This window comes from Sphingomonas sp. (genome assembly GCF_026460985.1).
GTDB lineage: Bacteria > Pseudomonadota > Alphaproteobacteria > Sphingomonadales > Sphingomonadaceae > Sphingomonas.
Map to the genome: position 1 here is coordinate 1 of NZ_JAPKNM010000022.1, position 44,024 is coordinate 44,024.

The 44,024-nt window shown below is 67.8% G+C and carries 37 protein-coding genes and 1 tRNA gene; 27 read left to right on the top strand and 11 right to left on the bottom strand.

The features are described 5' to 3' along the window. The 3 genes from MT490_RS04515 to MT490_RS04525 all read left to right on the top strand — a co-directional run. Positions 1-2,402, top strand: a 2,402-nt coding sequence (locus MT490_RS04515) for a beta galactosidase jelly roll domain-containing protein (RefSeq protein WP_297384648.1), incomplete at its 5' end; no start/stop codon positions are given. Next, positions 2,402-3,514 (top strand): glycoside hydrolase family 88 protein, encoded by a 1,113-nt coding sequence (locus MT490_RS04520; protein WP_297384650.1) that lies wholly within the window; start codon positions 2,402-2,404, stop codon positions 3,512-3,514. The genes MT490_RS04515 and MT490_RS04520, both read left to right, overlap by 1 nt. A 166-nt stretch (positions 3,515-3,680) precedes the next feature. Next, positions 3,681-6,080: a glycosyl hydrolase 115 family protein gene (locus MT490_RS04525; protein WP_297384652.1), complete on the top strand. Its 2,400-nt coding sequence runs from the start codon at positions 3,681-3,683 to the stop codon at positions 6,078-6,080. Positions 6,081-6,324: 244 nt separating this feature from the next. Here the strand turns inward: MT490_RS04525 and MT490_RS04530 are convergent, their stop codons facing one another. After that, positions 6,325-7,629: an oligogalacturonate lyase family protein gene (locus tag MT490_RS04530; protein ID WP_297384655.1), complete on the bottom strand. Its 1,305-nt coding sequence runs from the start codon at positions 7,627-7,629 to the stop codon at positions 6,325-6,327. Positions 7,630-7,756: 127 nt separating this feature from the next. On the opposite strand from MT490_RS04530, the gene MT490_RS04535 reads away from it, so the two are divergent. From MT490_RS04535 to hemW, 4 genes are all read left to right on the top strand, one after another. Then, positions 7,757-9,388 carry an MFS transporter gene (locus MT490_RS04535; RefSeq protein ID WP_297384657.1) on the top strand — a complete coding sequence of 544 codons (1,632 nt, stop codon included), beginning with the start codon at positions 7,757-7,759 and terminating at the stop codon, positions 9,386-9,388. Then, positions 9,388-10,383, top strand: a complete 996-nt coding sequence (locus MT490_RS04540) for a glycoside hydrolase family 43 (RefSeq protein ID WP_297384660.1) — start codon at positions 9,388-9,390, stop codon at positions 10,381-10,383. Before MT490_RS04535 ends, MT490_RS04540 begins: the two co-directional genes overlap by 1 nt. A 35-nt stretch (positions 10,384-10,418) precedes the next feature. Beyond that, positions 10,419-10,492: transfer RNA gene (locus MT490_RS04545), tRNA-Gly, on the top strand. 14 nt (positions 10,493-10,506) lie between these two features. Continuing rightward, positions 10,507-11,652 carry a radical SAM family heme chaperone HemW gene (gene hemW, locus MT490_RS04550; protein WP_297384661.1) on the top strand — a complete coding sequence of 382 codons (1,146 nt, stop codon included), beginning with the start codon at positions 10,507-10,509 and terminating at the stop codon, positions 11,650-11,652. A 97-nt stretch (positions 11,653-11,749) separates the two neighbouring features. On the opposite strand, the gene MT490_RS04555 is transcribed toward hemW, so the two are convergent. After that, a complete protein-coding gene (locus tag MT490_RS04555) occupies positions 11,750-12,961 on the bottom strand; it encodes a penicillin-binding protein activator (protein WP_297384662.1) in 1,212 nt (403 codons plus the stop codon). Between the two features lie 11 nt (positions 12,962-12,972). Here MT490_RS04555 and rsmI point away from each other — a divergent pair, with 11 nt between their 5' ends. Then, a complete protein-coding gene (gene rsmI / locus MT490_RS04560) occupies positions 12,973-13,809 on the top strand; it encodes a 16S rRNA (cytidine(1402)-2'-O)-methyltransferase (RefSeq protein ID WP_297384663.1) in 837 nt (278 codons plus the stop codon). Here rsmI and MT490_RS04565 read toward each other — a convergent pair. After that, a complete protein-coding gene (locus MT490_RS04565; RefSeq protein WP_297384664.1) occupies positions 13,806-14,003 on the bottom strand; it encodes a hypothetical protein in 198 nt (65 codons plus the stop codon). The two genes, rsmI and MT490_RS04565, sit on opposite strands and share 4 nt — an antisense overlap. A 111-nt stretch (positions 14,004-14,114) precedes the next feature. On the opposite strand from MT490_RS04565, the gene MT490_RS04570 reads away from it, so the two are divergent. The 3 genes from MT490_RS04570 to MT490_RS04580 are packed head-to-tail and all read left to right on the top strand — an operon-like array spanning position 14,115 to position 16,088. Further along, complete coding sequence (locus MT490_RS04570) at positions 14,115-14,489, top strand: YraN family protein (RefSeq protein ID WP_297384665.1); 375 nt, start codon at positions 14,115-14,117, stop codon at positions 14,487-14,489. Positions 14,490-14,532: 43 nt separating this feature from the next. Beyond that, positions 14,533-15,501, top strand: coding sequence for a glutathione synthase (gene gshB, locus MT490_RS04575; protein WP_297384667.1), 969 nt, complete (start codon positions 14,533-14,535; stop codon positions 15,499-15,501). Continuing rightward, positions 15,498-16,088, top strand: a complete 591-nt coding sequence (locus tag MT490_RS04580) for a DedA family protein (protein ID WP_297384669.1) — start codon at positions 15,498-15,500, stop codon at positions 16,086-16,088. The genes gshB and MT490_RS04580 overlap by 4 nt, the downstream gene beginning before the upstream one ends. A 182-nt stretch (positions 16,089-16,270) precedes the next feature. Here MT490_RS04580 and MT490_RS04585 read toward each other — a convergent pair whose 3' ends face one another. The 3 genes from MT490_RS04585 to MT490_RS04595 all read right to left on the bottom strand — a co-directional run bounded on the left by MT490_RS04585 (position 16,271) and on the right by MT490_RS04595 (position 18,397). Next, positions 16,271-17,164 (bottom strand): tyrosine recombinase XerC, encoded by an 894-nt coding sequence (locus MT490_RS04585; RefSeq protein WP_297384671.1) that lies wholly within the window; start codon positions 17,162-17,164, stop codon positions 16,271-16,273. A 163-nt stretch (positions 17,165-17,327) separates the two neighbouring features. Further along, the gene (fsa, locus tag MT490_RS04590; RefSeq protein WP_297384673.1) at positions 17,328-17,984 is read right to left on the bottom strand and encodes a fructose-6-phosphate aldolase; all 657 of its coding nucleotides are present in this window, start codon (positions 17,982-17,984) and stop codon (positions 17,328-17,330) included. Positions 17,985-18,001: 17 nt separating this feature from the next. Further along, positions 18,002-18,397, bottom strand: a complete 396-nt coding sequence (locus tag MT490_RS04595; protein ID WP_297384675.1) for a hypothetical protein — start codon at positions 18,395-18,397, stop codon at positions 18,002-18,004. 160 nt (positions 18,398-18,557) lie between these two features. Here MT490_RS04595 and MT490_RS04600 point away from each other — a divergent pair, with 160 nt between their 5' ends. The 5 genes from MT490_RS04600 (at position 18,558) to MT490_RS04620 (ending at position 26,533) form a co-directional block, all read left to right on the top strand. Continuing rightward, entirely contained in the window at positions 18,558-19,244 is a 687-nt protein-coding gene (locus tag MT490_RS04600) for a DUF2490 domain-containing protein (protein ID WP_297384676.1), read from the top strand. Positions 19,245-19,495: 251 nt separating this feature from the next. After that, entirely contained in the window at positions 19,496-21,658 is a 2,163-nt protein-coding gene (locus MT490_RS04605) for a primosomal protein N' (RefSeq protein WP_297384677.1), read from the top strand. 71 nt (positions 21,659-21,729) lie between these two features. Further along, positions 21,730-23,268, top strand: a complete 1,539-nt coding sequence (locus MT490_RS04610) for a hypothetical protein (protein ID WP_297384678.1) — start codon at positions 21,730-21,732, stop codon at positions 23,266-23,268. An 82-nt stretch (positions 23,269-23,350) separates the two neighbouring features. Beyond that, entirely contained in the window at positions 23,351-24,886 is a 1,536-nt protein-coding gene (locus MT490_RS04615) for a hypothetical protein (RefSeq protein WP_297384679.1), read from the top strand. Positions 24,887-24,985: 99 nt separating this feature from the next. Next, complete coding sequence (locus MT490_RS04620; RefSeq protein WP_297384706.1) at positions 24,986-26,533, top strand: serine protease; 1,548 nt, start codon at positions 24,986-24,988, stop codon at positions 26,531-26,533. Between the two features lie 174 nt (positions 26,534-26,707). Here the strand turns inward: MT490_RS04620 and MT490_RS04625 are convergent, their stop codons facing one another. Beyond that, positions 26,708-27,175 (bottom strand): DUF1203 domain-containing protein, encoded by a 468-nt coding sequence (locus MT490_RS04625; protein ID WP_297384680.1) that lies wholly within the window; start codon positions 27,173-27,175, stop codon positions 26,708-26,710. After that, positions 27,172-28,212 (bottom strand): bifunctional DNA-binding transcriptional regulator/O6-methylguanine-DNA methyltransferase Ada, encoded by a 1,041-nt coding sequence (ada, locus tag MT490_RS04630; protein WP_297384682.1) that lies wholly within the window; start codon positions 28,210-28,212, stop codon positions 27,172-27,174. Before ada ends, MT490_RS04625 begins: the two co-directional genes overlap by 4 nt. A 158-nt stretch (positions 28,213-28,370) precedes the next feature. Here ada and MT490_RS04635 point away from each other — a divergent pair, with 158 nt between their 5' ends. After that, complete coding sequence (locus tag MT490_RS04635) at positions 28,371-29,861, top strand: MFS transporter (RefSeq protein ID WP_297384684.1); 1,491 nt, start codon at positions 28,371-28,373, stop codon at positions 29,859-29,861. Then, positions 29,858-31,489, top strand: coding sequence for a glycoside hydrolase family 43 protein (locus MT490_RS04640; protein ID WP_297384685.1), 1,632 nt, complete (start codon positions 29,858-29,860; stop codon positions 31,487-31,489). Before MT490_RS04635 ends, MT490_RS04640 begins: the two co-directional genes overlap by 4 nt. On the opposite strand, the gene MT490_RS04645 is transcribed toward MT490_RS04640, so the two are convergent. Beyond that, the gene (locus MT490_RS04645) at positions 31,486-31,965 is read right to left on the bottom strand and encodes a PilZ domain-containing protein (protein WP_297384687.1); all 480 of its coding nucleotides are present in this window, start codon (positions 31,963-31,965) and stop codon (positions 31,486-31,488) included. The genes MT490_RS04640 and MT490_RS04645 overlap by 4 nt on opposite strands. Positions 31,966-32,276: 311 nt before the next feature. Between MT490_RS04645 and MT490_RS04650 the strand changes: the two genes are divergently transcribed. After that, positions 32,277-33,758: a DEAD/DEAH box helicase gene (locus MT490_RS04650; RefSeq protein ID WP_297384689.1), complete on the top strand. Its 1,482-nt coding sequence runs from the start codon at positions 32,277-32,279 to the stop codon at positions 33,756-33,758. A 160-nt stretch (positions 33,759-33,918) separates the two neighbouring features. On the opposite strand, the gene MT490_RS04655 is transcribed toward MT490_RS04650, so the two are convergent. Further along, positions 33,919-34,827, bottom strand: a complete 909-nt coding sequence (locus MT490_RS04655; protein ID WP_297384690.1) for a hypothetical protein — start codon at positions 34,825-34,827, stop codon at positions 33,919-33,921. A gap of 185 nt (positions 34,828-35,012) precedes the next feature. On the opposite strand from MT490_RS04655, the gene MT490_RS04660 reads away from it, so the two are divergent. The 6 genes from MT490_RS04660 (at position 35,013) to MT490_RS04685 (ending at position 40,565) form a co-directional block, all read left to right on the top strand. Then, complete coding sequence (locus MT490_RS04660; RefSeq protein WP_297384691.1) at positions 35,013-35,567, top strand: F0F1 ATP synthase subunit delta; 555 nt, start codon at positions 35,013-35,015, stop codon at positions 35,565-35,567. Positions 35,568-35,578: 11 nt separating this feature from the next. Beyond that, positions 35,579-37,108 carry a F0F1 ATP synthase subunit alpha gene (gene atpA / locus MT490_RS04665; protein ID WP_297384693.1) on the top strand — a complete coding sequence of 510 codons (1,530 nt, stop codon included), beginning with the start codon at positions 35,579-35,581 and terminating at the stop codon, positions 37,106-37,108. A 10-nt stretch (positions 37,109-37,118) separates the two neighbouring features. Beyond that, positions 37,119-37,736 (top strand): LysE family translocator, encoded by a 618-nt coding sequence (locus MT490_RS04670; RefSeq protein WP_297384694.1) that lies wholly within the window; start codon positions 37,119-37,121, stop codon positions 37,734-37,736. After that, entirely contained in the window at positions 37,737-38,627 is an 891-nt protein-coding gene (locus tag MT490_RS04675) for a F0F1 ATP synthase subunit gamma (RefSeq protein WP_297384696.1), read from the top strand. Positions 38,628-38,654: 27 nt separating this feature from the next. Continuing rightward, on the top strand, positions 38,655-40,127 hold the full coding sequence (atpD, locus tag MT490_RS04680) for a F0F1 ATP synthase subunit beta (protein WP_297384698.1): 1,473 nt from the start codon (positions 38,655-38,657) through the stop codon (positions 40,125-40,127). Positions 40,128-40,313: 186 nt separating this feature from the next. Further along, positions 40,314-40,565 carry an ATP synthase F1 subunit epsilon gene (locus MT490_RS04685; protein ID WP_297384700.1) on the top strand — a complete coding sequence of 84 codons (252 nt, stop codon included), beginning with the start codon at positions 40,314-40,316 and terminating at the stop codon, positions 40,563-40,565. Here the strand turns inward: MT490_RS04685 and MT490_RS04690 are convergent. Continuing rightward, positions 40,463-41,026, bottom strand: coding sequence for a DUF6265 family protein (locus MT490_RS04690; RefSeq protein ID WP_297384702.1), 564 nt, complete (start codon positions 41,024-41,026; stop codon positions 40,463-40,465). The genes MT490_RS04685 and MT490_RS04690 overlap by 103 nt on opposite strands. Positions 41,027-41,179: 153 nt before the next feature. Between MT490_RS04690 and MT490_RS04695 the strand changes: the two genes are divergently transcribed. Both MT490_RS04695 and MT490_RS04700 read left to right on the top strand, forming a co-directional pair. After that, positions 41,180-42,715: an ATPase, T2SS/T4P/T4SS family gene (locus MT490_RS04695; RefSeq protein ID WP_297384704.1), complete on the top strand. Its 1,536-nt coding sequence runs from the start codon at positions 41,180-41,182 to the stop codon at positions 42,713-42,715. A 55-nt stretch (positions 42,716-42,770) separates the two neighbouring features. Next, a complete protein-coding gene (locus MT490_RS04700) occupies positions 42,771-43,913 on the top strand; it encodes an aspartyl protease family protein (RefSeq protein ID WP_297384705.1) in 1,143 nt (380 codons plus the stop codon). Positions 43,914-44,024: the final 111 nt, after the last annotated feature.

Sequence of the window (44,024 nt, forward strand, 5' to 3'; positions counted from 1 at the left end):
TGACCACGCCGGCGCAACGCCGCTACATGGACCATCTCTACGCCAAGGCGCGGGCTGACGGCATCAACGTGCCGATCTTCCACAACGATCAGGGCCGCAACGGCTATTGGGTGCCCGAGGATTCGAAGGTCGAGAAGACCGTCGCCGGCCCCAACGACATGTACGCGTTCGACGGCTATCCCGGCGGCACCTGCACGGTGAACGGCAAGCCGACCCGCGGCTCCGCCGCGCCCGACTGGGGCTATTACGGCCCCGGCGGCGCCAAGGGCGGTGCCTCCGCCTCGCCCAACACGCCGGGCTTCCTGGCGGAATTCGGCGGCGGCTGGTTCGATTATTGGGGCTCGAACGGCGGATACGAGTGCAACGCGATCCAGCGCGGCAAGCGCTTCCAGCGCGTCTTCTACGGCACCAACCTCGCCAACGGCATCCATATCCAGAGCTTCTACATGGGCTTCGGCGGGACGAGCTGGGGCTGGCTCCCCGCCCCGGTGGTGTTCACCAGCTACGACTACGGCTCGGCGCTCTCGGAGACCCGCGAAGTGCGCCCCAAGGCCGAGGAACTCAAGCAGCTCGGCGGACTGATCGCCGCGGTCCCCGATCTCGCGGGCATGATCCCCGCCGGCAAGCCCGACATCTCGTCGGACCGCATCCAGGTCTATCACAACAAGAACCCCGAGACCGACGCGCGCTTCCTGCTCGTCACCCACAAGCCCTCGAACGGCCAGACCAGCGACCGCTTCACCGTCACTGCCGACCTGCCCGACGGCCGCTACACGCTGCCGCTCCAGCTCGACGGGTTCGACGCGAAGTGGCTCGTCGCGGGCGTGAATCTAGGCGGCCAGCGCCTCGTTTATTCGACTTCCGAGCTGCAGACCCTGGTCAAGCAGGATGGCCGCGATGTCGCATTGCTCTACGGCCGCGCGGGCGAAGCCGGCGAGACCGTGCTGCGCTATGCCAGCGCGCCCAAGGTCACCGTGATCGAGGGCGGCGCGACCTCGGCGTTCGATGCGGCGAAAGGCGACCTCAAGCTAAGCTACGCGCATCGCGGCCTCACCCGCGTCCGCATCAGCGGGGGCGGCCGGCCCGATCTGCTGCTGCTGATCGGCGACGAGGCCGACGGCGCGAAGTTCTGGCACACCGACGACGTGCTGGTTCGCGGCCCGGCGCTGGTTCGCAACGCCAAATCCGCCAAGGGCAGCCTCGCCCTCACCGGCGACACGCGCGAGGCCACCCCGCTCGAAATCTGGGCGCCCGCCAATATCCGCGGCGTCACGTGGAACGGCGCCAAGGTCACGACCACGCGTACCCAATCGGGTAGCCTCGCCGCCAATGCGCCGCTCGCCGCACCCACCGACTTCGCGCTGCCCGAACTCACCGACTGGCACATCGCCCCCGGCTCGCCCGAGGCCGATCCCGGCTTCGACGATCGCGACTGGGCGAAGATCGACAACCGCGCCTATGCCAGCATCACCGCGCGCGCCGACGGCCAGCCCAACATGCTGATGGACGCCTATGGCTTCCACGAAGGCGATGTCTGGTATCGCGGCCGCTTCGCCGGCTCGCCGGATGCCCAGCGGCTCAAGCTCCACTACGGCGCCGGCGGTTCGGGGCTGGTGCAAGTGTTCCTCGACGGCAAGCTGATCGGCCAGGACGAGATCCCCGCCGGCCTGCCCCGCCCCATCACCACCGGCGCGCCGGGCTTCACGCTGCCGGACGCCGCGCGCGCGCCCGGCGAGCACGTCCTGTCGGTGATGGTGCGCAACAACGGCCATAACTGGGATCTCGACGCCGACGATTTCCACAAGGAAGCGCGCGGCCTCGTCTCGGCCTCGATCGAACCGGTCGCCGGCCCGAGCTTCGCGGTGCCGATCGCGTGGAAGATCAACGGCCGCGGCGAGGATCTTGCCGATCCGGTGCGCGGCGTCGCCAACAATGGCGGCCTCGATGGCGAGCGCCGCGGCTGGTACCTTCCCGGCTTCGACGATCGCGGCTGGAAGACTGCCTCCGTCCCTGCTGCCGAGAGCGCGGCAGGCACCAGCTGGTACCGCACCAGTTTCGATCTCGCCGTGCCGAAAGGCCAGGACGCGACGATCGGCCTCGCCTTCGGTGACACGAGCAAGCCGCGCTCGCCGGTCGCCTATCGCGTCCTCATCTTCGTCAATGGCTGGAACATGGGCCAGTTCATCGCGCATGTCGGCCCGCAGCGCGTCTTCCCGATCCCCGAGGGCGTGCTCAACCATCGCGGCCGCAACCACATCGCGCTCGCCGTGACATCCGACGGCGCCCCCGGTAACGCGCTCGAGCAAGTGAAGCTCGTGACGCTCCGCAACGTCCGCGGCGGCATCCCCGTCCGCACGGTCGCTGCGCCCACCACTCCTTCCGAACTCAAGCAGGTAGACTGATGGCCGCCCTCACCCACGACATTCCGCGCAGCGAGATCACTTCGAAGATCGACCTGCTGATGGACAACCTCGTCAATATCAAGGACGAGACCGGCGAATTCCTCCTCCATCTCGAGGATGGCCGGATCATCGACACCAAGGGCTGGGCCGGCTGGGAATGGACGCACGGCGTCGGCCTTTTCGGCATGTGGCGCTATTACGAGCAGACCGGCGACGACAAGGCGCTGCACATCATCAAGCAGTGGTTCGAGGACCGCTTCGCCGAGGGCACGCCGACCAAGAACATCAACACCGTCGCGCCGTTCATCACGCTGGCATACCTGTACGAGCAGGAGCCCGACCCGCGCTACATCCCCTATCTCGACACCTGGTGCGAATGGCTGATGGCGAAGGACGGCCTGCCCAAGACCGAGGAAGGCGGCTTCCAGCACATCGTCTATAACGACGAGAATCCCGGCGAGATGTGGGACGACACGCTGATGATGTCGGTGCTGCCGCTCGCCAAGATCGGGCTGCTGCTGAACCGGCCGCACTATGTCGAGGAGGCCAAGCGCCAGTTCCTCGTCCACATCAAATATCTGTTCGACAAGAAGACCGGCCTCTGGTTCCACGGCTGGGATTTCAACGGCCGGCACAATTTCGCCGAGGCGCTCTGGGCGCGCGGCAATTGCTGGGTGACGATCGCGATCCCCGAGATCGTCGAGATCCTCGATCTGCCCGAAGGCGACGCCTTCCGCACCTTCCTGATCGACACGCTCGCCGCGCAGGTGAAGACCCTTGCCGAGACGCAGGACGCGAGCGGGTTGTGGCACACGCTGGTGATGGACCCGAGCTCGTACCTCGAGGCCTCGGCCACCGCGGGCTTCGCCTATGGCATCCTGAAGGCGGTCCGGAAGGGCTACCTCCCCCGCCAATACGAGGCGGTCGGCATCAAGGCGGTGCGCGGCGTGCTGGCGAACATCGACGAAACCGGCGAGCTCCAGCAAGTGAGCTTCGGCACCGCGATGGGCGACACGCTGCAATTCTACAAGGACATCCGCCTCACCTCGATGCCATACGGACAGAGCCTCGCGATCTGCGCGCTGGGCGAGTTCCTGCGGACCTATATCTGATGCTGCGGGCGGCACGATCTATCCTCCCCCGCCAGGGGGAGGTGGCATGCGCAGCATGACGGAGGGGGAGGAAGCAAGCCGGGAGGTTTGGGCTTCCTCCCCCTCCGTCGCCTTCGGCGACACCTCCCCCTGGCGGGGGAGGATTTGGGTCCGCGCGTTGCACGCATTGGCGCTGAGCCTCTTCCTGCTCGCCCTCCCCGCCCGCGCCCAGCTCGCCGACTGGATCGATACGCGCCCCGACGCCCCCGGCCTGTCGCTCGCCGGCGCAACCGTGGTCACAGCCCCCGGCGACACCGATGTCGTCGCCCTCGCCGCCGAGGACCTCCGCCGCGACCTTACGGCCGTCACCGGCAAGACCGGCGGAGGCGACCAGATCTGGGCCGGCACGATCGGCAAGAACCCCACGATCGACCGCCTGATCGCCACCGGCAAACTCGACGCGAAGCGCCTCACCGGCGCCTGGGAAAGCTTCGTCATCGCCACGGTCGAGCGCCCGGCCCCCGGCGTGCCCCGCGCGCTGGTCATCGCCGGCAGCGACCGCCGCGGCACGGCGTACGGCATATACGAGCTCAGTCGCGCGATCGGCGTCTCGCCCTGGCATTGGTGGGCCGACGTTACGCCACTCCAGCAGCCCGCCCTCCACGTCCGCCCCGGCACGCGGCGCTTCGGGCCGCCCTCGGTCAAATATCGCGGCATCTTCATCAACGACGAGGATTGGGGGATCACCCCCTGGTCGGCGACCGTCTTCGAGCCCGGCACACGCGGCATGGGTCCCAAGACCTATGCCAAGGTCTTCGAGCTGCTGCTGCGGCTGAAGGCCAACACGCTCTGGCCGGCGATGCACAAGATCAGCCCCGCCTTCAACGCCGACCCCGAGAATGCGAAGCTCGCCGACCGCTACGCCATCGTGATGGGTTCGTCCCACGCCGAGCCGATGCTGCGCAACAACGTCGGCGAATGGACCGCCGACCCGCACGATTACGACTATGGCAAGCATCCCGATCAGGTGCGCGCCTATTGGGAGGAGCGCGCCCGCACCAACGGCGGATATGAGAGCATCTGGACGCTCGGCATGCGCGGCATCCACGACAGCGGGATGCAGGGCGCGGACGACATGCCGACGCGCCGGAAATTCCTAGAGAGCATCTTTGCTGACCAGCGCGCGATGCTCGCCCGGCACGTCTCTCCGCAGGTCGAGCGCGTGCCCCAGGTGTTCACGCCGTACAAGGAAGTGCTCGACATCTACCGCGCCGGGCTCGCCGTTCCCGACGACGTCACCTTGATGTGGCCCGACGACAATTTCGGCTATATCCGCCGCTTCCCCACTCCTGCCGAGCGCAAGCGCAGCGGCGGCGCGGGCATCTATTACCACCTCTCCTATCTGGGCGCGCCGCTCTCCTATCTCTGGCTGTCGACCACCCCGCCGGCGCTGATCGCCGAGGAGATGGGCCGCGCGTTCGACCTGGGCGCCGACCGCATGTGGATCGCCAATGTCGGCGACATCAAGCCGGCCGAGCTCGCGACCGACTATTTCCTGTCGCTCGCCTGGGACGTGCCGGGCACGCGCGCGCTGGGCGTCGAGGCGTGGACGCGGCGCTGGGCCGCGGAGAATATCGATGCGGGCCAGGCGGGCGCCATCACCGACATCCTCGCCGAGCATCACCGGCTCAATTTCGAGCGACGCCCCGAGCATCTCCAATGGTATCTGCCCGGGCAGAAGGCGCGCCAGAGCCCCTGGTCGATCGCCGAGGCCGATGCGCGCCTCGGCGCATTCAGCCGTAACCTCTTCCGCCTCCACGCAATCACCGAGCGGATCCCCCAGGCGCGCCGCGAGGCCTTTTTCGAACTGCTCGGCTATCCCGTCGAGGCCGCCGCCGCGGCCAATCGCCGCTTCTTCGCCGCCGAGGCGCATGACCGGCTGCGCGACGCCGACCTGCCGCAGGCCCTGCGCCGCGGCGCCGAGGCGCGCAAGACCGATGCGCGGATCGCCGAGATGACCGAGCTGTATGGCGAACTGGCAGGCGGCAAGTGGCGCGGATTCATCGCAGTCGAACCCGCCGACGGCCAATGGAAGAGCTACCGGCTGACGCCACCGGTGCTGCCCGCCCCCGCCGCAGCCCCTGTGGTCGATCCGGTGCTGGTCGAGCCGGTCACGCCGCGCGTCGTGCAGTTCGACCTGCGCGCGGCGGCGGGAAGCTGGCGCCTGGTTCCCGGGCTCGGCCGCGGTGGGCTGGCGCTGGGATCGCGAATCGATCGCGCCGTCGCGGGCGCGGCCGCGCTCAGCCTTCCCGCCGGCAGCTGGCGCGCGATCGTCGACCTGATCCCGACCTATGCCGATGGCGACGGCGAACCGCTACGCCTGACGCTCCGCATCGACGGCAAGGCGTACCCGCTCTCGATCGCGCGCGATACCGGCAATGCCGCCTGGGCGCAGGCGGTGCTCGACAACCGGGTCTCGGTGGAGGTGCCGGGGGTGCTCGCGGGCGGCGCCCGCCGTGTCGAGCTGCTGGCGGAGAGCGGTGGGGTGCTGATCGAAGCGGTGCGCTTCGTGCCTGCCGAGCGCTAGGTAAACCAACCCGTCATCCCCGCGAAGGCTGGGATCCAGAGCCAAGCAGTACCGTTCGGGCAGAGAAACCCTGGATCCCCGCCTTCGCAGGGATGACGAAATAATATGAGTCCCCAAACCGATCCCTCTTCGTCACCCCGGCCTTGGGCCGGGGTCCACCGGGAGGCAGATCATGGACAAGATGCTCCAGCTTCTCCGGTGCGGCTTGGTGGACCCCGGAACAAGTCCGGGGTGACGAAGGAGGCTATTTCCCCTTCGCGACCTCCACCGCATAGACATGGTTCGCGCCCTCGAAGTTCGCGCGGAAGACGATCCATTTGCCGTCGGGGGTGAAGGTCATGTTGGGTTCGAGCCGGTAGTCCTGCTTGCGCATGTCCACCAGTTTCTCGGCGCCGAAGGTGCCGGGCGAGATCAGAGTCTCGGCGCCGGGCGCATGGATGCCCGCGACGTCCGGAATGTCCTTCGGGGCGAACAGGTACAGATACTTCCCGTCGGACGCGTGCGCGACCATCTCGCTGTCGCCGCCGTCGCCCGAGAAGAGCTTGCGGTCGGGCGACTGGTTGTAGTGCACCGACCATTGGTTGCGCTCGACATTGTACCAGCGCCTCTTGGCCGTAGCCAGGTCGTAGCCGGCGAGCCAGAACACTTCGCCGCGCGGGGTCTGGAGATCGTACCAGATCGTCTTGCCATCGGGCGAGAAGAACTCGTGCCCAGCGATCTCCATGTTCATCGTGCGGCTGTGGACGAGACGCTTGCCCGTGCCGTCGGCGCGGATCGTCCAGATCCGGTCGACCTTGTGCCACGGGCCCTCGTGGCAATACATGATCTGTAGCGGGTCGGCGGGCGAGAACTGGATATGGTTGAGCCAGTCGGTCGAGGCGGTGACGACTTTCCGGACGCCGGTCTTCACGTCGATCGTGAAGATCTCCATCGGGACCTTCGCCTCGAGCCGCTCGTTCAGGCGCACTTCCTTGGCCTCGGCATAGGTCATCGGCCGGCCGTCGGGCCAGTTGGCGGCATATTGCGCCTGGCCGAAGCGGCTGTTGTCGCCGGCCTTCGCGCCCGGCTGGAGCGGACGGTCGGTCGCTGCCCATTGGCCGAGCAGCAGCGTCTCGTCCGCGTTGATCGAGCCGATGAACCCTTCCTTGATCTCGGCGATCCTGCGCGTCTTGCCCGAGTCGATGTCGGCGGCGAAGATCGTCCACGGCGCGCCCTCGCGCTCGCGGGTCTGGTAATAAGCGGTGCGCGTCCTGCGGCCGGTGAAGAGCAGGATCAGCCCCTTGCCCTTGACCAAGGGCGTCACTTCCCAGCTCCTGAGGTCGACCACCGAGATCCCGCCGGGGACCGAGATCACCATCTTGTCGCCCTCGGGCGTATAGCTGTTCTGGTGGAAATAGAGGCTCGCCGAGCCGGCCTCGCGGCTGATCCGGATCACCTTGTGGCCGGTGAGCGGGTCCACCCACTGCGCCGCGGGGTCGGCCGACGCGGCTCCCGCCAGCATCAGCGCGCCCAGCGCCAGCCCCTGGCCAATCCGCCGTCCGCGCCGCATTACCTCTCTCCTGCTGACTTGATGTCGTTCCACATATCATGATAGCTGTTCAGAATATGGAGTAAAGAACGGGTGTCGGCGTAGTGCCGTACTCCCGCCAGCCGAGCCCCGGAGAGGAAACCCCCGCATGGTCAGCAGCGCCTCGGCGCCAGTCGTATCTGCGCACCGTGAGCCGCGCTGGTACAATTATTGGGGCTGGGGCTCCGGCGACATGCTGGGAGCGGGTGCGCAGGCGGTCGTCACCGGCTGGCTGTTATATTTCTTCACCACTTTCTGTAATCTGTCGGCAGCGGAAGCCGGGCTCATTCTCGGCCTGCCGCGGTTGCTCGAGGCGATCACTTGCCCGCTGATCGGCTACGTGTCCGACAATCTGCGCTACACCTGGATCGGCCGGCGCATCGGGCGGCGCAAGGTCTTCCTCATCGCCACCATTCCGCTGTTGCCCAGCTTCGCGCTGATCTTCGTCGCCGGGCACAGCTTCACTTATTATCTGCTGACATTCATCTTCTTCGAGTTCGTCTACACGATGTTCCTAATCCCGTGGGAGACGCTCGCCGCGGAGATGACCAACGATTATCGGAAAAAGGCGAAGTTCGCCGGCGCGCGGATGATCGTCGCGCAAAGCTCCGCCATCCTCGCATCCTATTTGCCGACGCTGATCATCAGCAGCCTCGGGGGCAAGGATTCGCCCAGCACCTTCCTGATCATGGGCGCCATATTCGGCGCGATCTTCAGCCTGGTCGTGCTGCTGGTGGTGATCTTCACCTGGGAACGCCCCTATACCGAAGCCGAAATGGAGGTGCGGTCAGCTCCGCTCGACCTGAAGACCGCGCTGCTGATTCCCGTCGTGATGTTCCGCGATCTGTTCTCGACGCTTCGCATCCGCGCCTTCCGTCAGCATTTGTCGATCTATCTCGGCGGCTACATCTCGCAGGATATCTTCAACACGGCCTTCCCGATTTTCGTCGTCACGGTGATGATGGGTGCGACGCTGATCATCTCGCAGCTGCTGACGATCATGTATGTGGCGCAGCTCCTCTCGGTGATGATCGCCATCAATATCGTCATACGCACCGGGCCCGTGGTCGCCTACCGCATCGCCATCAGCTTCTTCGGCGCCGGGCTGTTGCTGTTCCTCACCTTCTACTATCTCCGGCCGGTGGCCTTTGCCGCGGACCTGGGGGCGCTCGACGGCAACATGCTTTCGGCGCTGAATCCGGCGTCCGCGACGTTCAGCCCGGCGCTGATCTTCTGGCTGTTCGTGCCGATCCTGCTCGCCGGGCTCGGCCGCGGCACGCTGAATTTCGTGCCTTGGTCGGTCTATAATTACCTGCCCGACGTGGACGAGGCGGTCACGGCCCAACGACGTGAGGGCATCTTCGCCGGAGTGATGACGTTGGTGCGCAAGCTCGCGCAGTCGGCGGCGATCATCTGCACCGGTTGGATCATCGACCTTGGTGGCTATGTCTCGCCCAAGGGAGGGCCTGCCGAAGCAGTGCAACAGACTCCGCAGGCGATCGCCACCATCACCTGGCTGCTGATCCTTGGGCCGATCCTGGTCATGCTCGCCGGCCTGATCGCCTCGTGGCGCTTCCGTCTCAATGCGCAGACGCACAACGTGCTGATGGCCGAGATCGACCATTTGAGGGCCGGGGGCACAGACCCTACCTCGCCCGAGGCGCGCGCGGTCGTCGAGGATTTGTCGGGCTGGAAGTACGAGCAGCTCTGGGGCCAGAACCCCGTCACCGGGGGCCGCTGATGCTGCTCGCTGCACTGGCATTGCTCGCACAATCGACCGATCCGGTCGCGCCCGTCCCGCTGTTCCGCGATCCGGTGCACGACGGCGCGGCCGACCCGTCGATCGTCTACGATCCCGAACGCCGCGAATGGGTGATGTTCTACACCAATCGCCGTGCCGATCTGAAACTGGTCGATCCCAAGGACGTCAGCTGGGTGCACGGCACTGCAATCGGAATCGCGCGATCGCGGCGCGGCGCGCAGTGGCACTATGCGGGAACCGCGGCGATCCCCGAAAGCTGCACTGGGCCCACGCTCTGGGCGCCCGAAGTCCAGCGCTTCGGCGACACCTGGCATATGTGGATCACGGTGGTGCCGGGCGTGTTCAAGGACTGGAACGCCCAGCGCTTCCTCGTCCACCTCACCAGCCCCGATCTCCAGCATTGGGACTGCGGCGAGCGCGTCTCGCTCGATTCGGACCGGATCATCGACGCGAGCGTGCTGGCGCTGCCCCAGGGCGGCTATCGCCTATGGTTCAACGACGAGCGGATGGGCAAGGCGATCCGCTGGGCCGACAGCCCGGATCTCAAGACCTGGACCGTGCGCGGCACCGCGGTGACGACGCCGGGCGAAGGGCCCAAGGCGTTCCGCTGGCGCGGGCGCTGGTGGCTGATCAGCGACGCGTGGAAGGGCCTGCTGGTCCAGCATTCGTCGGACGGCGAGCACTGGAGTGCCCAGCCCGGCCATCTCGCCGGCAGGTCCGGCACCCGCCCGACCGATCGCGCCAAGGCACAGCATCCCGACGTGATCGTCGCAGGCGACCGCGCATATCTCGTCTATTTCGTCCATCAGTCGGGCGAGCCCGAGGCGAAGGTCGCCCGGGACTGGGGCCGGCACAGCGTGCTGCAGGTCGCGGAGCTCGTGGAAAAGGATGGCGTCCTCACCGTCGACCGCACCGCCCCGGTGTACATGCGGCTCCAACCGCCGCACCCGGCGCGCGAGAAGGTTGACCGATAGCCGCGGGTTGTGGCACCTGCCCCGCCGCTGGGCATGCGGGTATAGCACAATGGTAGTGCAGCAGCCTTCCAAGCTGAATACACGGGTTCGATTCCCGTTACCCGCTCCAGCCCTCTCAAGCGCATGACCAACGACACCTCCCCGCTCGCACTCTATGTGCATTGGCCGTTCTGCGTGTCGAAATGCCCCTATTGCGACTTCAACAGCCATGTCCGCGAGCGCGTCGACCAGGAAGCGTGGCGCGGCGCGATGCTCGCCGATCTCGCTTATGAGGCGGAGCAACTGCCCGGACGCAGGCTCGGTTCGATCTTCTTCGGGGGCGGCACACCGTCGCTGATGCCGCCCGAGACCGTCGCGGCGGTAATCAGCGCAGCCGAGCGGCATTGGGGATTCGAACCCGGCATCGAGATCACGCTCGAGGCCAACCCCTCTTCGGTCGAGGCGGCCCGCTTCGCCGATCTGGCGTCGGCCGGCGTCAATCGCGTTTCGCTGGGACTACAGGCGCTCGACGACGATGCGCTCCGCTTCCTCGGCCGCGCGCACGGCGTGGCGGAGGGGCTGGCGGCGCTGGAGACCGCGCAATCGGTGTTCGGCCGGGTCAGCTTCGACCTGATCTACGCGCGGCCCGATCAGGATCTCGCCGCCTGGGAAACCGAGCTCGCCTGGGCGATCGGCTTCGGTACCGAGCATCTGTCGCTCTACCAGCTCACCATCGAGCCCGGCACGCGCTTCGCCACACTGTTCGAGAAGGGCGAGCTCGCCGCCTATGATCCCGACGCCGCCGCAGACCTGTTCGAAGCGACCCGAGCGATCACTGCCGCGGCAGGCCTGCCCGCCTACGAGATCTCCAACCATGCCCGCCCCGGCGCCGAGAGTCGGCACAACCTGACCTATTGGCGCTACGGCGACTATGCCGGGGTCGGCCCAGGCGCGCATGGCCGGCGCGGCGGCTTCGCGACGCAGCGGCACAAAAAGCCCGAGAACTGGCTCGGCGCGGTGGCGCGCAACGGCCATGGTACACAGATCGAAGACCCGTTGACCGGGCACGAGCGCGCCGTCGAGGCGCTCGTAATGGGGTTGCGGCTGCCCGAGGGTGTCGACCTGTCGCGCATCGACAGGCTCGCGGACGGCGTCGCGCCGATCGATCGGCGGACGCTCGACCGAATGCGCGATCAGGGGCTTGTGGTAACCGAAGACGAGCGCTTGCGCGTCACCGACGCTGGGATGCCGGTGCTCGAGGCGATCCTGCGCGAGCTGGTGATCGCCTGACGCGCATCCGTCATCCCGGCGAAAGCCGGGACCTCAGGCCACGAGCGTGGCGCCAGCGGCATGCGATCCCGGCTTTCGCCGGGATGACGAGAGTTCCTCAGTTCCCGTTGAAGTTCGGCGGCGCCGGCGAGACCGTCGCCGTCGTGCCGCCGCGAATCTCCTGCACTTCGAGCGCGCGCTCGGCCACGCCGTCGCGACCGAAGCGGAACGCGCCGTCTAGGCCGGCAAAGCCCTCGCGCTCGGTGAGCCGCGCCGCGGGGAATTCCTGCCCCGGCCGCCATTCGCGCGCGATCCGCACCGTCAGCAGCACCGCGTCATAGCCCAGGGTCGAGAGCCGGTACGGCGCCGCCCCGAAGCGCGCACGATATTTGGTGGCATATTGCCGGTAGTAATTGTCCGGCACGCTGGCGAACCACGCGCCGCTCAAAGCCGCCCGGCCGCCGATCGACGAATCGGTGTTCCACAATTCGGTGCCGAGCAGCCGCGCGCCCTTGCCGGTCGCGGACCGGCGGATCAGCGGGGCCGCGGTCACCGCACCATCGGCGCTGCCGGCGAGCAGGATCGCCTGGAACGGCGAACGCCCGATCTTCGCTACCGCGCTGGCCATCGAACCCGGCCGCGCGTCATAGGTCTCCATCGCGAGCACCCGGCCGCCGGCACCCTCCACCGAGCGCAGCAGCGCAGTCGACGCGCGTTCGCCATAGAGCCCGCTCGGGATCAGCCCGGCAAAGTCCTTGATTCCCGACTTCGCGGCGAAATTGACGACGCGCTCGATCGACTGCCCCGGCACATAGCCGAGGATGAAGGTCCCGCTGCCCGCCACGCTGGCATCGTTCGAGAAGCTCAGCACCGGCACGCGCGCGCGCCGTGCGATCGGCGCGACCTCGCGCGCCTCCTCGGCGAGCAAGGGTCCGAGGATCAGCTTGTTGCCGTCGGCGATCGCCGCCGTCGCCGCCGCCGCGGCGCCGCCGGGCGCGCCGGTGTCGTAGGTGGTGATGCGCAGCACGTCGCTCTTGGTGTCGAGCACCGCGAGCTGGGTCGCGTTCTGGAGCGAGCGCCCGACCCCGGTATTGGCGCCGCTGAGCGGCACCAGCAATGCGATGCGATGGCGCTCGACATCCTGCGGCAGGCCGGGTGCGATCGGCCGCGGCGCCGTCGACGCGGGCCGGTCGGCCGGCGCCGGCCGGTCGGCCTCGGGAACCACGCGGGGTCCGCTGGCGCAGGCCGCGAGGAACAGGGTCGCGCCGATCGCCGCGGCACGCAGCATATTCCACAGGCCCGGTTGCGCTATTGCTCTCGCGTCTGCCATGATTCTCCCCGATGGATGATCTCGTTCTCGCGCCCGGCCTGTACATCGTCGCGACGCCGATCGGCAATCTCGGCGATCTCAGTCCGCGCGCTGCTCAAATACTGACGAAGGCCGATCTGGTTGCGGTTGAGGACTCGCGTGTGACAGCCGGGCTGTTCCGCCACCTCGGCGTGAAGGGGAAGATGGCGCCCTATCACGACCATAATGCCGACGCGGTTCGCCCCGGCCTGATCGCGCGCATGGCGAGCGAGGCGGTGGCCCTGGTCTCGGACGCGGGCACGCCGCTGATCTCCGATCCCGGGTTCAAGCTGGTGCGCGATGCCCGTGCCGCCGGCCATGCCGTGACGACGATCCCGGGCCCCTGCGCCGCGATCGCCGCGCTCACCCTGGCGGGCCTTCCGACCGATCGCTTCCTGTTCCTCGGCTTCCTGCCCGCCAAGCAGCAGGCGCGTGCCGAGGCGATCGCCGAGATCGCCACGGTGCGCGCGACCCTGGTGCTGTACGAATCGGGGCCGCGCCTCTCCGCTTGTCTCTCCGCGCTGGCCGAGGGCCTGGGCGACCGCGAGGCCGCGGTCGCGCGAGAGATCACCAAGCGGTTCGAGGAATGCGTCACCGATACGCTGACCGGCCTCGCGGCACGCTATGCCGATGCGCCGCCCAAGGGGGAGATGGTGGTGGTGGTCGCGCCGCCGGGCGAAGCGCCGCCGGCGAGCGAAGAGGATGCCGATGCCGCGCTTGCCGAAGCGCTGACCCGGCTGCCGCCCGCAAAGGCCGCGGGCGAAGTCGCCAAGAAGCTCGGGCTGGACCGCAAGGCCCTGTATGCCCGCGCCATGGCGCTCAAGGCTTAGGCGAACTCTTGCAAGCGCGCCGGATTCGAATCGAGCAGGAAGCTCTCGTCCGATCCGGTGAGTTCGGAAAGGCGCCGGACATAGGACTCGGCAAGCATCCGTCTGCGCTCCCTGGCATTCGCCGTGATCGCGTGACGTGCTGCAACGATTTCCTGGATAGCGCGACGCCGGTAATAGCTTTCGTTGGATTCCATAACCTTCGGCACCCCCCGGTGACGATGTGCGACCCGCCTCTCATGAGTCGGAATGATGGAGGATAACCAAAGTTATCCACAGGCGCCAAGCCCTTATGCAGGCTCTTGCAGATGAAGCGGCCTCGACGCGCGACGAGCGCCCGGAAAGCCGCGGAAAACCGGGGGCGCGAGGGCGAAAGGCGCGCCGCCTGGTGGCTCTGGCTGCGCGGCTGGCGCATCCTCGATCGCCGCGTGCGCACGCCCGCCGGCGAAGTGGATCTCGTCGTGCGCAAGGGCAACCTCGTCGCCTTCGTCGAAGTGAAGACGCGGGCGACGAGCGCCGAGCTCGACTTCGCGATCGACGAGCGGCGGCTCGCGCGGGTGGCGGCCGCGGCCGAATATCTGATGCCGCGGTTCGCCGGCCCCGGCGACGACATCCGCGTCGACGTGATCCTCATTGCTCCCCGAACGCTGCCTCGCCATATCGAGAACGCCTGGATGGGGTGACTTAGTCAAATAAGTCACCTAAGGATGCTCTCAAGGAGGCCGAATGTCGCTCACCGTTGCCGTGCAGATGGACCCGCTCGATGCGATCAACATCGCCGGCGATTCGACCTTTGCGCTGATGCTCTCCGCCCAGGCGCGCGGGCACCGGCTGTTCCATTACGCACCCGAAGACCTGAACTATGCGGACGGGCGCGTCTGGACCAAGGCGCATCCGGTCAGCGTCCAGCGCGTCGAGGGGAATCACTTCCGCTTCGACGACCCGGTGAAGCTCGATCTGGGCGAGGAGGCCGACGTGGTGCTGATGCGCCAGGACCCCCCGTTCGATCTGGGCTATATCACCGCCACCCATCTGCTCGAGCGCATCGCCGATCGCACCTTGGTGGTCAACGACCCGGCAAACGTCCGCAACGCGCCCGAGAAGATCTTCGTGCTCGATTATGCCGAGTTCATGCCGCCCACCCTGGTGACGCGCAGCCTCGACGAGGCGCGCGCCTTCCTGGCGAAGCATGGAGAGATCGTCGTCAAGCCGCTCCACGGCAATGGCGGCAAGGCGATCTTCAAGGTCGGCCGCGACGGCGCCAACCTCGCCTCGCTGATCGAAGTGTTCAACACCGCCTATCGCGAGCCGCACATGGTGCAGGCGTTCCTCCCTTCGGTCGCGGAAGGCGACAAGCGCATCGTCCTGGTCGACGGCGAAGTCGCCGGCGCGATCAACCGCATCCCGGGCGAAGGCGAGATCCGCTCCAATCTCGCGGTCGGCGGCTCGGCAGCGAAGACCGAGCTCACCGCGCGGGAGCAGGAGATCTGCGACCTTCTCGGCCCCGAGCTCAGGCGGCGCGGCCTGCTGTTCGTCGGGATCGACGTGATCGGCGGCGAATGGCTGACCGAGATCAACGTCACCTCCCCCACCGGGATCGTCGCGATCGACCGCTTCAACGGCACCGATACCGCCGCCTTGATCTGGCAGGCGATCGAGCGCCGCGTCGCCGAACGCACGGCTGATCGCGGATGACCAACTGGCTCGACTGGGGATATCTCGGCATCTTCCTGCTGATGGTGCTGGAGAATGTGATCCCGCCCGTCCCCTCCGAAGTGATCATGAGCGTGGGTGGGATCGCCGCCGGCCAGGGCAAGATGAGCTTCCTGCTGCTCGTGCTGGTCGGCACGCTCGGCTGCGCGATCGGCAATCTCTTCTGGTGGGAAGTCGGGCGGCGCTACGGCTACAAGCGGCTCAAGCCGATGGTCGACCGCTGGGGCCGCTGGCTCACCATGGACTGGGAGGATGTCGAGACGCTGCGGCGCTTCTTCGATCGCTGGGGCGGCATCACCGTCTTCGTGTTCCGCTTCATGCCGATCGGACGCACCATCATCTCGATCCCGGCCGGGCTGCTGCACATGCCCTTCTGGCGTTTCCTGCTCTACACGACCGCGGGCAGCCTGGTGTGGAACACGATCCTTGTCGGCATCGGCTTCTGGCTCGGCACCAATTTCGAGACGATCGACCATTGGATCGCGCCGATCGTGACCGGGATCGTCGCCTTCGCCTTCGCGCTCTATCTGTGGCGCGTCGTCACCTGGAAGCCCCGGGCCAAGCGCTAGTGCGGATCGACATTCAAATCCTCCCCCGCCAGGGGGAGGTGGCGCCGAAGGCGTCGGAGGGGAGGTAAGCGGCGCACTCTGCGACTGAGCGCAGTGCTTCCGCCCCCTCCGTCACGCTGCGCGTGCCACCTCCCTGGCGGGGGAGGATTGAAAATCCTCGCCCGTCTGAATGTCGATTCGCGCTAGGCCCTTGGATGGGCGTTGCGATAGACGTCGAGCAGGTGTGCGGCGTCGACCGCGGTATAGACCTGGGTCGAGCTGAGGCTGGCATGGCCGAGCAGCTCCTGCAGCGCGCGCAGATCGGCGCCGCGGCCGAGCAGGTGCGTGGCGAAGCTGTGGCGCAGCGCATGCGGCGTGGTGCGCTCGGACAACCCCAGCGCGGTCCGCGCGGAGCGTACCGCCTTGCGGATCATCCCCGGCGGCAGCGGCCCGCCCTTGGCTCCGCGGAACAGCGGCGCGTCGCGCGACACGCCATAGGGGCAGAGCCGGGCATAGTCCTCGATCGCCTCGCGTACCTGCGGGAGCAAGGGGACGGTGCGCGTCTTGGCGCGCTTGCCGGTGACGCGCATCGTGGCGCCGAGCGGCAGCACCGCGCCGGTCAGGCCCACGGCCTCGCCGATACGTAGCCCCGCGCCGTAGAGAAGGAGCAGCACCGCCCAGTCGCGGGCGCCGATCCAGGGCTCGCGCGCTTCCTCGGACACCGTCTCCGCGAGCGCGACTGCCTCGTGCGGTGCGACCGGGCGTGGGATCCCCTTCTTCACGCGCGGGCCGCGCAACCGGGGCAGCTCGGCGGTCTCGCCCACCGCGAACTTCAGGAATCCGCGCACCGCGGAGAGCTCACGCGCGGCCGAGGCGTTGGACAGCCCGTCGTTGCGGCGGTGCGCCAGGAAGGCGCGCAGGTCCGCATTGCCGATCCGCGCCAGCGTCTCGCGCGTCACCGCCTCGCCCCAATGCGACTGGAGGAAGGCGATCAGCCGGACCGCGGTCGCCTCGTACGCGCGCACCGTATGCGCCGAGCGCCGCCGGTCGCGGGCGAGATGCTGGCCGTAGAGCAGAGGCAGCGCGGGTTCGGTCACGGGAGCAGCATAGCGCTCCTTCTCCCCTCGTGGGAGAAGGAAGGGGCCCGCTGCGAAGCAGTGGGAAGGATGAGGGGGACGTCTATCAAGACACACTCCCCCTCACCCTTCCGCCGATTTCATCGGCTCCTTCCCTCTCCCACAAGGGGAGAGGGAGAAAAAGTCAGCCGATCTTCTGCCCGGTCTTCGCCCAGTCGGCCAGGAAGCCCTCGATCCCCTTGTCGGTCAGCGGATGCTTGACCAGCTGGCGGATCACCGCGGGCGGCGCGGTCATCACGTCGGCGCCGATGCGCGCGGCCTCGAGCACGTGGATCGGATGGCGGACGCTGGCGACGAGGATCTCGGTGGAGAAATCGTAATTGTCGTAGATCAGCCGGATGTCGCTGATCAGCTGCATGCCGTCGAAGCCATTGTCGTCGTGCCGGCCGACGAAGGGCGAGACGAAGGTCGCGCCGGCCTTGGCGGCGAGCAGCGCCTGGTTCGCCGAGAAGCACAGGGTCACGTTGACCATCGTGCCGTCGTCGGTGAGTGCCTTGCAGGTCTTGAGGCCGTCGATCGTCAGCGGCACCTTGACCGCGATGTTGTCGGCGATCTTCCGGACCACCTCGGCCTCGCGCATCATGCCTTCATAGTCGAGCGCGACGACTTCGGCCGACACCGGCTTGCCCGGCACGATCCGGCAGATCTCCGCGACCACTTCGAGGAAGTCGCGCCCCGCCTTGTGGATCAGCGAGGGATTGGTGGTGACGCCGTCGAGCAGCCCCGCATCGGCGAGGTCGCGGATGTCGGCGGTGTCGGCGGTATCGGCGAAGAATTTCATGGCGGTCCTCAGGCGAATCAGTAGCGCACGAGCATCAGCCGTGCGCGGGTCGCCTTAAGCTTGTTCACCGTCACGCGATAGGTGCCCGGTTGCAGCTTGTACCGCACGATCTTGCGGATCGTCGAGCATTGCGGGCCGTGGCCGTGCGCCACCGAGGCGAGCGGCTTGCCGCGCATCGGCTGCACGTCGATCCAGCCCGGCTCGCTGAGCGCGACGCCGAAGGTCCCGGCCTTGCGGATCCGCACCGTGGTCGCAAGCGTCCCGTCGCGGCCGGCGTTGAGGGTGACGGCATGTCGCGTATCGAAATCGCGCCCGTTGCGAGTCCATCCCGCCAGCTGCGCCGGCAGCCGGGCGTCGAAGCTGCGGCATTGTTGTGGAATGGCGATCGTGAGCGCGAGCGCAGTGAGCAACATGGCCCTTCCCCCCTTTTGACGCCGGCTCCTGCCGGCGTGGAACATAATAGGCACATCCGCGCCTCGTCGCAACTGCGGGGCAATGCGACGAATTGGTGACATTGTTGCCATATCATTGCTAAGGCCGCGCCCAATCGGCCTGTTTCCAAGGATATCGATCTTGCCGCGCCTTCCCCTATTCTCGGCAGTCCTGCTGCTCGCGCCCGCCGCCGCCCATGCGCAGCAGGTCGACGAGCAATTGTGGCTGCAGACCAACGCCACGGTCACGATCGGCGCGCGCGAGAAGGTCACGCTGGAAGGCATCGGCCGTTTCAGCGATCGCGCCGAGGGCTTCTCGCATGCCGAGCTCGGCGCGCTGTTCACCCACACGACCGCGGGCGGCATCGAGCTGTCGATCGGCTATCGGCATGTCGAGGATTGGAACCGCGGCGTGGCGCTGCCGAACGAGGAACGCTTGCGGCAGATGGTGCTGGTGCCGTTCGGCGGCGGCTTTTCGGGCAGGCTGCGGCTCGAAGAGCGCTTCAACAGCAGCGGCGGCGGAATCGGCGTGCGGGTGCGCCCGCGGCTCGGCTTCGATACCCCGCTGAACGACAAGGGCCTCAAGCTCTTCGCCACGCAGGAGCATTTCCTCAACCTCAACACCACCAGCTGGGGCCAGCAGGGCGGTTACGAACGCATGCGCAACGCAGCCGGTCTCTCATTCGGGCTCGGCGGCAAGCTGCGCGGCGAGGTCGGCTATCTCAACCAGTACCGCTTTGGCCGCGGCGGCCGCCGCGGCCAGATGGATCACGCCGCCACCTTCACACTGTCGTTCAACGTCGCCAGCATCGGTGACAGCGGCGACTAGGGCGTATCGACATTCAAAATCCTCCCCCGCCAGGGGGAGGTGGCGCCGAAGGCGTCGGAGGGGGAGGTAGGCAGTGCACTCTCCAAGTGAGCGTAGTGGTTCCGCCCCCTCCGTCACGCTGCGCGTGCCACCTCCCCCTGGCGGGGGAGGATTGAAAGTCCTCGCTCGCCTGAATGTCGATACGACCCAGGCACGACGCCGCGCGGAATAGGGGATTCCGTTTCGCTCGCAAAACCCCATATGAGGGCGGCATGCGCGCCCGCGTCCTCGTCCTCCATCCCGCGCTCGGCCCCCTCGACTATCGCGTGCCGCAAGGCATGGCGGTCGAGCCCGGGTCGATCGTCGTCGTGCCGATCGGGCCGCGCCAATATGCCGGCGTGGTCTGGGAGCCCGAGCGGCTGCCCACCGAGGAGATCGGCGACAATCGCCTGCGCAACCTGATCGCCGTCGCCGACACGCCGCCGATCCCCGAGCCGGTGCGCCGCCTCGTCGAATGGACCGCGGATTATTATCTGAGCCCGCCCTCGGCGGTGCTCGCGATGGCGGTACGCACCTCGGCCGCGTTCGAGAGCGCCCCGACGATCACCGAATATCGCGCGACCGGCATGGTGCCCGACCGCCTCACCCCGCAGCGCGCCCAGGCGCTCGAGCGGATCGGCGAGCGTCAGGGGCTGGTGCGCGAGCTCGCGACCATCGCCGACGTGTCCGAAGGTGTGATCCGCGGGCTGTGCAAGGTCGGCGCGATCGAGGCGGTGACGGTCGACACCGACAGCCCCTATCCGCTTCCCGATCCCAATTTCGCGCCGCCGGATCTCAGCACCGAACAGGCCGATGCGGCGAGCATCCTGCGCCAGTCGGTGGGGGCCGCGAGCTTCCAGCCCTTCCTGCTCGACGGCGTCACCGGATCGGGCAAGACCGAAGTCTATTTCGAGGCCGTCGCCGCCGCGATCGCCGCGGGCCGGCAGACCCTGGTGCTGCTCCCCGAGATCGCGCTCACCGAGCCCTTCCTCACCCGCTTCGCCCAGCGCTTCGGCTGCGAGCCGGTCGCCTGGCATTCGGGGCTGCGCACCTCGCAGCGCCGCCGCGCTTGGCGGGCAATCGCGCGCGGCGAGGCGATGGTCGTCGTCGGTGCGCGCTCGGCATTGTTCCTGCCTTATCCGAAGCTCGGGCTGATCGTCGTCGACGAGGCGCACGAGACCAGCTTCAAGCAGGAGGAAGGCGTCCATTACCACGCCCGCGACGTGGCGGTGATGCGCGGGCGCTTCGAGGGCTGCCCGGTGATCCTCGCCTCGGCCACCCCGGCGATCGAGACGCGCCACCAGGTCGAGCTCGGCCGGTACGAGGAGCTCAAGCTGCCGGGCCGCTACGGCCTCGCCGAGCTTCCCGACATCGAGGCGATCGACCTGATCAAGGAGCCGCCCGATCGCGGCCGCTGGTTAAGCCCGCGGCTGATCCTGGCGATCGACGCCGCGCTCGAGCGCGGCGAGCAGTCGCTGCTGTTCCTCAACCGCCGCGGCTATGCCCCGCTGACGCTCTGCCGGCATTGCGGGCACCGCTTCCAATGCCCCAATTGCACGGCGTGGATGGTCGAGCACCGGCTGATCCGCCGGCTCGCCTGCCATCATTGCGGCCACATGATCCCGACGCCCGACATCTGCCCCGAATGCGAGGAGGCCGACAGCCTCGTCGCCTGCGGCCCCGGGGTCGAGCGGATCGCCGACGAAGTCGCATTGCTGTGGCCCGATGCGCGCACCGCGATCGTAACCTCGGACACGCTCTGGTCCCCCGCCAAGGCCGCCGAGTTCGTCCAGCGGATGGAGCATGGCGATATCGACATCGTCGTCGGCACCCAATTGGTCACCAAGGGCTATCATTTCCCCAACCTCACCGTGGTCGGCGTGGTCGATGCCGACCTGGGGCTCGACGGCGGCGACCTGCGCGCGGCCGAGCGGACCTTCCAGCAGATCATGCAGGTGTCGGGCCGCGCCGGCCGCGGCGAGAAGCCGGGCCAGGTCTATATCCAGACCCACGCTCCCGACGCGCAGGTGATGCAGGCGCTCGTCTCGGGCGACGGCGCCGCCTTCTACGCGGCGGAAACCGAGATGCGGCGCGACGCCGGTGCCCCGCCTTACGGCCGCTATGCCGCGATCATCGTGTCGAGCGAGGACAAGGCCGCGGCGGAGGAGACCGCGCGGATGATCGGCCGCACCGCGCCCAGGCGGGACGAGATGACCGTCTACGGCCCCGCCCCCGCCCCGCTCGCGATGCTGCGCGGCCGCCACCGCTTCCGCCTGCTCGTCCATGCCCGCCGCGCCTTCGACGTGCAGGACATGATCCGCGACTGGCTGGGCGCGCTCGAATGGAGCGCCAAGGTGCGCGTTGCGGTGGACGTCGACCCCTACAGCTTCCTCTGACGCGTCGATTCTTTCCTATCCGCCGTCGCGAAGCCGCTTTAGACATCGCGACGGAATCGGGGGGATTCACGATGTTTCGCAAGCTGTTGCCGCTGCTGTTTATGTTGTTGCCCGGCGTGGCGCGCGCGGATTGGTACGGGGCCAGCACGCAGCACTTCACGGTCTATGCCGACCAGCGGCCGGAGAGGCTCCGCGAATATGCCGCGAATCTCGAGCGTTTCGACAAGGCGGTCCGCACGCTCGGCGGATGGCGCGACGAGCCGGTCGCGGCGCCGAATCGCGTGACTGTCTACGTCGTGGCGAGCCAGGAAGCGGTATCGAAGCTGGCCGGCGATCGCTATGTCGCCGGCTTCTACGTGTCGCGCGCCGGCGGGGCGCTCGCGGTCGTGCCGCGCCGCTCGGGTTCGGGCAGCGAAACCGATCTCGGTGCGCAGGCGATCCTGCTGCACGAATATGCGCATCACCTGATGTGGAGCATCTCGCCCCACGCGATATATCCCGCATGGTTCGTCGAAGGCTTTGCCGAGCTCTACGCCACCGCCGAATTCAAGGAAGGGGGCGCGGTTGCGATCGGAATGCCGCCGCAATATCGCGCGGGCATCCTGATGAGCGGCAACAACCTGCCGATCGACAAGATGCTGCGCGCGGACACGCTCAAGCTGACGCCCGAGCAACGCCACGCGCTATACGGTCGCGGCTGGCTCCTCACGCATTATTTCATGATCGCCAGGCAGCGTGCGGGGCAGCTCGCCGCCTATCTCGACGCGCTGAACGCCGGCAAGCCGTCGCTCGAGGCCGCGCAGGCCTTCGGCGACCTGCGCAAGCTCGATGGCGAGCTCGAGCGCTACAAGCGGGGCAAGATTGCGGCCTATCTCGTCTCGCCGGTGGAGGCCGGCGAAGTCGAGGTGGCGCTGCGCAAGCTGACCGACGGGGAAGCGGCGACGATGAACGTGCGCATCCGTTCGAAGAAGGGCGTCAACGCCAAGACCGCACCCGATGTCTATGCCGACGCGCGCAGGGCGGCAGCGGCGTTCCCGAACGACGCCGGCGCCCAGATCGTCCTCGCCGAAGCCGCCTATGACGTCCGCGACTTCGCCGCCGCCGAAGCCGCGGCCGATCGCGCCATCGCCGCGAACCCGAAGGCGGTCGACGCCTGGCTCTACAAGGCGATGGCGCGCATGGCCATCGCCCACAAGGCGAAGGACGGGAGCAAGGAGACGCTGGTGGGGATCCGCAAGATCATCGCGGCGGGCAACAAGCTCGAGCCCGACGACCCCAAATTGCTGATCCTCTATTATCGCAGCTTCGTCGATTTCGGCATGCCGCCGAGCGAGAATGCCAAGCAGGGGCTCGCGCGCGCCTTCGATCTCGCCCCGCAGGACGATCGCCTGCGCTTCAACGCCGCGCGGATGTTCCTGAAGGAAGGGAACAAGACCGAGGCGCGGGCGATGCTCGCGCCGCTGGCCTACAGCCCGCACGGCAAGGGCCTCGCCAAGCGCGCGGCCGATCTGCTCGCGATCCTCGACAAGGGCGATGTCGAGAGCGCGATCAAGAACTTCGATACGCAGGCCGAGGCAGATGACGAAGAAGGAGGCGGGAGCGGGAGTTGAATCCTGCGCGGCGAACCTTCGATCACTGTGCTTGCCGCACCCAAGCGACCTTTATAGGATGCGGCGATTCGGGGGAAAATCAATGCTTCGCAGACTGTTGCTTGCCGCTGCTCTCTTAGTGGCGCCTTCGCTCGCGCATGCCGACTGGTACGAGGCCGGCTCCGAGCATTTCGTCGTCTATTCGAACGATGCGCCCGAGCGCGTGAAGGAGTTCACCGAGCGGCTCGAGCGGTTCGACCGCGCACTGCGCAAGATCACCGGGACGCCCGATCGACCGGTCAGCAAGATGATGCGCGTGACCGTGTTCATGGTCGACGATGTCGGCGACATCCAGAAGCTGGCGGGCGATTCCTCGGTCGCGGGCTTCTTCCAGTCGCGCTCGTCTGGCCCGGTGGCGTTCGTGCCGCGCAAGTCGAACAGTGCGCTCGATGCGCAGACGATCCTGATGCATGAATATGGCCACAGCTTCATGTTCTCGAGCTGGCCCGACGTGGTGTTCCCGCCTTGGTTCGTCGAAGGCTTCGCCGAGTTCGTCGGCACCGCCTCGTTCCGCAACGACGGGTCGTTGGTGCTCGGCAAGAATCCCGAGCACCGTCGCTGGTGCGTCGGCCTCAACAATTATCTGCCCGCCGACGAGCTCGTCCGGCTGAAGCACGACAAGCTCGACGACCGTCAGACCTGCGTCCTCTACGCCCGCGGTTGGCTCCTCACCCACTATCTGCTGTTGGGCGGTCACGCGAAGGAACTCGGCGCCTATCTGGCGGCGATCAACTCGGGCAAGTCGATCGAGGAGGCGACCAAGGTCTTCGGCGATCTCGGTTCGCTCGACGGCAAGCTCACCGGCTATGGCAAGCGCGCCTCGCTGCCGTCGATCATGCTCACCGCTGCGCAGGTTCCAGCGAGCGAAGTGACGCTGCGCAAGGTATCGGCCGGCGAGGCCGCGATCATGCCGGCGCGGATCCTGTCGAGCCGCGGCGTCGACCAGAAGAGCGCGCCGCGCGTCGCCGAGACCGCGCGCCGTCTCGCCGCGCCTTTTCCGAACGACGCCGCCGCCCAGAACGAGCTCGCCGAGGCGGAATTCGACGCCAAGAACTACATCGCGGCCGAAGCCGCCGCCGATCGCGCGATCGCGGCCGATCCGAAGTCGATCCATGCCATGCTCTACAAGGGCATGGCGCAGATCGAGCTGGCGAAGAAGAAGGAAGGCGCCACCGCCGCCGACTGGAAGCAGGCGCGCGGCTGGTTCCTCACCGCCAACAAGCTCGACACCGAGTATCCGGAACCGCTGATCCAGTTCTACGAGAGCTTCAAGGCCGCAAAGCAGAAGCCGAGCGAAAGCGCGGAGAAGGGGCTGCTCTATGCCTATGCCCTCGCGCCGTTCGACAACGGACTGCGCCTGCAGGCTGGAAGGCTGCTGCTCGAGCAGGGCAAGCTCAAGGCGGCGCGCGTCGCCTATGAGCCCGTCGCTTACGGCCCGCATAGCGGCGGTGCCGGCGACACCGCCAAGAAGGTGCTCGACGCGCTCGACAGCTCGGGCACGGAAGCCGCGATCAAGGTGCTTGGCGACGCCGAGGCGAAGCAGAAAGAGGAAGCGGAGAAGAAGAAAAAGGACGTCTGAGACGTCTTTCGAAGCGCGGCGGCGCGAAGCGGGTCGTTCCGCTTGAACCGCCGCGGCTTTTGCCCGAAAGCTCGGCCCGAACGAAGGGGTCGCGTGGTGATGGTTCGGCGCTTGCTGTTGATGGTCGTGCTGGCACTGGCGTGCATCGGCCCGGCGCGCGCCGACGACATCTCGGCCTCGGCGCGCGGCGTGGTCCGCATCGTCACCATCGCGGTGGTCGACGACGAGGTCGTCGGCTTCGGCCATGGCAGCGGCTTCGCGGTGGCGCCCAACCGCATCGTCACCAACGCGCACGTCGTCGAGCTCGCGGACCGCTATCCCGACAATGTCGTGATCGGGATCGTCCCCTCGGAAGGCGACAAGTCCTTCCAGGGCCGCCTCATCGCGATCGACCAGCAGCGCGACCTGGCGCTGATCGAGTTCAGCGGCGTCCGCCTCCCGCCGCTCACGCTCTTCACCGGCTCGCCCGGGGATGGCGAGAGCCTGATCGCGCTCGGCTATCCGGGCAATGTCGATCTCGCCACGGCGCGGTCGGCGGCCGACTTCATCAACCCGCAATCGCCCGTCCGGTCGCAGGGCGGCTTCGCGGGGAACCGCACCCTGCAGGGAACCAGCGTGCTGCTCCACACCGCCGGCATCGCGCGCGGCAATTCGGGCGGTCCGCTGCTCGATCGCTGCGGGCGCGTGCTCGGCGTCAACTCGGCGATCACCCGCGCCGACGACGGCGATTCGACGTTCGCTTTTGCAATAGCGGGAAGCGAGCTCGCCGCCTTCCTGCGCGGCGCGAAGCAGCCTTTCGCCTCGGTCGGCGTGCCGTGCACCAGCGTCGAGGAGCAGATGGCGCGGGAGCGGGGCGCCGAGGAGAAGACCCGGCTCGAGGCCGAGGCGCGGGCGCGGGCGGACGCCTCGAAGAGCGCGAGCGAACGCGAGGACGCGATCGCCCAGGCGCGCTCGCGCAATGTCGTGACGCGCGAAAACTATATGGCGGGCGCCGCGGTGCTGCTCGTCCTCGGCGCGCTGGCGCTGGGCGGCGCCGGGCTGCTGCTGTCGCGCGACCGGCGGCGCGAGGCGATCTGGCTGGCGGCGGGCGGCGGCGTGCTGGTGCTCGGCGCGGTCATATTGTTCCTGACGCGCCCGGACTTCGACGAATCGCGCATCCTGCCGGTGCCCAAGGCCGGCGCCGCGGCCGCCGTGCCCAATCAGGCCGCGCTCGGCCGAATGACCTGCACGATCGTCCCCGAGCGCAGCCGCATCACCGTCACCGAGACCGACCGGATCGATCTCGACATCGGCGCCGACGGCTGCATCAACGGCCGCACCCAATATGCCGAGTCGGGCACCTTGTGGCAGCGGATCCTCGTCCCCGAGGAGGACCAGTCCGTCTCGGTGCTCGTCTGGGATCCGGCGACCCGCACCTATACCAACACACGCTATCTGCTCTCGTCCGAACAGATGGCCAAGGCGCGCCAGCTGCGGGCGAGCGTGCCGATCAAGACCTGCTCGGCCGACCAGGCCGCGCGCGCCAGCCTCGCCACCCAGCAGCAGGCGCTGCGCGCGGCGCTGCCGCCAGTGTATAACGAGAAGCTGGTCTACAGCTGCAGCCCCGCGGCCTCGGGGCCGCCGGTGGCCACGGCGACGACTCCTTAACGTCGATATTCCCCTCCCTGACAGGGAGGGGTTAGGGGTGGGTAGCGACGGGCGAGGCTCGATGCCTCGTCCGTCGCTTTCGGCTCGGGGATGAGTTTTTGGGCGCGCAGACGCGCGCACCCACCCCCAACCCCTCCCTGCAAGCAGGGAGGGGCTTTTATGCCCCAACGCCGATCACTCCCGATCCACGCGCGCCGCGAAGCAGCCGCGCTTGGCGTTGTGGACGTGGAGGAAGGCCACCGCCGGATCGGCGAACATCGTCTCGATCAGCGGCTCGAGCGCGGTTCCCTCGACCACCTCGGCATCGGTCATCATCGCATCGGCGTCGAACGCCCGGACCGACAGCAGGCGGCACGCGAGCTGCTCGGGTATCGCATCCTCGAAGCGCGCGGGCGCCTCGGCCCCTTCTTGCACGAAGATCGCATGGCGCGAGCGATAGGGCGTGGCGTCGGGCAGATGCTCGTAGTTGAGCAGCAGCAGCGCCTCGCCCGGCTCGGCATCCTCCAGCGTCACGCGGCAGGGAAAGCCGGGCTTGCTGTCCGCGGTCATGCGCACGACCTGCTCCGTGGCGAGCGCTTCGTCCGACATGCCGTAGAGCCGCCGGAACGGCGCGGGATCGAGCCCGGCGATGACGTAGCTCATTCCTCCACTCCTTCGCGCTTGAGCAGCGTGCGCTTGCGATCCACGCCATAGGCATAGCCACCCATGCTGCCATCGGCCCGCTGCGCGCGATGGCAGGGGATCAGCACCGCGACATGATTGGCGCCGCACGCGGTCCCCGCGGCACGCACCGCCCGCGGATTGCCGGCCTCGGCGGCGAGCTGGGCGTAGCTGCGAGTCTCCCCGGCCGGGATCGCGCGCAGCGCCTGCCACACCGCTTCCTGGAAGGCGGTCCCCTGCACGTCGAGCGGCAGATCCATGTCGCGCCCCGGCGTCTCGACCTCGCGGACCACCCGCGCCGCGAGAGTGGCGAGCGCCGCCCCGCCCGGCGCGATCTCCGCCGCCGGGAAGCGCCGCGCGAGCGCGAACTGGTCCTCGTCGAAAGCGACGCGGCACAGCCCCTTGTCGGTCGCCGCGATCAGCAGCGGCCCCAGGCTGGTCTCGGCGATCGTCCAGCGGATCGTCACGCCGGCGCCGCCGCGCTTCCACGCGCTCGGCGTCATGCCGAGCCGGGCATTGGCGGTCTCGTAGAAGCGGCTGGGCGCGGCATAGCCCGCCTCGTAGATGGCGTCGGTCACACGCTCCTCCTCGGTCAGCGCGGCGGCGGCGCGGCGCGCGCGCAGCCCCCGAGCATAAGCGGCCGGAGTCACGCCGGTCCCGCGCTTGAACAGCCGCTGGAAATGGTGCGGCGCATAGCCAACGCGGCTGGCGAGTTCCTCGAGGCCCAGCGGCTCTTCCGCCGCCTCGATCAGCGCCACTGCCTCGGCAACCGCGATCCGATCGCGGCTCACTTCGTCGGGCTTGCAGCGAAGGCAGGCGCGGAAGCCCGCTTCCCGCGCGGCGTCCGCATCGGGGTAAAAGAGCACGTTCTCGCGCTTCGGCCGCCGCGCGGGGCAGGTCGGCTTGCAATAGATGCCCGTGGTGGTCACCGCCACGATGAAGCGCCCCTCATAAGCGCGGTCGCGCGCGTCGAAGGCCGCCCAGGCGGTGTCGTCGCTGATGGCCTGCTGGTTGCTCATGCAGCCGATATAGGCCTGCCCGCCCGGCGCTACATCCCGCGGCTTGCGGTCAAAGCGGAAGCATAAACTCGGACAAGACCCTTGCCCTTCGCGCCGCCACGCGCCACCGTTAGCGCTAACAGCCCTCCGCACGCAGGGAAGGCGCAAGGGAGAGGCGCATGAGCTTCTGGCAACGGACCCGCGCACTGCGCTGGTGGATCATCGCGATCGTGATGCTCGGCACGATCATCAACTATCTCGTGCGCCAGACGCTCGGGGTGGTCGTCGCGACCGATGCCTTCCAGGCCGACGTGCCGATGACCAAGGAGCAGTATAGCTGGGTCACTGGCGTCTTCCAGGCCTTCATCATGCTCCAGCCGGTGGTCGGCTATATCCTCGATCGCAGCGGGCTGCGCAGCGGCATGGCGATCTTCGCCACCGCCTGGGGCCTGCTCACCTTCGCGCATGGCTGGGTGACGAGTTGGCAGGGGCTGGCGGTGCTGCGCGCCGGGCTGGGCTTTGCCGAGGGTACCTCGCACACCGCGGGGCTCAAGGTCGTCTCCGAATGGTTCCCGGCGCGCGAGCGCGGACTGGCCGGCGGCATCTACAATCTCGGCGCCTCGGCAGGCATCGCACTGGCCGGCCCGATCGTCGCGGTCGCGATCGTCTGGTGGAACTGGCGCGCGGCCTTCTACGTCGCGGGCGGCCTCGCTCTGCTCTGGGTAGTGCTCTGGCTGCTCTATTATCGGTCGCCCGAAGAGCATCGCACCGTCTCCACCGAGGAGCTGGCGCTGATCCGTTCCGGGCAGGAGGCGCATGTCCAGGCGAGCGCCGATGCGAAGCCGCCGGTGCTGTCGCTACTCGGGCGCCGGAACTTCTGGGGCATCGCCCTTCCCCGCTTCCTCGCGGACCCGACCTGGGCGACGCTCACCTTCTGGCTGCCGCTCTATCTGAGCGAGGTGCGCGGCTTCGATCTGGGCGAGTTGGCGATCGCGGTGGTCCTCCCCTTCGTCGCCGCCGATATCGGCTGTCTGTTCGGCCCGGCTCTGGTGCTCTGGCTCGAGCGCCGCGGCATCGCACTGATCGACGCGCGGCGCTGGACCTTCACCCTGGGCGCGCTGCTGATGACGAGCATGATCTTCGTCGGCGGCGTCACCAGCCCCTATATGGCGGTGGCGCTGCTCAGCATCGGCGCCTTCGCGCACCAGACCCTGTCGGTCACCTGCATCACCATGGCGAGCGACCTGTTCCGCCGCAACGAAGTCGGGACGGTCGCCGGGATGGCGGGAACCATGGCCAATCTGGGCGTGCTGATCTTCACTTTGCTGATCGGCGCGCTCGTCGTCCGCATCGGCTATGATCCGTTCTTCATCGCGCTCGGCGTGCTCGATCTGATCGCGGCGGCCTTGCTCTGGACCCTGGTGCGCAAGCCCGGCGAGGACCAGGGCCGCGAGAGCGGCTGGATCCCGATCCTGCTCGGCGCGATCCTGTCGGGCGGGCTCACGCTCTTCTATTCGAGCGGGATCGCACCGGCGCAGTGCGGCTTCTTCACCAGCTTCAGCGCGTGCGAGGTGCCGATCGCGATGCGCGGCATCTGGGGCTTCGGTCTCGCGCTCGCTCTGCTCGGGATCGTCATCGAAATCCGCGCCCGGAGGAACCGGCCCCTATGATCCGCAACCCGATCCTGCCGGGGTTCAACCCCGATCCCTCGATCTGCCGCGTCGGCGACGATTATTACATCGCCACCTCGACCTTCGAATGGTTCCCCGGCGTCCAGATCCATCATTCGCGCGATCTCGCCAACTGGCGGCTGATCGGCCGCCCGCTCAATCGCGCGAGCCAGCTCGACATGCGCGGCGATCCCGACAGCTGCGGCGTCTGGGCGCCCGACATCAGCCACGACGGGGAGCGCTTCTGGCTGATCTACACCGATGTGAAGCGCTATGGCCGCACCACCGTCGGCGGCGCATCGGGCGCGAGCCTGCGCGATTTCCACAATTACCTGGTCAGCTGCGAGCGCGTGGATGGCGACTGGTCCGATCCCGTCCATATCAATTCCAGCGGCTTCGATCCCTCGCTGTTCCACGACGAGGACGGCCGCAAATATGTGCTCAACCAGCTCTGGGACCACCGCCCCGGCCGCAGTCGCTTCGCCGGCATCGTCCTGCAGGAATATTCGCCCGAGCAAGGCCGGCTGGTCGGCGCGCGGACCAACATCTTCCCCGGCACGTCGCTCGGCCTCACCGAGGCGCCGCATCTCTACAAGAGGAACGGCTGGTACTATCTGCTCGTCGCGGAGGGCGGGACCGGCTGGAACCACGCGGTGACGATGGCCCGATCGCGCAACCTGCGCGGCCCCTACGGGCTCCATCCCGACGGCCAGATCCTCACCAGCCGCACTCGCCCCGACGCGCCGCTCCAGCGCGCGGGCCATGCCGATCTGGTCGAGACGCCGACCGGCGAGACCTGGATGGTCTATCTCTGCGGCCGCCCGCTCCCCAATCGCGGCCGGTGCGTGCTCGGTCGCGAGACCGCGATCCAGCCCATGCGCTGGGGCGACGATGGCTGGCTCTACACCGAAGATCGCAGCGGCATGCCGGTGCTCGAGGCGCCCGCGCTCGGCGTCCCGCCGTCGCCTGCGCGCGAGACCGAGGTTCGCTACGATTTCGACAGCACCGAACTCCCGCTCGACCTGCAATGGCTCCGCACCCCCGAGCCCGACCGCATCTTCAGCCTGACAGCGCGTCCAGGCCACCTCCGCCTCCACGGCCGCGAGACGATCGGCAGCCTGTTCACCCAGGCGCTGGTCGCGCGGCGCCAGCAGGATTTCTGCTACTCGGCCTCCTGCGCGATGGAATTCGCACCCGAGCATTTCCAACAGGCCGCGGGGCTCGTCGCTTATTACAACGGCAGCAAGTTCCATTACGTCCATGTCAGCCACGACGAGGCGATCGGCCGCCATATCCGCGTGATGTCCGCGCTCCCCGATTCACCCCAGGCCGATGCCTTCACCGCGCCGATCGCTATCCCCGAGGGCCGGATCGAGCTGCGCGTCGAAGTGGATTACGAGCGCCTTCGCTTCGCCTTCCGTATCGAGGGCGCCGACTGGACCTGGCTTCCCGAACAGTTCGACTCGAGCATCCTCTCGGACGAAGCGACGCAGCCGGGCCTGCCCAACTTCACCGGCGCGTTCGTGGGAATGGCCTGCCAGGACATGGCGGGGACAGGCCGTACCGCCGACTTCGACTGGTTCGAATATCGCGAGCGGGCCTATCGGGAGGACCCGACGCGGGGTTAATTGTCGAGGAACTGCCGGATCGCGTCGACAAGCTTCTGCTTGCGGGCGTTGCGCGCCGGGACGGCCGGCTGCGGACGCGGTGCTTCGGGCGCCCTCGCAGCCGCGGGCTGGGCGGGCGCAAGCCGCCTGCGCAGCTCCGCCTCGAGATTGGCGAGCACGTCGGCCTGCCCCTGGAAGGCACGCGCCATCTTGGATTGCGGCAGCGGCACGAGGAACTCGCAGCCATGGCGGCGGCCCTCGCGCCACACCACCTGCGCCTCGCGCGAACCCGCGCCGGACAGGCCGATCGCGACCAGGGTGCCCGAGGGGAATTCCTCGTCCGAGACGAACAGGAAGCCGGTGCGCGAGAAATTGTCGACCAGCACTTCGAACGGCCGGCCGTCGGCGCCGCGCAAGGTGCTCTCGCTCGCGACATGGAAGCGGATCGCGCCGCGCGGATCGACTTCGCCAAGGACTTCCAGACGCGCGACCAGCACAGCGCTTTCCTCAAAAATACCGGAGTGCCCGGGCTACAGCTCGATTGGTTAAGCAATCCTTTCGACCTTGGGTGAGGACCGCGATAACCGGAGCATAAATCGCGCCACATTGACTTATGGCAGCTTTGCTACCATATGGCCGCCCAGCGAGGCATCATGCAGCGTGATCGGACGACAGCCCCAGGGCCACCGTCCCGGCTCTGCCTCGGTTGTTCCACGGCTTCCCTAGTCACGCGGGTCGTCAATTTTTTGACCCCGCCTTCGTGCGCCCTTTTGTCGTGCGCGCGCCGGCCGTATTCGTAAGGTCCATAATGCAATTCAACCAACTCGGTCTCTCGGAGACCGTTCTCGCCGCGCTTGCCGCCAAGGGTTACAGCGAGGCGACGCCGATCCAGGCGCAGTCGATCCCGTCGCTGCTCGAAGGGCGCGACCTGCTCGGCATCGCCCAGACCGGCACCGGCAAGACCGCCGCGTTCATGCTCCCGTCGATCGACCGGCTGGTCGCGTCGAACAAGCGTGCCCAGCCGCGCGGCTGCCGCATGCTCGTGCTCGCGCCGACGCGCGAGCTCGCCAGCCAGATCGCCGACCAGGCCCGGCACTATGCCAAGGGCACCCGGCTTTCGGTCGCCACCATCTTCGGCGGCACGTCGATCCACAAGAACAAGACCGATCTCGCCCGCGGCGTCGACATCGTCGTCGCCACCCCGGGCCGCCTCGTCGACCTGATGGATCAGCATTATGCGATCCTGCTCGGCATCGAGATCCTCGTGCTCGACGAAGCCGACCAGATGATGGATCTCGGCTTCATCCACGCGCTCAAGCGGATCGTCCGCGACCTGCCGTCGAAGCGACAGACCCTGTTCTTCTCGGCGACGATGCCCAAGTCGATCCGCGAGCTCGCCGGCCAGTTCATCAAGAACCCGGTCGAAGTGAAGGTCACGCCCGAGGCGACCACCGCCGAGCGCGTCGAGCAGCACGTCACCTTCGTGGCGCAGGCCGAGAAGCAGGCGCTGCTGACGATCGCGCTGCGCGACGAGAGCATCGATCGCGCATTGGTCTTCACCCGCACCAAGCACGGCGCCGACCGCGTCGTGCGGCTGCTCGCCGGCAACGGCATCGCGGCGAACGCGATCCACGGCAACAAGAGCCAGCCGCAGCGCGAGCGCGCGCTGGGCGAGTTCCGCTCGGGCAAGGTCAAGATCCTCGTCGCGACCGACATCGCCGCGCGCGGCATCGACGTGTCGGGCGTGAGCCATGTGTTCAACTTCGAGCTGCCCAACGTGCCCGACCAGTATGTCCATCGCATCGGCCGCACCGCGCGTGCCGGCGCGACCGGCCTCGCCATCAGCTATTGCGCCGATGACGAGCGTCCGTACCTGAAGGACATCGAGAAGCTCACCCGCCAGAAGCTGGTCGTCCAGCCGCTGCCCGAGGGCTTCGTCAACGAAGCGGCCAAGATCAAGTCGACGAGGGCGCCGACTCCGATGAGCCGCGACGAGCAGAACGGCCGCAACGGCCGCGCGATGCAGCATGGCCGTCCCGGCGGCGGCCAGCGCCACGGCCAGGGCCAGCGTCAGGGCGAACGCCGCGACGATCGCCCGCGCGGCGACCAGCAGCAGCGCCGCCATGATGCGCCGCGTCCCGAAGCGAATGGCGAAGCGCGTCCGCGCCGCTTCGACGCGCCGCAGGGCGAGCAGCAGCGCGGCGAGAAGCCCCGCAACTATGCCCGCCCCAAGGGCAAGTTCCACGCCCGCCCGGCACGCCCGGCGGGTGCCGGCGGCCGCGGGCGCTGATCAATCAAATCCTCCCCCGCCAGGGGGAGGTGGCATGCGCAGCATGACGGAGGGGGAGGAAGCACGCCGGCTAGCGATGTGCTTCCTCCCCCTCCGTCGCTTTCAGCGACACCTCCCCCTGGCGGGGGAGGATTGAAGCGGCCCACAGTGGTACGGCGCTCTACCCCCGCCGCCGCTTCGCCCGTTCCCGCGCATCCTCCCGGCCCGCGATCAGCCGGCTCGCGCGCTCGGCGCCCTCGCGGCCCTCGTTGGCGCCGGCGCGGATCGCGTCCTGATAGAGCGCCACTGCCTTCTCATATTCGCCGCGCTGCTCGGCGCAGAGGCCCAGGTTGAACACTACCGATGGGTACCCGGCGGCTTCCACCTGCATCGCCTCCCAACCCCGGCATGCACCCTGCGGATCGCGCTTGGTCAGCTTGACCAGTTCCTTGAAGCGCCCCGCCGCTTCCTTCGACAGTCCCTTGGTGTTCTCGCGCACGCGGATCTTGTAGGTGTCGACATGCGGCACGATGTCGCCGCGCAGCGATCCCGCGATGTCGTGGATCGCGCCCTCGATCACATCCTCCGTGGTGCGCGCCGGGCTATCGCCGCGGCACCATTCGACTTCGTCGCGGAAGGGCTTGGGCTGCGAATAGAGGATGCGACCGTCGGTGTTGCGGACGATGCGGATGTCGGCCTTGACGTCGATGATCCGGCGCTTGCACCGAACCTCGACCTGCTCCTCCTTGAGGCATTTGCCCTTGTCGTCCTTGGAGACGCACTGCTTCTCCTTCCTGGTGAAGCTGCTCTCGTCGACACCCGAGTTGACGCTTCCCGAGATCGCGCCCTCGGCGGTGTCGCGACCGGTGCGGCCGCCGAGCAGCTCGAACTGGCTGCCGCCGAGCGCGCGCTCGATCGCGATCTGCAGCGCCGTGCCGTCGCTCCCGCCGAAGCGATCGACCGAAATCGATTCGAGGAAGCTCGCCTCGCGATGGTTCGCGGGGAATTCCCCGGTGACTTCCAGCACTTCGGCCTGTGCGAGTCCCGCCCATGCCAGCGCGCCCGCCAGCAGCAATGCCTTGCGCTTCATCTTTCCCCCCAATTCTATCCCCGCGCCCCTAGAGCATCATCTCCGCGTCCGCTTGTCCAGAGGAGTCGGGTTGCATCCCCGTGACACCGATGCTAACCGCGCCGCGACCCATCGGGGCGCCCTTCCAGGCGTGCCCCTTTTTTGCATGGGGCCAATTCCGAACCCTCCAAGAGGAACCGACACGCGTGGAGAATTCCGGCGGTATCCAGGCCAGTCTAAGCGGACGCTACGCAACCGCTCTGTTCGAGCTTGCGCGTGATTCGAAATCCTTGCCCAAGGTCGAGGCGAGCCTCGCCACGGTGCGGCAGGCGCTCGACGAATCGGCCGACTTCAAGGCGCTCACCAGCAGCCCGCTGATCGGCCGCGGCGACGCCGCCAAGGCCGTCGCGGCGACTGCGAAGGCACTGAAGCTCGATCAGACCACCAGCAACTTCCTCGGCGTGCTCGCGCAGAACCGCCGCCTCGCCCAGCTGCCCGCGATCATCCGCGCGTTCCGCCAGCTGGCCGCGGCGCATCGCGGCGAGACCACCGCCGAAGTGACGTCGGCGCACCCGCTCGAAGCCGATCAGGTCGATGCGCTCAAGGCGCAGCTGCGCACCCGGCTCGGCCGCGACGTCAATATCGACCTTTCGGTCGATCCCTCGCTCCTCGGCGGCCTGGTCGTGAAGATCGGCAGCCAGATGATCGATTCGTCGATCAAGACCCGACTGAACTCCCTCGCGCACGCGATGAAAGGCTGAAGGCTAAGACAATGGATATCCGCGCCGCAGAAATCTCCAAGGTCATCAAGGACCAGATCGCCAGCTTCGGCACCGACGCCGAGGTCTCCGAGACCGGCCAGGTGCTGAGCGTCGGCGACGGCATCGCGCGCATCCACGGGCTGGACAACGTCCAGGCCGGCGAGATGGTCGAGTTCGCCAACGGCGTGCAGGGCATGGCGCTCAACCTCGAGGCCGATAATGTCGGCGTCGTGATCTTCGGCTCGGACGCCGAGATCAAGGAAGGCGACACCGTCAAGCGCACCGGCACGATCGTCGACGTCCCCGTCGGCAAGGGCCTGCTCGGCCGCGTCGTGGACGGCCTCGGCAATCCGATCGACGGCAAGGGCCCGATCGTCACCGATCAGCGCAGCCGCGTCGAAGTGAAGGCGCCGGGCATCATCCCGCGCCAGTCGGTTTCGGAGCCGATGCAGTCGGGCCTCAAGGCGATCGACGCGCTCGTTCCCGTCGGCCGCGGTCAGCGCGAGCTGATCATCGGCGACCGCCAGACCGGCAAGTCGGCCGTCGCGATCGACACCTTCATCAACCAGAAGGGCGTCAACGCCGGCGACGACGAGAAGAAGAAGCTCTACTGCGTCTATGTCGCGGTCGGCCAGAAGCGCTCGACCGTCGCGCAGCTCGTGCGCACGCTCGAAGAGAATGGCGCGATGGAATATTCCATCGTCGTCGCCGCGACCGCGTCGGAGCCCGCCCCGCTGCAGTTCCTCGCGCCGTACACCGGCACCGCGATGGGCGAGTATTTCCGTGACAACGGCATGCACGCGCTGATCGTGTTCGACGATCTCTCGAAGCAGGCCGTCGCCTATCGCCAGATGTCGCTGCTGCTGCGCCGTCCGCCGGGCCGCGAGGCCTATCCGGGCGACGTCTTCTATCTCCACTCGCGCCTGCTCGAGCGCGCCGCCAAGATGTCGGACGCCAATGGCGGCGGCTCGCTCACCGCGCTGCCGATCATCGAGACGCAGGCGGGCGACGTTTCGGCCTACATCCCGACCAACGTGATCTCGATCACCGACGGCCAGATCTTCCTCGAGACCGACCTGTTCTTCGCGGGCATCCGCCCGGCGATCAACGTCGGCCTGTCGGTGTCGCGCGTCGGCTCGGCCGCGCAGACCAAGGCGATGAAGAAGGTCGCCGGCTCGATCAAGCTCGAGCTCGCCCAGTATCGCGAGATGGCCGCGTTCGCGCAGTTCGGCTCGGACCTCGACGCCTCGACCCAGAAGCTGCTCAACCGCGGCGCACGCCTGACCGAGCTGCTCAAGCAGCCGCAGTTCAACCCGCTGCCCTTCGAGGAGCAGACGGTGTCGATCTTCGCCGGCACGCAGGGCTTCATCGACAGCGTCGCGGTGCAGGACGTCGTCCGCTACGAGGCGGCGATGCTCGCCGAGATGCGCTCGAAGCATGCCGACATCCTGGCGGACATCCGCAACACCAAGGACCTGTCGGACGACACCAAGGGCAAGCTCAAGGACGCGCTGACCGCGTTCGGCACGACCTTCGCCTGATCGGACGCCGGTGGCCGACCACTCCCTCCTCGCATGGGCCTTGCTCAGCGTCGGCCTCGTGCTGACGCCGGGCCCGGACACCATGCTCGTCGCGGGTCACGCGGCGCGGGGAGGCGTGCGGGCCGGCCTGGCGGCGGTCTCGGGCGTGGTGCTCGGCGGGCTATGGTACATGGCGCTGTGCGGCTTCGGCTTTCTCAGCGTCCTCGCCGTCTTCCCGACGCTGTTCACGGTGGTGAAGACCGCCGGCGCGATCTATCTCGCCTGGCTCGGCTTCAAGCTGATCCGCGGCGCGATCCAGCCGGCACCTGCCACCGCCGCGGCGCCGGCGCTCGGCAAGCCCTTCTGGCAGGGTCTCCTCACCACGGCGCTCAATCCCAAGGTCGCGTTGTTCTTCCTCGCCATCCTGCCGCAGTTCGTCGGCACCGGCCCTGACGCCCCGCTCAAGGGTGCGCTGCTGATCGCAGTGCCCTATGTGATGGGCGGCTTCTGGCTCGCGGGCATCGCCTTCGTCGCCGCCCGCGCGGGCCGCGCCGCGAAGGCGAGCAACGCGATGCGCTGGGTCGAAGGCGTGCTCGGTGCGGCATTCATTGGTCTCGCGGGCCGTCTGGCCCTTGCTCGGAATTCGTAAATGGCAAGTTTGAAGGCCCTCAAGATCCGCATCGGCTCGGTGAAGTCGACCCAGAAGATCACCAAGGCGATGAAGATGGTCGCCGCCGCCAAGCTGCGCCGCGCGCAGGAAGCGGCCGAGGCCGGGCGTCCCTATGCGCAGCGCCTCGAGAGCGTCGTCGCCAGCCTCGCCTCGAAGGTGACGGTGAGCGAGAGCTCGCCCAAGCTGCTCGCCGGCACCGGCAAGGACCAGGTGCACCTGTTCGTCGTCGCCACCTCGGACAAGGGTCTGGCCGGCGCGTTCAACACCAACATCGCCCGCCTCGCCCGTCGCCGCGCACAGGAGCTGATCGCCGAGGGCAAGACGGTGAAGTTCTACACCATCGGCCGCAAGGGCCGCGCGGTGCTGAACCGGCTCTTCCCCAAGAGCTTCGTCCACGGAATCGAGCCGGGCGACCTGGGCAAGCTCGGTTTCGCCGACGCCCGCGCTTATGCCGACGATCTGATCGCGCGCTTTGAGGCGGGCGAGTTCGACGTCGCGCACCTCTTCTATTCGAACTTCAAGTCGGTGCTGACGCAGGAGCCGACCGAGCAGCAGATCATCCCGGTCGCGGTGCCGCAGGGCGGCGCCGAGACGGCGTCGTCGGGCGCCGTCACCGCCGCGGTGACCTATGAGCCCGACGAGGAATCGATCCTCGCCGACCTGCTGCCGCGCAACGTCGCGATCCAGCTCTACCGCGCGATCCGCGAGAACGCCGCGTCCGAGCAGGGTTCGAAGATGACTGCGATGGACAACGCCACGCGCAACGCGGGCGACCTCATCAAGCGGTTGTCGATCCAGTATAACCGCGCCCGCCAGGCCGCGATCACCACCGAGCTGGTGGAAATCATTTCGGGCGCCGAAGCGCTCTAAGACAGATCAGAAGCAAGGAAGCAGACGATGGCAACCGCCGCAGACACCCTCGCCCCCAAGGCGACCACCAACAATGTCGGCCGCATCTCGCAGGTCATCGGCGCCGTCGTCGACGTCGCGTTCGAGAGCGGCCTGCCGGCGATCCTCTCGGCGCTGGAGACCGACAATAACGGCCAGCGCCTCGTCCTCGAGGTCGCGCAGCACCTCGGAGAGAACACCGTCCGCACGATCGCGATGGACTCGACCGAGGGCCTGACCCGCGGCCAGACCGTCACCGACACCGGCTCGCAGATCCGCGTGCCCGTCGGCCCGAAGACGCTCGGCCGCATCCTCAACGTGATCGGCGAGCCGATCGACGAGCGCGGCCCGGTCAATGCCGAGCAGACCGCGCCGATCCACGCCGAGGCCCCCCTCTTCGTCGACCAGTCGACCGAGAGCGCGATCCTCGTCACCGGCATCAAGGTCATCGACCTGCTCGCCCCCTACGCCAAGGGCGGCAAGATCGGCCTGTTCGGCGGCGCCGGCGTGGGCAAGACCGTGCTCATCCAGGAGCTGATCAACAACATCGCCAAGGGCCATGGCGGCACCTCGGTGTTCGCCGGCGTCGGCGAGCGTACCCGCGAGGGCAACGATCTCTATCACGAGTTCCTCGACGCGGGCGTCATCGCCAAGGACGCCGACGGCAACGCGATCTCGGAGGGCTCGAAGGTCGCCCTGGTCTATGGCCAGATGAACGAGCCGCCGGGCGCCCGCGCCCGCGTCGCGCTGTCGGGCCTGACGATCGCCGAATATTTCCGCGACGTCGAAGGCCAGGACGTGCTGTTCTTCGTCGACAACATCTTCCGCTTCACCCAGGCGGGCGCCGAAGTGTCGGCGCTGCTCGGCCGCATTCCTTCGGCCGTGGGCTATCAGCCGACCCTGTCGACCGACATGGGCGCGCTGCAGGAGCGCATCACCTCGACCAACAAGGGCTCGATCACCTCGGTGCAGGCCGTGTACGTCCCCGCGGACGACCTTACCGACCCGGCGCCGGCGACGTCGTTCGCCCACTTGGACGCGACGACCGTGCTCAACCGCGCGATCTCGGAGCTCGGCATCTACCCCGCGGTGGACCCGCTCGACTCGACCAGCCGCGTGCTCGAGCCGCGCGTCGTCGGCCAGGAGCATTACGAGACCGCCCGCGCCGTCCAGGCGATCCTGCAGAAGTACAAGTCGCTGCAGGACATCATCGCCATCCTCGGCATGGACGAGCTTTCGGAAGAGGATAAGCTGACCGTCTCGCGTGCGCGCAAGATCCAGCGCTTCCTCTCGCAGCCGTTCCACGTCGCCGAAGTCTTCACCGGCATCCCCGGCGCGTTCGTGCAGATCGAGGACACCATCAAGTCGTTCAAGGCGGTGGTGAACGGCGAGTACGACCATCTGCCGGAAGCCGCCTTCTACATGGTCGGCGGCATCGACCAGGCGGTCGAGAAGGCCAAGAAGCTCGCCGGCGAGGCGTAATCAACAAACCTTCTCCAGAGGGAGAAGGATACGAAGGCTTGGCAGCTTGCTGCCTAGCCGAAGTTGGATGAGGGGACGCGCTCTCGATAGGGTGATCCCCTCACCCAGCTCCGACTAAGACCTTGCTGCGCAAGGCCTAAGTCTGCGCAACCCTCTCCCGACGGGAGAGGGGTTTGAGGGACCAATATGCTGCACTTCGAACTCGTCACTCCCGAACGTCTCGTCCGCTCCGAGGACGTGCACATGGTCGTCGTCCCCGGCACCGAGGGCGATTTCGGCGTGCTCGAAGGGCATGCCCCGCTGATGTCGACGATCCGCGACGGCAATCTCGAAATCTACAAGAGCGGCGCCACCACGCCCGAGACGATCCGCATCGAGGGCGGATTCGCCGAGGTCAACGAGCGCGGCCTGACCGTACTGGCCGAGAAGGCGGACTGAACCGTCATCCGCTGGTAGGTCCAGCGCCGCGGCTTGCTGCCGTCGGCCAGCGAAGTTTCCGCCATCAATCGCTCGCCCTCGCGCCAATAGCGGATGCGCTGCGGGTAATCATGTGCTGCGTTGAAGAAGGCCACGCCGGGCAAATCGCCGGGGCTCCACGCGAACATCGTGCGATCGCCGCCACGCGGCGCGGCAAGGAACGCCATGCGAACCACGGGGCCGTCCCCATTTTCCTGATTGAGGACGATCTGCATCGTCTCCCATTCGGAGACGCGTTCGCCGGTGCCGCTGCGACTGTTTCCCAGCATGATCCCGCCGCGCGGCGGCATCCAGCATTCCTCGGTCCAGCGATCGCCGGAGCGCTGCTCCCAGCAGCCGCTCATCCAGTCGGGTAGCTTCGGTTCCTCTTGCGGGGTCGCAGCGGACAGCGCGAATCCCAACCCGGCAATCCAATAGTGCATCGCCAATGCCTCCCGCCGGAAGAGTCGCACGATCCTTGCTCTGCGGCAATCACGCGGGATTTGGTTAGGCAATTCTCAAGCCTTGGCGGTTAAGCCTCCCTCATTGCGGGGATTACAGGTTAACCGATGAGCGCTTTCGGACGACGCAGCGGAATGGGTGGCGGAGCAGCGGGCGGGCGGCCGGCGTTCGGCGTCGCGCGCCCGATGCAGGGCCCCGGCCCGGCGCCGCGCCCCTCCGATCCGATGCCGATGGGCGGCGACCAGTTCCCCCCGATCAACAGCGTCCCCCTTCCCGGCGCCGGTGCGCCCGATCCGATGGCGGAGCGCGATCCCGCCGGCCCGAGCGTCGCCAGCAGCGATGCGCTGCAGCGCCTCGCCGACCGTCAGGCGGCGTCGGGCGATGCCGGCAATTCGCGCGTCGAGGGCTTCGAGGCCTCGATCCACCGCATTAAGGAACAGGTGCTCCCGCGCCTGCTCGAGCGCGTCGACCCCGAAGCGGCCGCGACGCTCAGCAAGGACGAGCTCGCCGAGGAATTCCGCCCGATCATCGGCGAAGTGCTCGCCGAGCTCAAGCTCACGCTCAACCGCCGCGAGCAGTTCGCGCTCGAGAAGGTGCTCGTCGACGAGCTGCTCGGCCTCGGGCCGCTCGAGGAACTGCTCTCCGATCCGGCCATCTCGGACATCATGGTCAACGGCCCCGAGCAGACCTTCGTCGAGCGCAAGGGCAAGCTCGAGCTCGCCAACATCCAGTTCCGCGACGAGGAACATCTGTTCCAGATCGCGCAGCGCATCTGCAACTCGGTCGGCCGTCGCGTCGACCAGACCACCCCGCTTGCCGACGCGCGCCTCAAGGACGGCAGCCGCGTCAACGTGATCGTGCCGCCGCTCTCCCTGCGCGGCACCGCGATCTCGATTCGCAAGTTCTCGGCCAAGCCGATCACGCTCGACATGATGGCCAATGGCGGCTCGATGAGCCCGAAAATGGCCACCGCGCTCAAGATCGCGGGCGCCAGCCGCTTCAACATCGTCATTTCGGGCGGCACCGGCTCGGGCAAGACGACGATGCTCAACGCGCTGTCGAAGATGATCGACCCGGGCGAGCGCGTGCTGACGATCGAGGACGCCGCCGAACTTCGCCTCCAGCAGCCGCACTGGCTGCCGCTCGAAACGCGTCCGCCCAACCTCGAGGGTCAGGGCGAGATCAGCATCCGCGATCTCGTCAAGAACGCGCTGCGTATGCGCCCGGATCGCATCATCCTCGGCGAAATCCGCGGCAGCGAGTGTTTCGACATGCTCGCCGCCATGAACACCGGCCATGACGGCTCGATGTGCACGCTCCACTCCAACTCTCCGCGCGAGGCGCTGGCGCGTATGGAGAACATGGTGATGATGTCGGACATCAAGGTGCCCAAGGAAGCGATCAGCCGCCAGATCGCCGACTCGGTCGACCTGATCATCCAGGTCAAGCGCCTGCGCGATGGCTCGCGCCGGGTGACCAACGTCACCGAAGTGATCGGCATGGAAGGCCCGGTGATCGTCACCCAGGAGCTGTTCAAGTTCGAATATCTCGACGAGTCGGCCGACGGCAAGATCATCGGCGAGTATCGCTCGATGGGCCTGCGCCCCTATACGCTCGACAAGGCCAAGCAATATGGCTTCGACCAGGCGATGCTCGAGGCGTGCCTCTGATCCTCGCCGCGAAGCGGTGATTTCCGGCCGGCCGTTTCCGCATTAGACTGCGCCCGTGCTCGCTCTGCTCGCCCCCGTCCTCGCGCTCGCCGAGCCGCAGGCCGCGACTGCGCTCGCCGGCGATACCGAGGCACGTTGGGTGGATTTCGAGCTCACGCCCTACAACCAGCTCCGCTTCCCGATCGAGCTCGACGGCCACTCGGCCTGGGCGATCCTCGATACCGGGCTCAGCGACACCATCGTCACCAGCCGCTTCGCGCGAACGGTGGGACTGACGCCCACGCGCCGCCAGCGTGCGCTCGCGATCGGCGGTGGGGTCGAGGTCGCCTGGGCCGATACCCGCTCGATCCGCTTCGGCGGATTGACCCGCACCGGCGGGCGCATCGGCATCTCGGATCCCGCGGGCGAGATCCGCTTCGGCGCGGACGTGCTCGTCGGTGCCGACATCCTCAGCTGCTGCGCGCTCGACATCGACTATGACGCGCGCCGCTTTCGCATCCTGTCGAGCGGCCGGATGCCGTTCCTCGGCAACACCGCGCCGCTCCGGCGCCGCAGCCCCAACGGCGTCTACCAGTCCGAAGTCAGCGTCGCCGGCAAGCCGCTCCGCCCGATCATCGTCGATACCGGCGACGGCGGCTCGCTGACGCTCAGCCGGACCGCCTGGACCTCCACGGGCTATCGCGGCGCGCGCGTCACCACCACGCTCGGCTGGGGCATGGGCGGCCCGGTCGTCACCGATACGCTGGTGGTCCCCTCCTTCTCGATGGCCGGCATGGCGCCGCGCGAGGCGGAACTGCGGGTCGAGGGCGAGGACGGCTTCTCGGCATCGGTCGGCGCCGCGGGGCGCCTCGGCACCGGCACGCTCCAACGCTACCGTGTCCTGCTCGATCCCCGCGCGGGCCGGATGGTCCTCCTTCCCGGAAAGGCGGCCACCGCGCGCGTCCCGCGCTCGACCAGTGGGCTGCTCGTCCAGTTCACCGGCGCTGCGCTCCGCGTCGTCCATGTCATGCGCGGCTCCCCCGCCGAGGCGAGCGGCTGGAAAGCCGGCGAGGAGATCTGCTCGGCCGACGGAGTCGCCGTCACCGACGACGTCAGCGACGGAGCGATCGAATGGATCATAGGCACCCCCGGCCGCACCGTGCGCGTCGAGCTGTGCGACGGCACCGCGCGCAACCTGACGCTCGCGGACTTCTACTAGGGCGGATCGACATTCAGGTTGAAGGCTCCCCTCCCTGCTTGCAGGGAGGGGCAGGGGGTGGGTGCGCGCGTCTGCGCGCCTAAAAGACTCGCCAATCGTGCAGCAAAAGGC

Coding starts and splice junctions, on each gene's coding strand:
- MT490_RS04520 (WP_297384650.1), top strand. CDS start 2,402: ATGGCCGCCCTCACCCACGACATTCCGCGCAGCGAGATCACTTCGAAG.
- MT490_RS04530 (WP_297384655.1), bottom strand. CDS start 7,629: ATGCGGCGCGGACGGCGGATTGGCCAGGGGCTGGCGCTGGGCGCGCTG.
- MT490_RS04535 (WP_297384657.1), top strand. CDS start 7,757: ATGGTCAGCAGCGCCTCGGCGCCAGTCGTATCTGCGCACCGTGAGCCG.
- MT490_RS04540 (WP_297384660.1), top strand. CDS start 9,388: ATGCTGCTCGCTGCACTGGCATTGCTCGCACAATCGACCGATCCGGTC.
- hemW (WP_297384661.1), top strand. CDS start 10,507: ATGACCAACGACACCTCCCCGCTCGCACTCTATGTGCATTGGCCGTTC.
- MT490_RS04555 (WP_297384662.1), bottom strand. CDS start 12,961: ATGGCAGACGCGAGAGCAATAGCGCAACCGGGCCTGTGGAATATGCTG.
- rsmI (WP_297384663.1), top strand. CDS start 12,973: ATGGATGATCTCGTTCTCGCGCCCGGCCTGTACATCGTCGCGACGCCG.
- MT490_RS04565 (WP_297384664.1), bottom strand. CDS start 14,003: ATGGAATCCAACGAAAGCTATTACCGGCGTCGCGCTATCCAGGAAATC.
- MT490_RS04570 (WP_297384665.1), top strand. CDS start 14,115: ATGAAGCGGCCTCGACGCGCGACGAGCGCCCGGAAAGCCGCGGAAAAC.
- gshB (WP_297384667.1), top strand. CDS start 14,533: ATGTCGCTCACCGTTGCCGTGCAGATGGACCCGCTCGATGCGATCAAC.
- MT490_RS04580 (WP_297384669.1), top strand. CDS start 15,498: ATGACCAACTGGCTCGACTGGGGATATCTCGGCATCTTCCTGCTGATG.
- fsa (WP_297384673.1), bottom strand. CDS start 17,984: ATGAAATTCTTCGCCGATACCGCCGACACCGCCGACATCCGCGACCTC.
- MT490_RS04595 (WP_297384675.1), bottom strand. CDS start 18,397: ATGTTGCTCACTGCGCTCGCGCTCACGATCGCCATTCCACAACAATGC.
- MT490_RS04605 (WP_297384677.1), top strand. CDS start 19,496: ATGCGCGCCCGCGTCCTCGTCCTCCATCCCGCGCTCGGCCCCCTCGAC.
- MT490_RS04610 (WP_297384678.1), top strand. CDS start 21,730: ATGTTTCGCAAGCTGTTGCCGCTGCTGTTTATGTTGTTGCCCGGCGTG.
- MT490_RS04615 (WP_297384679.1), top strand. CDS start 23,351: ATGCTTCGCAGACTGTTGCTTGCCGCTGCTCTCTTAGTGGCGCCTTCG.
- MT490_RS04620 (WP_297384706.1), top strand. CDS start 24,986: ATGGTTCGGCGCTTGCTGTTGATGGTCGTGCTGGCACTGGCGTGCATC.
- MT490_RS04625 (WP_297384680.1), bottom strand. CDS start 27,175: ATGAGCTACGTCATCGCCGGGCTCGATCCCGCGCCGTTCCGGCGGCTC.
- ada (WP_297384682.1), bottom strand. CDS start 28,212: ATGAGCAACCAGCAGGCCATCAGCGACGACACCGCCTGGGCGGCCTTC.
- MT490_RS04635 (WP_297384684.1), top strand. CDS start 28,371: ATGAGCTTCTGGCAACGGACCCGCGCACTGCGCTGGTGGATCATCGCG.
- MT490_RS04640 (WP_297384685.1), top strand. CDS start 29,858: ATGATCCGCAACCCGATCCTGCCGGGGTTCAACCCCGATCCCTCGATC.
- MT490_RS04650 (WP_297384689.1), top strand. CDS start 32,277: ATGCAATTCAACCAACTCGGTCTCTCGGAGACCGTTCTCGCCGCGCTT.
- MT490_RS04655 (WP_297384690.1), bottom strand. CDS start 34,827: ATGAAGCGCAAGGCATTGCTGCTGGCGGGCGCGCTGGCATGGGCGGGA.
- atpA (WP_297384693.1), top strand. CDS start 35,579: ATGGATATCCGCGCCGCAGAAATCTCCAAGGTCATCAAGGACCAGATC.
- MT490_RS04675 (WP_297384696.1), top strand. CDS start 37,737: ATGGCAAGTTTGAAGGCCCTCAAGATCCGCATCGGCTCGGTGAAGTCG.
- atpD (WP_297384698.1), top strand. CDS start 38,655: ATGGCAACCGCCGCAGACACCCTCGCCCCCAAGGCGACCACCAACAAT.
- MT490_RS04685 (WP_297384700.1), top strand. CDS start 40,314: ATGCTGCACTTCGAACTCGTCACTCCCGAACGTCTCGTCCGCTCCGAG.
- MT490_RS04690 (WP_297384702.1), bottom strand. CDS start 41,026: ATGCACTATTGGATTGCCGGGTTGGGATTCGCGCTGTCCGCTGCGACC.
- MT490_RS04695 (WP_297384704.1), top strand. CDS start 41,180: ATGGGTGGCGGAGCAGCGGGCGGGCGGCCGGCGTTCGGCGTCGCGCGC.